General features: G+C 72.6%; 48 protein-coding genes, 10 tRNA genes and 1 other RNA gene (2 of these 59 only partly in view). 27 read left to right on the top strand and 32 right to left on the bottom strand.

The genetic code is table 11. The annotated features are described in order from the left end of the window. The 4 genes from ACFVU3_RS27820 to ACFVU3_RS27805 form a co-directional block, all read right to left on the bottom strand. A protein-coding gene (locus ACFVU3_RS27820; protein WP_390070372.1) for a hypothetical protein crosses the window boundary here: on the bottom strand, positions 1–257 show its 5' portion. The gene continues 166 nt to the left of window position 1, outside the view; the window shows 257 of its 423 coding nt (coding positions 1–257); it begins with the start codon at positions 255–257; its stop codon lies off the left edge, out of view. 139 nt (positions 258–396) lie between these two features. Beyond that, positions 397–1,137 (bottom strand): MerR family transcriptional regulator, encoded by a 741-nt coding sequence (locus ACFVU3_RS27815; protein ID WP_390070371.1) that lies wholly within the window; start codon positions 1,135–1,137, stop codon positions 397–399. Positions 1,138–1,258: 121 nt separating this feature from the next. Continuing rightward, positions 1,259–1,332: transfer RNA gene (locus ACFVU3_RS27810), tRNA-Met, on the bottom strand. A 51-nt stretch (positions 1,333–1,383) separates the two neighbouring features. Beyond that, on the bottom strand, positions 1,384–1,878 hold the full coding sequence (locus ACFVU3_RS27805; RefSeq protein ID WP_390070369.1) for a rhodanese-like domain-containing protein: 495 nt from the start codon (positions 1,876–1,878) through the stop codon (positions 1,384–1,386). A gap of 344 nt (positions 1,879–2,222) precedes the next feature. Between ACFVU3_RS27805 and ACFVU3_RS27800 the strand changes: the two genes are divergently transcribed. Then, positions 2,223–3,158: a sigma-70 family RNA polymerase sigma factor gene (locus ACFVU3_RS27800; protein WP_390070367.1), complete on the top strand. Its 936-nt coding sequence runs from the start codon at positions 2,223–2,225 to the stop codon at positions 3,156–3,158. A 28-nt stretch (positions 3,159–3,186) separates the two neighbouring features. Here ACFVU3_RS27800 and ACFVU3_RS27795 read toward each other — a convergent pair whose 3' ends face one another. From ACFVU3_RS27795 to ACFVU3_RS27760, 8 genes are all read right to left on the bottom strand, one after another. Beyond that, a complete protein-coding gene (locus tag ACFVU3_RS27795) occupies positions 3,187–3,852 on the bottom strand; it encodes a phosphatase PAP2 family protein (protein WP_390070365.1) in 666 nt (221 codons plus the stop codon). Further along, positions 3,849–5,279: a diacylglycerol/lipid kinase family protein gene (locus tag ACFVU3_RS27790; protein ID WP_390070363.1), complete on the bottom strand. Its 1,431-nt coding sequence runs from the start codon at positions 5,277–5,279 to the stop codon at positions 3,849–3,851. The genes ACFVU3_RS27795 and ACFVU3_RS27790 overlap by 4 nt, the downstream gene beginning before the upstream one ends. Positions 5,280–5,470: 191 nt before the next feature. Continuing rightward, positions 5,471–5,845, bottom strand: coding sequence for a hypothetical protein (locus ACFVU3_RS27785; protein WP_390070361.1), 375 nt, complete (start codon positions 5,843–5,845; stop codon positions 5,471–5,473). A 290-nt stretch (positions 5,846–6,135) separates the two neighbouring features. Then, positions 6,136–6,208 (bottom strand) — tRNA-Lys (locus tag ACFVU3_RS27780). A gap of 104 nt (positions 6,209–6,312) precedes the next feature. Further along, on the bottom strand, positions 6,313–9,468 hold the full coding sequence (locus ACFVU3_RS27775) for an FG-GAP-like repeat-containing protein (RefSeq protein WP_390070359.1): 3,156 nt from the start codon (positions 9,466–9,468) through the stop codon (positions 6,313–6,315). Positions 9,469–9,641: 173 nt separating this feature from the next. Continuing rightward, a complete protein-coding gene (locus tag ACFVU3_RS27770) occupies positions 9,642–11,924 on the bottom strand; it encodes a DEAD/DEAH box helicase (RefSeq protein WP_390070358.1) in 2,283 nt (760 codons plus the stop codon). 199 nt (positions 11,925–12,123) lie between these two features. Further along, the gene (locus ACFVU3_RS27765) at positions 12,124–12,852 is read right to left on the bottom strand and encodes a hypothetical protein (protein ID WP_390070356.1); all 729 of its coding nucleotides are present in this window, start codon (positions 12,850–12,852) and stop codon (positions 12,124–12,126) included. A gap of 116 nt (positions 12,853–12,968) precedes the next feature. Further along, positions 12,969–13,319 (bottom strand): metallopeptidase family protein, encoded by a 351-nt coding sequence (locus tag ACFVU3_RS27760; protein WP_189852474.1) that lies wholly within the window; start codon positions 13,317–13,319, stop codon positions 12,969–12,971. Positions 13,320–13,424: 105 nt separating this feature from the next. Here ACFVU3_RS27760 and ACFVU3_RS27755 point away from each other — a divergent pair. The 3 genes from ACFVU3_RS27755 (at position 13,425) to ACFVU3_RS27745 (ending at position 13,707) form a co-directional block, all read left to right on the top strand. Continuing rightward, positions 13,425–13,497 (top strand) — tRNA-Glu (locus ACFVU3_RS27755). A 40-nt stretch (positions 13,498–13,537) separates the two neighbouring features. Next, positions 13,538–13,611 (top strand) — tRNA-Asp (locus tag ACFVU3_RS27750). 22 nt (positions 13,612–13,633) lie between these two features. After that, a tRNA-Phe gene (locus ACFVU3_RS27745) sits at positions 13,634–13,707 on the top strand. Between the two features lie 152 nt (positions 13,708–13,859). Here ACFVU3_RS27745 and ACFVU3_RS27740 read toward each other — a convergent pair. Further along, positions 13,860–14,726, bottom strand: a complete 867-nt coding sequence (locus ACFVU3_RS27740; RefSeq protein ID WP_390070354.1) for a cytochrome c biogenesis CcdA family protein — start codon at positions 14,724–14,726, stop codon at positions 13,860–13,862. Then, positions 14,723–15,478, bottom strand: coding sequence for a DsbA family protein (locus ACFVU3_RS27735; RefSeq protein ID WP_390070352.1), 756 nt, complete (start codon positions 15,476–15,478; stop codon positions 14,723–14,725). The genes ACFVU3_RS27740 and ACFVU3_RS27735 overlap by 4 nt, the downstream gene beginning before the upstream one ends. Positions 15,479–15,607: 129 nt before the next feature. On the opposite strand from ACFVU3_RS27735, the gene hrpA reads away from it, so the two are divergent. Beyond that, the gene (hrpA, locus tag ACFVU3_RS27730; protein ID WP_390070351.1) at positions 15,608–19,606 is read left to right on the top strand and encodes an ATP-dependent RNA helicase HrpA; all 3,999 of its coding nucleotides are present in this window, start codon (positions 15,608–15,610) and stop codon (positions 19,604–19,606) included. Between the two features lie 96 nt (positions 19,607–19,702). After that, positions 19,703–19,776: transfer RNA gene (locus ACFVU3_RS27725), tRNA-Asp, on the top strand. A gap of 654 nt (positions 19,777–20,430) precedes the next feature. On the opposite strand, the gene bldC is transcribed toward ACFVU3_RS27725, so the two are convergent. Next, positions 20,431–20,637, bottom strand: coding sequence for a developmental transcriptional regulator BldC (bldC, locus tag ACFVU3_RS27720; RefSeq protein WP_003949541.1), 207 nt, complete (start codon positions 20,635–20,637; stop codon positions 20,431–20,433). Between the two features lie 546 nt (positions 20,638–21,183). Then, a complete protein-coding gene (locus tag ACFVU3_RS27715; RefSeq protein ID WP_390070349.1) occupies positions 21,184–22,038 on the bottom strand; it encodes a hypothetical protein in 855 nt (284 codons plus the stop codon). A gap of 140 nt (positions 22,039–22,178) precedes the next feature. On the opposite strand from ACFVU3_RS27715, the gene ACFVU3_RS27710 reads away from it, so the two are divergent. Further along, positions 22,179–23,273: a Leu/Phe/Val dehydrogenase gene (locus tag ACFVU3_RS27710; RefSeq protein WP_390070347.1), complete on the top strand. Its 1,095-nt coding sequence runs from the start codon at positions 22,179–22,181 to the stop codon at positions 23,271–23,273. A gap of 289 nt (positions 23,274–23,562) precedes the next feature. Beyond that, on the top strand, positions 23,563–23,817 hold the full coding sequence (locus tag ACFVU3_RS27705; protein WP_362184140.1) for a DUF3073 domain-containing protein: 255 nt from the start codon (positions 23,563–23,565) through the stop codon (positions 23,815–23,817). Positions 23,818–23,982: 165 nt separating this feature from the next. On the opposite strand, the gene purM is transcribed toward ACFVU3_RS27705, so the two are convergent. Both purM and purF read right to left on the bottom strand, forming a co-directional pair. After that, positions 23,983–25,050: a phosphoribosylformylglycinamidine cyclo-ligase gene (gene purM, locus ACFVU3_RS27700; RefSeq protein ID WP_390070344.1), complete on the bottom strand. Its 1,068-nt coding sequence runs from the start codon at positions 25,048–25,050 to the stop codon at positions 23,983–23,985. Positions 25,051–25,096: 46 nt separating this feature from the next. Beyond that, entirely contained in the window at positions 25,097–26,623 is a 1,527-nt protein-coding gene (purF, locus tag ACFVU3_RS27695) for an amidophosphoribosyltransferase (protein ID WP_390070342.1), read from the bottom strand. A 306-nt stretch (positions 26,624–26,929) separates the two neighbouring features. Between purF and ACFVU3_RS27690 the strand changes: the two genes are divergently transcribed. Together ACFVU3_RS27690 and ACFVU3_RS27685 are read left to right on the top strand one after the other, a co-directional pair. Further along, positions 26,930–27,022: a putative leader peptide gene (locus ACFVU3_RS27690; protein WP_359175083.1), complete on the top strand. Its 93-nt coding sequence runs from the start codon at positions 26,930–26,932 to the stop codon at positions 27,020–27,022. A 176-nt stretch (positions 27,023–27,198) separates the two neighbouring features. Continuing rightward, positions 27,199–28,602, top strand: a complete 1,404-nt coding sequence (locus ACFVU3_RS27685; protein ID WP_390070340.1) for a sulfatase — start codon at positions 27,199–27,201, stop codon at positions 28,600–28,602. Here ACFVU3_RS27685 and ACFVU3_RS27680 read toward each other — a convergent pair. Next, a complete protein-coding gene (locus ACFVU3_RS27680; protein ID WP_390070338.1) occupies positions 28,596–29,417 on the bottom strand; it encodes an META domain-containing protein in 822 nt (273 codons plus the stop codon). The two genes, ACFVU3_RS27685 and ACFVU3_RS27680, sit on opposite strands and share 7 nt — an antisense overlap. Before the next feature lie 39 nt (positions 29,418–29,456). Then, the gene (locus tag ACFVU3_RS27675; RefSeq protein ID WP_390070336.1) at positions 29,457–30,245 is read right to left on the bottom strand and encodes a sterol carrier family protein; all 789 of its coding nucleotides are present in this window, start codon (positions 30,243–30,245) and stop codon (positions 29,457–29,459) included. Between the two features lie 63 nt (positions 30,246–30,308). Here ACFVU3_RS27675 and ACFVU3_RS27670 point away from each other — a divergent pair, with 63 nt between their 5' ends. Continuing rightward, complete coding sequence (locus tag ACFVU3_RS27670; RefSeq protein WP_390070334.1) at positions 30,309–30,722, top strand: nuclear transport factor 2 family protein; 414 nt, start codon at positions 30,309–30,311, stop codon at positions 30,720–30,722. On the opposite strand, the gene ACFVU3_RS27665 is transcribed toward ACFVU3_RS27670, so the two are convergent. The 5 genes from ACFVU3_RS27665 to purS form a co-directional block, all read right to left on the bottom strand. Then, positions 30,707–31,558, bottom strand: coding sequence for a M23 family metallopeptidase (locus tag ACFVU3_RS27665; protein ID WP_390070333.1), 852 nt, complete (start codon positions 31,556–31,558; stop codon positions 30,707–30,709). The genes ACFVU3_RS27670 and ACFVU3_RS27665 overlap by 16 nt on opposite strands. A 22-nt stretch (positions 31,559–31,580) precedes the next feature. Next, complete coding sequence (locus ACFVU3_RS27660) at positions 31,581–32,078, bottom strand: ArsR/SmtB family transcription factor (RefSeq protein ID WP_390070331.1); 498 nt, start codon at positions 32,076–32,078, stop codon at positions 31,581–31,583. Positions 32,079–32,173: 95 nt separating this feature from the next. Beyond that, positions 32,174–34,423, bottom strand: coding sequence for a phosphoribosylformylglycinamidine synthase subunit PurL (gene purL / locus ACFVU3_RS27655; RefSeq protein ID WP_390070329.1), 2,250 nt, complete (start codon positions 34,421–34,423; stop codon positions 32,174–32,176). Continuing rightward, complete coding sequence (purQ, locus tag ACFVU3_RS27650) at positions 34,423–35,103, bottom strand: phosphoribosylformylglycinamidine synthase subunit PurQ (RefSeq protein WP_043224763.1); 681 nt, start codon at positions 35,101–35,103, stop codon at positions 34,423–34,425. Before purQ ends, purL begins: the two co-directional genes overlap by 1 nt. After that, positions 35,100–35,345, bottom strand: a complete 246-nt coding sequence (gene purS / locus ACFVU3_RS27645) for a phosphoribosylformylglycinamidine synthase subunit PurS (protein WP_015035032.1) — start codon at positions 35,343–35,345, stop codon at positions 35,100–35,102. Before purS ends, purQ begins: the two co-directional genes overlap by 4 nt. Positions 35,346–35,711: 366 nt before the next feature. On the opposite strand from purS, the gene ACFVU3_RS27640 reads away from it, so the two are divergent. The 8 genes from ACFVU3_RS27640 to ACFVU3_RS27605 all read left to right on the top strand — a co-directional run bounded on the left by ACFVU3_RS27640 (position 35,712) and on the right by ACFVU3_RS27605 (position 40,335). Next, positions 35,712–36,053, top strand: coding sequence for an Lsr2 family protein (locus ACFVU3_RS27640; protein WP_390070327.1), 342 nt, complete (start codon positions 35,712–35,714; stop codon positions 36,051–36,053). A 134-nt stretch (positions 36,054–36,187) separates the two neighbouring features. After that, a tRNA-Gly gene (locus tag ACFVU3_RS27635) sits at positions 36,188–36,259 on the top strand. Between the two features lie 81 nt (positions 36,260–36,340). Further along, positions 36,341–36,413: transfer RNA gene (locus ACFVU3_RS27630), tRNA-Gly, on the top strand. Between the two features lie 177 nt (positions 36,414–36,590). After that, a complete protein-coding gene (locus ACFVU3_RS27625; protein ID WP_390070325.1) occupies positions 36,591–37,541 on the top strand; it encodes an ABC transporter ATP-binding protein in 951 nt (316 codons plus the stop codon). Continuing rightward, the gene (locus ACFVU3_RS27620) at positions 37,538–38,335 is read left to right on the top strand and encodes an ABC transporter permease (RefSeq protein ID WP_390070323.1); all 798 of its coding nucleotides are present in this window, start codon (positions 37,538–37,540) and stop codon (positions 38,333–38,335) included. The genes ACFVU3_RS27625 and ACFVU3_RS27620 overlap by 4 nt, the downstream gene beginning before the upstream one ends. Before the next feature lie 28 nt (positions 38,336–38,363). Next, entirely contained in the window at positions 38,364–39,629 is a 1,266-nt protein-coding gene (locus tag ACFVU3_RS27615; protein ID WP_390070321.1) for a sensor histidine kinase, read from the top strand. Continuing rightward, positions 39,626–40,240: a response regulator transcription factor gene (locus ACFVU3_RS27610; RefSeq protein ID WP_031011447.1), complete on the top strand. Its 615-nt coding sequence runs from the start codon at positions 39,626–39,628 to the stop codon at positions 40,238–40,240. Before ACFVU3_RS27615 ends, ACFVU3_RS27610 begins: the two co-directional genes overlap by 4 nt. A 22-nt stretch (positions 40,241–40,262) precedes the next feature. After that, positions 40,263–40,335 (top strand) — tRNA-Gly (locus ACFVU3_RS27605). Positions 40,336–40,463: 128 nt separating this feature from the next. Here ACFVU3_RS27605 and ACFVU3_RS27600 read toward each other — a convergent pair. The 6 genes from ACFVU3_RS27600 to ffs form a co-directional block, all read right to left on the bottom strand. Continuing rightward, positions 40,464–41,372, bottom strand: coding sequence for a phosphoribosylaminoimidazolesuccinocarboxamide synthase (locus tag ACFVU3_RS27600; RefSeq protein WP_390070318.1), 909 nt, complete (start codon positions 41,370–41,372; stop codon positions 40,464–40,466). Positions 41,373–41,457: 85 nt separating this feature from the next. After that, positions 41,458–42,918 carry a N,N-dimethylformamidase beta subunit family domain-containing protein gene (locus tag ACFVU3_RS27595; RefSeq protein ID WP_390070317.1) on the bottom strand — a complete coding sequence of 487 codons (1,461 nt, stop codon included), beginning with the start codon at positions 42,916–42,918 and terminating at the stop codon, positions 41,458–41,460. Between the two features lie 198 nt (positions 42,919–43,116). Next, the gene (locus ACFVU3_RS27590; RefSeq protein WP_390070315.1) at positions 43,117–44,940 is read right to left on the bottom strand and encodes a hypothetical protein; all 1,824 of its coding nucleotides are present in this window, start codon (positions 44,938–44,940) and stop codon (positions 43,117–43,119) included. Between the two features lie 251 nt (positions 44,941–45,191). Beyond that, positions 45,192–46,442 (bottom strand): phosphoribosylamine--glycine ligase, encoded by a 1,251-nt coding sequence (gene purD, locus ACFVU3_RS27585; protein ID WP_390070314.1) that lies wholly within the window; start codon positions 46,440–46,442, stop codon positions 45,192–45,194. Positions 46,443–46,503: 61 nt separating this feature from the next. Continuing rightward, positions 46,504–48,645, bottom strand: coding sequence for a DNA polymerase III subunit gamma and tau (locus ACFVU3_RS27580; RefSeq protein ID WP_390070312.1), 2,142 nt, complete (start codon positions 48,643–48,645; stop codon positions 46,504–46,506). Positions 48,646–48,945: 300 nt separating this feature from the next. Continuing rightward, positions 48,946–49,044: signal recognition particle sRNA small type (gene ffs / locus ACFVU3_RS27575), an RNA gene on the bottom strand. A 107-nt stretch (positions 49,045–49,151) separates the two neighbouring features. On the opposite strand from ffs, the gene ACFVU3_RS27570 reads away from it, so the two are divergent. The 6 genes from ACFVU3_RS27570 (at position 49,152) to ACFVU3_RS27545 (ending at position 53,679) form a co-directional block, all read left to right on the top strand. Then, a tRNA-Ser gene (locus tag ACFVU3_RS27570) sits at positions 49,152–49,239 on the top strand. 230 nt (positions 49,240–49,469) lie between these two features. Beyond that, positions 49,470–49,622: a hypothetical protein gene (locus tag ACFVU3_RS27565; RefSeq protein ID WP_390070311.1), complete on the top strand. Its 153-nt coding sequence runs from the start codon at positions 49,470–49,472 to the stop codon at positions 49,620–49,622. A 380-nt stretch (positions 49,623–50,002) separates the two neighbouring features. Then, a complete protein-coding gene (locus ACFVU3_RS27560; protein ID WP_390070310.1) occupies positions 50,003–50,419 on the top strand; it encodes a hypothetical protein in 417 nt (138 codons plus the stop codon). Between the two features lie 58 nt (positions 50,420–50,477). Further along, a complete protein-coding gene (locus tag ACFVU3_RS27555; RefSeq protein ID WP_390070308.1) occupies positions 50,478–51,152 on the top strand; it encodes an ABC transporter ATP-binding protein in 675 nt (224 codons plus the stop codon). Continuing rightward, entirely contained in the window at positions 51,149–53,404 is a 2,256-nt protein-coding gene (locus ACFVU3_RS27550; protein ID WP_390070306.1) for an FtsX-like permease family protein, read from the top strand. Before ACFVU3_RS27555 ends, ACFVU3_RS27550 begins: the two co-directional genes overlap by 4 nt. A gap of 65 nt (positions 53,405–53,469) precedes the next feature. Further along, positions 53,470–53,679 carry a DUF4287 domain-containing protein gene (locus tag ACFVU3_RS27545; RefSeq protein WP_390070304.1) on the top strand — a complete coding sequence of 70 codons (210 nt, stop codon included), beginning with the start codon at positions 53,470–53,472 and terminating at the stop codon, positions 53,677–53,679. Between the two features lie 3 nt (positions 53,680–53,682). Here the strand turns inward: ACFVU3_RS27545 and ACFVU3_RS27540 are convergent, their stop codons facing one another. After that, on the bottom strand, positions 53,683–54,156 hold the full coding sequence (locus ACFVU3_RS27540) for a carboxymuconolactone decarboxylase family protein (protein ID WP_390070302.1): 474 nt from the start codon (positions 54,154–54,156) through the stop codon (positions 53,683–53,685). Between the two features lie 101 nt (positions 54,157–54,257). On the opposite strand from ACFVU3_RS27540, the gene ACFVU3_RS27535 reads away from it, so the two are divergent. Together ACFVU3_RS27535 and ACFVU3_RS27530 are read left to right on the top strand one after the other, a co-directional pair. Beyond that, positions 54,258–55,076, top strand: coding sequence for an alpha/beta fold hydrolase (locus tag ACFVU3_RS27535; protein ID WP_390070300.1), 819 nt, complete (start codon positions 54,258–54,260; stop codon positions 55,074–55,076). A gap of 241 nt (positions 55,077–55,317) precedes the next feature. After that, positions 55,318–55,991, top strand: partial view of an aldo/keto reductase gene (locus ACFVU3_RS27530; protein ID WP_390070298.1) — the 5' portion only. 391 nt of this gene lie beyond the right edge of the window; 674 of the gene's 1,065 nt are visible here — the first part of the coding sequence; the start codon lies at positions 55,318–55,320; its stop codon lies off the right edge, out of view.

Below are 55,991 nucleotides of genomic sequence, written 5' to 3'. Positions count from 1 at the left end.
GTCTGCGCGGAGGGCGGCAGCTCGGCCGCGTGGCCCTCGCCGCCCTGGCCGCAGCCGTGCGGGACGGGCCCGTGGACGGGGCCGGCCACGGCGACGGTCGCGCCGGTGGCCGCGTGCCCGGCCCCGGCGGCCTCCGCGGGGCCGGGGACGCCGTGGCAGAGCCCCGCGAAGAGCGCGACGAGCGCGAGGAGCAGCAGGAGGACGGGCGCCCGTCCTCCTGCTGCTCCTCGCCCGTCCGTCACGGCATGGTCACGCATGGCGTGCATGACGTTACGTTCCGCGTTCACGTCCGGGCAAAGGGACAGGCGCGGAGCGGCACGGTTTCGGCCAGGCTTTACTTCGGGCGGTCAGGGACACCGGGCCAAGTGACTCCGGCGGCCCCGGGCCCCGCCCGGATCAGAGGTTGCGCTCGGCCCAGACGGTCAGGGCGTCGCGCACCAGGACCGCGGTGCCCTCGCCGTGCTTGTCGTAGTTCCTGGTGAACCGCGGGTCGTCCACGTACATCTGCCCGAGCCCGATCAGGTAATCCTTCGTCGGGCGCGTGGTCACGGAGAGCCAGTCGTACTGCCGGCGGGCCAGCGCCTGCGCCTCGTCGCTGTCCGGCGCGAGCCCCGCCGCGGCCGCCGCGCCGAAGTCGCGGGCGATGCCGGCCTGCGTCTCCATGAACTCCTTCTTCTCGGCCTCGCCGAGCGAACGCCACCAGCGGTCGCCCTGTTCGTACGCGTCGCGGCCCCACCGTTCGGTGACCTCCGCCTCGTACGCCGTGTGGTCGAAGCCGTCGAAGACTTCCTCGGCCATGAGCTGTTCTCCTCTCTCGGTCTTGTGGAGAGTGGTCCGTACGGCCTCGATCTGCCGCCCGATGCGCTCGCGCTCCTGCTGGAGGAGGGCCAGATGCGTGCGCAGGGCGGCCGAGGTGTCCCGCTGGCCTTCGAGGACCTCGGCGATCGCGGGCAGCGAGAGCCCGAGCTCGCGCAACAGCAGGATCCGCTGCAGCCGCACGAGTGCCGCCTGGTCGTAGTACCGGTAACCGTTCGCGCCGATCCGGCTCGGCTCCAGCAGCCCCAGCTCGCCGTAGTGGCGGAGCGTGCGGCTGGTGGTGCCGGCCTTCCTGGCGATCTCCTGGATCGACCACTCCATGACCGGAACGGTAGAACTTGACGTTGCGTAAAGGTCAACCCGGAACGCGACGGCGCGGCGGGACCCGAGAACGCCGAAGGCCCGGATCGTCTGGGACGATCCGGGCCTTCGGGCTACTGAGTAGCGGGGACAGGATTTGAACCTGCGACCTCTGGGTTATGAGCCCAGCGAGCTACCGAGCTGCTCCACCCCGCGTCGGTGAATATGACCTTACGGCATGGGCGGCGGAAACCGAAATCGGATTCCTCAGCAGCCGCAGTCCTCGGCGTCGACGGGCGCCGTCAGCGGGTCGGCGGCCCGCTCCGCGGGGCCCTCCCACGTCTCGTACGGGAAGCCCTCGCGGGCCCAGTACTCGAAGCCGCCGAGCATCTCCTTCACCTGGAAGCCCAGCTCGGCGAGGGCGAGCGCCGCGCGGGTGGCGCCGTTGCAGCCGGGGCCCCAGCAGTAGGTGACGACCGGGACGGCCTTGTCGAGGAGCCGCTCCGCCTGCTCGGGGACGAGCGCGGTGGGGAGGTGGACGGCGCCGGGGATGTGGCCCTGGTCCCAGGAGGCGGTCGAGCGGGAGTCGATCACCACGAAGCCGGGGTCGGTGCCGTCGGCGCGGGCGGTGGCCAGGGCGGCGGCCACGTCGGAGACGTCCGCGTGGAAGGCGAGGCTGGCGGAGAAGTAGGCGGCCGCGGCGGCGGGGGAGGCCGGCGGGGTGCGCAGTACGGGGTTGACCTGGGTGCCTGTCGTCGTCATGGTGATCAATCTACGGACGAAGATCATCGCGCTGAAGTGATGTTCCACGGCGGTCGAGGGCCTCGGCCGGGGAAACCCGGGCGCTGACCTCAGGGCGGCGTGGATCTCACGGGGCGAGACCGGCGGCGTGGGGCACGGGCACGGGCGGGCCGCCCGTGCGGACAGGAGCACCGCACCCGTACGGACGCGGGCACCGCGCTCGCGGAGGCACGGGGCACGCGGAGGCACGGGGCACGCCCGTACGGACGCGGGCACGCGCGCGTGCGGATGCCGTTCCGCTGTCACATCCAGGGAATCCGATCCGTCATGGAGGCATGACGGGACGCGAAGGGGGAGATCGACGGATGGACGAGAGCACGGCGGAGACGGCCGGCGGTGGGGACGCGGACGCGCTGGCGCGCCGCTTCGACGCCGACCGCGGGCACCTGAGGGCCGTCGCCTACCGCATGCTCGGCTCGCTCAGCGAGGCCGAGGACGCGGTCCAGGAGACCTGGTTCAAGCTCAGCCGCACCGACGTGAGCGGGGTCGCCAACCTCACCGGCTGGCTCACCACGGTCATCGGCCGGGTCTGCCTGGACATGCTGCGCTCGCGCGGATCCCGCCGCGAGGACCCGCTCGAACACTTCGTCCCCGACCCGGTCGTGCACGTCCCCGGCGCCGGAGACCCGGAGCACGCGGCCGAACTGTCGGAGTCCGTCGGGCTCGCGCTCCTCATCGTCCTGGAGACCCTGGCCCCGGCCGAGCGGCTCGCGTTCGTGCTGCACGACATGTTCGCCGTCTCCTTCGACGAGATCGCGCGGATCGTGGACCGCACGCCCGCGGCGACCCGCCAGATGGCCAGCCGGGCCCGCCGCCGCGTCCAGGACACCGCCCCGGCGCCCGGCCCCGACGCGCGCCGCCAGCGGGAGATCGCCGACGCCTTCCTCGCCGCCTCGCAGGGCGGCGACTTCGAGGGGCTGCTCGCCGTCCTCGACCCGGACGCGGTGCTGCGCGCCGACGGCGGCACGCTCCTCGCCGGCGTCTCCCAGGTGGTGCGCGGCGCCGAGGAGATCACCCGTCAGGCCCTCCTCTACGCAAGCTTCCGCAACGGTTCGCTGCCGCTCGTCGTCAACGGGCAGCCGGCCGTCCTGTCGGTCGTCGACGGCAGGCCGGGCTCGCTCATGGCCTTCACCGTCGTCGGCGACCGCATCGTCCAGCTCCACGTCCTCGCCGACCCGGAGCGCATCGCCGCCCTGCGCATCCCCGAGGAGGCCCTGGCCCGCGCCGTGTACCCGGAGTGACCGGCCAGGGGGTCCCGGTGGCGCACCGTCAGGAGGATCGGCGGCGCGCCCGCACGAGGGAGGCCCCGGCGAGGGCGGCGGCGCCGCTGGCCAGGCCCAGGACGGCGCCCGCGGCCACGTCGCCGGGGTAGTGGACCCCGGTGTGGACGCGGGAGTAGCCGACCGCGGAGGCGAGCAGCCCCAGCGGCACGGCCGCGGGGGGCAGGGCGACGCCGGCGGCGGTGGCGAAGGCGACCGCCGAGGCGGTGTGCCCGGACGGGAACGACGCCGACTCCGGCATCGGGACGTGCCGGCCGACCACCACGCGGGCCGCCTCCCGGTCCGGCCGCGCCCGGCGGACCAGCCGCTTGCCGAAGAGGTTGGCCGTGGCCGAGGCGATCGCGATCGCGCCGAGGCCCGCGGCCGCCGCCCGGCGCGGACGGCCCGGGACGAGGGCGAGCCCGGCGGCGACGGCGAAGGAGATCTTGGAGTGGTCGGCGGCGTTCGACAGCCGGCGCAGGCCCACGTCGAGCGCGGGCGTCGGCGTGGCCGCCACCGCCGCGTACAGCGCCCCGTCCACGGCCCGCAGGTCGTGCAGGACGGCGCGGGCGGTGAAGACCGCGGCCCGCGGCCGGTCCCGCAGCCGCACCCGCGTCCCGGCCCCGTCGCCGGGCCCGGGCCCCGGGCCGGCCTCGTAGGTGTTCTCGTCGCTCATGCGCCGCTCCTGTAGGGGTCCTCGGACGGTTCCGGACGGTGCGAAGGGCCGGACCCGTGATGGTCGGGGAAGGCGAGCCGGATGATCCGCCGCCACTCCAACGGCGGGGGCGGCGGAACCACTCCCGGCCGGGCCCGCGGCACCAGCACCCGCAGGGCGCGCGGCCGCAGTTCGCAGACGACCGGCGTCGGCAGGACGAGCGCCTCCCCGTCCACCGCCACCGGCACCGTCCCCTCCCCCTTCGGCACGCCGGCGGTGGTGACCTCTCCGTGGACTTCGACGCGGAGCGCGGTCAGGACGTTGAGCGCGGCGGACTGGGTTCCCCGTACGACCAGGTCGGCGGCGTGCGCCGCGCCGTCCACCCGGACGCCGATCACGCCGAGCCGGCCGCTGTCCAGGCGGGTGCGGTGCCCGGTGGCCGCGCTGAACGGATCGGGCGTGGCGTACGGGTTGTTGCTGACCAGGATCGCCTGCTGGCCGGGGAGCCGGGTGGCGTCGGCGGTCGCGTCGAGCCGGTCGCCCTGACCGCCCTGGAGCAGGTCGGGCAGGGCGTCGAGCGCGGTCTCCGCCTTGGCGTCGCGGTACTCCGGCCGCTGCACCACGTCCGCGTACACCCCGAACGAGACCGTGTTGACGAAGGGCCGTCCGGCGACGGTGCCGAGGTCGACGCGGAGTTCCTCGCCGTCGGTGAGCGCGTCGAGGCAGGCCGCCGGATCGTTCCGGTCCAGGCCGAGGTCCATGGCGAAGTGGTTGCGGGTCCCGGCCGACACCACCAGGAACGGCAGGTCGTGCTCGGCGGCCACCGCGGCCACCAGGGCCTGGGTGCCGTCGCCGCCCGCGACGCCGAGGAGGTCGGCGCCCTCCGCGACGGCCTTCCGGGCGAGCGCGTCGACGTCGGCGGGCGCGGACGGATCCAGCAGCACGACCCGCGCGCCCAGCCGCTCCGCCTTCCCCACCAGACCGAACCGGTCCACCTTCCCGCCGCCGGACTTCGGGTTCATGATCAGCACCGCCTGCCGGGGCCGCGCGGCCGGACCGGCCGGCGCCGGCGCGTCCACCGCCTCCCCCGGCCGGCGCAGCGCCTCCCGCGCACAGCCCAGCGCGACCGCCCACAGCGCGAGCGCCGTGAGCGCGAACAGCCACAGCCCGCCGACGACGTACAGCACGAGGACGCCGACCGGCGCCCCCACCACGAGCACCGCGCCGAGCACCCGTACGGCCCCCCGGTGCGCGACGACCCACCACAGCCCCACGGCTCCGCCCGCGAGCCCCACGAGCCCGCTGACCAGCACCGGCAGCCCGCCGCTGTTCACCGCCAGCAGCAGGACGAACACCGCCCCCGCCGCGGCGGCCAGGGCCCACCGCGCGAGGTCCCGCGTGGTGCTCGCCACGTCGCCCTCGTCCCACCACCGCACAGCCCCGTTCAACCGACCCCACCTCCGCCTTCCAGACTCCCCCAGGCTCTCGCGGAACACCCCGCGGACGCCGCCGTTCGACGGAACGACGAAACGCGCCTGCCCCGGGGTTCCGCACGGGACACTCCGGGATGCGCGCGGGCACCGGGAACGAGAAGATGCCCGCCCTCTCGTGAAGGGCGGGCATCGACACGCGCACGGGATCAGGCGACGCCGCCGCCCTTGGTGGAACAGAAGACGTCCGCGCCGTTCTTCCGCAGACACACGGTGAGCGTGAGGCGCTGGCCCTCCGGAATGTCGATGGATTCCGACTTGCAGTTCCCGTAACCGCCGACGGTGACCGTCTTCCAGAGCGGGCCGTCCCAGCGACGCAGATAGGCCACCGCGGAAAGTCCGTCCTCCTGCGCGTCGCAGACCTGCGTCAGGTCGCCGTTGGCCACGAACGAGCCCAGGCCACCCGGGGTGCTGTCCGTGGTGTAGACGTTGATGATGTTGGTCCCGGCCATGGCGGTTCCGCTCGACAGCGTGACAAGAGCCGCCGCCATCGCACCGACCACGGCGAAATTGCGCTTCTTCATGATGCCCCCGCAAGAAAAAGACGCGGAATGTCCGCGCCGCGCCCGACCCTAGGCAGCGGCACGTGCCCCTGGCAAGCAATTTACTGACAGGGCAGTCGAGTTGAAGCCATTCTGGCCGAATGCGATAGCCCGGGTATCCGCGGAAATGCACAAGGGATTCCTCCGGACGTCCGGCCTTCTCGACCGCGCGCACGTCGTCGCCCCGCGGCCGCGCGGTGGCGACCGGCACCCGCTCCCCGGACGACGAAGCGCCCCGGCCCGGGGGTCCGGGCGGGGCGCTTCGGTGTCGGTAGGCCGTGTGGGACTCGAACCCACAACCAATGGATTAAAAGTCCACTGCTCTGCCAATTGAGCTAACGGCCCGTGTGCGAGCACTCCGTGCAGCATAGCCCGCCGGGCCCGGGGAACCGATCGGGTATCGGATCCCGCCGCGCCGCGCCCCCGGGCGGGGGCGCGGCGACGGGAGGTCAGAAGAGGGACCGGAAGGTGTTCCAGCCCGGGCCGACGAGCTCACGGAAGCCGTAGCGGTCGCCGGTGCGGCCGCGTCCGTGGCTGTAGTAGGCGTACAGGCGGCCCGAGGCGTCGCGGGCGACGAGGTCGCTGGCGCCGTCGCCGTTGAGGTCTCCGGTGCCCTGGAGGGCGGTGTAGATCTGCCAGCCGCCGCCGACCCTCGTGCGCGGGGTGACGCCGCCGGACGGGGTGCCGAAGTAGGACCAGAGCACGCCGGAGCCGTCGACGGCGACCAGGTCGCCGCGGCCGTCGCCGTCGAGGTCTCCGGCGCCGGTGATCCGCTTGTACAGCTTCCAGTTGGTGCCGATGCGGACCCGGCTCTTGAGGCGGTGGTCGGCGGTGCCGGCGTAGAAGTACACGTCGCCGGTGGAGGTCTGGCGCGCGACGAGGTCGGCGTACCCGTCGCCGTTCACGTCACCGGGTGAGGTCAGCACGTCGTACTGGCCCCAGCCGGACCCGATCGCGGTGTACGGCGACGAGCCGGTGACGACCTTGCCGCAGCCCGGCCGGTAGGCGCGCAGCTCACCGCCGACGCGCCCGAGGACGTCGGCGCAGGCGTCGGCGTTCACGTCCCCGAAGGGCACGAGGAGGGTGCCGGCCGGGAAGGCCCCGCCGGATCCCGGGGTGCGGGCGCCGAACTTCCCCCAGCCGTCGCCCCGGTAGAGGGAGACCGCGCCCGCCGTGTCCACGGCGAGCAATTCGCCCTGGGCGTCGTTCCCGACGAGATCGCGGAAGGCGGGCCGGCTGCCGGAGAGCCGCAGGTCGCCGAAGGTCCAGAGGTCGCGGCCCTTGCCGTCGGCGGTGGTGGCGCGCAGCTCCCACACGTACGGCCCGGTCGGCGCGGGCACGCCCGCCGCGTCGCGGCCGTCCCAGCTGAAGTCGATCCGGCCGCGTGTCTCCTTCCCGCGGAGGGTCCGCACGGGCTTCCTGTCGTACGCGCCCTGGATGCTCACCTCGTACGACGAGGCGGGCTTGGAGAGCGTCCAGGAGCCCTTCCAGGTGCCGGGGAACCGCAAGGCCGTCGGAGCGGACGCGTGCGTGACGGTCAGGTCGGAGGTGGGCAGGTCGGTCCACACCACGTGCACCCGCTGGGCGTTGTCCCGGTAGGCGACGGCGCCGCCGAAGCGGTCGACGGTCCAGGTGGTGCGGCGGGAGCCGGAGAAGACGTCGGCGCGGGTCAGGGCGTAGGGCGTGCCGGCCTTCCCGGTGGGGAAGGGAGTGACCCGCAGGTGCGAGCCGTTCTCGTCGACGAAGTAGCCGTCGCCGAGGAGTCCGCCCCGGTAGGAGCCCGCGGGCAGGGCGGTGCGGACGGGCGCGGCCGGGTTCTTGAGGTCGATGACGCCCTGCTTCCCGTACCGGGCGCACGCCCAGTAGAGCCAGCGGCCGGCCGTCTGGAGCTCGGTCAGGGCGCAGCCGGACTCGGTCGCGAGCGTGCCGAGGGTCTTGCCGGTGGTGAGGTCCTTGCGGACGACCTGGCCCACGGTGCCGGTGCCGGTGTAGAGGGTGTCGCCCCAGAGTGCGGCGGCGACCTGGTTCTGGGTGGAGACGACCTTCTGGGTGTCCAGGTCGAGCACGAGGGTCTTGCCGCCGGCGGCGAGTTCGCCGTACCAGCCCGGCGTGCCGGTCTGGTAGACGGCCCACCGGCCGAAGGCGTCGGCGACCTCGCCGATCTGGTCCACGGTCACCCGGGTGGTCCGGCCGTCGCCCGTGCGGGAGACGACCGCGCGGGGCGTGTACGCGATCCTCGGGGAGGAGACCGTCCGCCCGTCACCGGCGTCGAAGAGCGGGGTGTCGTGCCACTGCGCGTCGGCCTCGGTGCCGGCCGGCACGGGACCGGACTGGCCCGTGTGGAGCGGCCCGACCGGGAGCGAACGGGTCTGGAAACCGGCCGCCTTGCCGGTGTCCTGCTCCAGCGTCGTGAGCCGGCCCATGCCCAGCGCGAGGGCCACCACCTCGGTCGGCATGGGCGCCACCTTGCGCAGCTTCTCCAGGACCGGGGCGCCGCCGCCCTTGCCGGGCACGGCCTTGAGGAGGGCCCAGTCGGTGGCGGAGGTGCCGCCGGTGACGGCCGCCGTGCCGGAACCGTCGCCGAGCTGGGTGATCCGCTCCTCGGCGCCCGCGAGGAGCGTCTGCTGCTCCCCGGCGGGGCTGACCGCGACCAGCCTGCGGGTGAGGTCCTCGCCCGCCGCCGCGGGCTCGGCCGTCGTCAGGAGCCAGTCGCCGACGAGGCCGATGCGGGTGGCGCTCAGTCCGTCCGGCAGCGGGTAGCCGGTCTCCGGGCCGGTGAGGTCGGCGAGCGGCCGGATGTGGACGTTCCGGTCGGGGTCGACCCACGCGATGCGCTCGGCGGTGACGGCGACGCCCGCGACGAGGACGCCGTTCGCGGCGGTCGGCTCCTCCAGGACCCGCATCCGTCCGGTCGTCAGGTCGACGACGCCGAGGCGGGAGTCGCTGTTCATGCCCGACGTGCCGCGGGTGAAGCGGAGCACGGCGACGCCCGGTGCCCCCGCCACCAGCCGCGCCATGTGGAGGTCCGCGCCGGCCGGCCAGCCGGTCACGGGGACCGAAGGCCCGTTCGGGGCGCCCGCGCCGCGGAGGAAGTAGCCGCTGGTGGAGCCCATCGAGGTGCCGGGCTCGTACTGCTGGAAGAGCAGCCGGTCGCCGATCAGGCCCCGGTACGAGGTGTCCTCGGGGAGGGTCAGGGCGGTCGTCGTACCGCTCTCCAGGTCGATCAGGGTGCGCGTGCCGACGCCGTCGTCCGCGTAGGCGTACCGCTCGCCGGTGCCGAACTCGGCGAAGGACTCGTTGCCGCCGCCGAACCCCAGGGAGCGGCTCTCGCCGGTCGCGAAGTCCGTCCACACGAGCGGTTCGCTCGCGCTCCGGTCGTCGGCCTCGGTCCGGTGGGCGTATCCGCCCGCGCCGACGGCGACGACCGTCTCCGCGCGGGGCGCGGTCCGCGGGGTGGGCGTGACGTCGAGCTGGTCGATGCCGACGACCGGCGCCCCGGGCGAAGCGACCGCGCCGGGCGCGAGGCCCGCCCCGGTGGCGGCCATGACGGCGGCGAGCAGAGCGGCACGCGCGCGGGTCCGCCGCGCGACTGCGGTACGAGACAAGAAGGCCCCTCCCCGGGGGTGGTCCATCACTGGTACGGGCGACCGGACGCCCGAGCGTCCCACGCATACCTGTACGAGACCGACCCGCCCCCGGGATGGTTGTACGCCGGACACGACGAACCCCCGTGACAGCGGGTGTCACGGGGGTTCGTCGTGTGTCAGGTCACGCGGGCTCAGCCGTTGCGCTTCCAGCGGGGCTTGTCGTCGCGGCGGCCGCCTCCGAAGGACGAGGAGGAGGAGCCGGACGGGCGGTGGTCGTCGCGGCGGAAGCCACCGGACGGACGGTCGTCGCGGCGGAAGCCGCCCGAGGGGCGGTCGTCGCGGCGGTCGCGGTTGAACGGACGGTCGTTGTCCCGGCGGAAGCCGCCGGACGGACGGTCGTCGCGGCGGAAGCCGCCGGACGGACGGTCGTCGCGGCGGAAGCCGCCCGAGGGACGGTCGTCGCGGCGGAAGCCGCCACGGTCGCCACCGCGGTCGTCACGGTTGAAGCCACCCGACGGACGGTCGTTGTCCCGGCGGAAGCCGCCCGAGGGACGGTCGTCGCGGCGGAAGCCGCCACGGTCGCCACCACGGTCGTCACGGTTGAAGCCACCCGACGGACGGTCGTTGTCCCGGCGGAAGCCGCCCGAGGGACGGTCGTTGTCCCGGCGGAAGCCACCGCGGTCGCCACCACGGTCGTCACGGTCGCGGAACGACGGACGGTCGTTGTCCCGGCGGAAGCCGCCGGACGGACGGTCGTCGCGACGGAAGCCACCGCGGTCGCCGCCACGGTCGTCACGGCGGAAGCCGCCGCGGTCACCGCGGTCGTCACGGTCGCGGTTGAAGCCGCCGCGGTCGCGGCGCTCGTAGTTGCCCCGCTCGTCGCGGGCCGGCCGCTCCTCGCGGCGCTGCTCCTCGCGGGCGGCGCGCTCGGCCTCGGCGGCAGCGGCCGCGACCTCGGCCTCGGCGGCCTCGGTGACCTCGGCGATCGCGCTCTCCGGGTCCTCGCCGCGCTCGCGGGCGGCCTGGGCGACGAGGCGGTCGGCCTCCTCGCGGAGCTCGACGGCGCGGCGCTGGAGGCGCTCCAGCTGACGGGTCAGGTCGACGACCTCGCGCTCGGCCTGCTTGGCCGAGTTGTTCGCCGAGTCGGCCTGGACCTCGGTCAGCGAACGGGCGCCGGTGATCTCGGCGACCTCGGGGTCGAAGGCGCCGGCACCGCCGACGATGTGGCGCGAGGCGTCGACGCCCGCGTCCTCCATGAGGCGGAAGATCTGGCGGCGCTGGTGCGGCAGGGCCAGGGAGACCACGACGCCGGAGCGGCCGGCGCGGGCGGTGCGGCCCGAGCGGTGCAGGTAGTCCTTGTGGTCGCCGGCCGGGTCCACGTTGAGGACCAGGTCGATGCCGTCGACGTGGATGCCGCGGGCGGCGACGTCGGTGGCGACGAGGACGTTGACGTAACCGTCCTTGAAGTCGGCGAGCGTCCGGGTACGGGCGCCCTGGGTCATGCCGCCGTGGAGCGCGTCGGCCTTCACGCCGGACTCGCGCAGCTGCTCGGCGACGCGGTCGGCACCGAGCTGGGTGCGGACGAAGATGATCGTGCGGCCCTTGCGGGCGGCGATCGCGGCGGTGACCGGGGCCTTGTCCTTCGGCTTCACGACGAGGACGTGGTGGGTCATCGTGGTGACGGCGCCGGCGGACGGGTCGACCTCGTGGGTGATCGGGTTCACCAGGTAGCGCTTGACCAGGCTGTCGATCTCGTTCTCCAGCGTGGCGGAGAAGAGGAGGCGCTGGCCGCCGGCCGGGACCTGGTCGAGCAGCTCGGTGACCTCGGGCAGGAAGCCCAGGTCGGCCATCTGGTCGGCCTCGTCGAGGACGGCGATCTGGACCTGCTCCAGGGAGCAGGCGCCGCGGTTGATGATGTCGCGCAGACGGCCCGGGGTGGCGACGAGGATGTCGACGCCGCGCTCCAGGGCGTAGATCTGGTTGCCCATCGACGTACCGCCGCAGACGACCTTCATACGGAGGCCGAGCACGTCGCCGTAGGGCTGGAGGGCGTCCGCGACCTGCATCGCGAGCTCACGGGTCGGGGTGAGGATGACGCCGCGGGGCTTCTTCTTCTCGGTGTCGCCGCCGGCCAGGGTGGCGAGCAGCGGGAGGCCGAAGGAGAGGGTCTTGCCGGAGCCGGTGCGGCCGCGGCCCAGGATGTCCTTGCCGGCCAGGGCGTCCGGGATGGTCGCGGCCTGGATCGGGAAGGGGGTGGTGACGCCGTTCTGCGCGAGCTTGCGGACGACGCCCTCGGGCAGACCCAGGTCACCGAAGGTGATCTCGGGGGTCTGGTCGGCGTCGTCGGCCTCGTCGGTCAGGTCGGCGGCCTCGACGGCCTCGTCGGTGATCTCTGCGTCGTCAGCCAGCTCGACGATCTCGGTGATCTCGTCGTTCTCGGGCATGACGGCGTGGTCAGAACTGGAAATGGACATGCGAAATGCGAAACCTTCCGGAGTCTCGGCACGCGCCCGTCAACTCCGTGTTTCGCACAAGACCGCCTCTATGCGGTCAGCCACGGCAAGGGAGAGTACGCGCCAGTCACGGCGCTCTTCGGTCGTGGCGCCGGGCAAATGGGATCAAACGATCTACCACCATACGCACTCTCCCCCACTCAAGGCAAACCGATCCAGGTCACACCGGGCTCACCTGCGGCGATGCCGCCGGCTCGGTGACCGCGCCGGCCGCGCGCAGACCACCCAGCTGGGTGGAGGGTCCCTCACTCGGCGGATCGGTCGGGTGGGAGGTCGGCTCGGGCGTGGGCTCCGGCGTCGGCTCCTGGGTCGGCTCCGGCGTCGGGGTCGGCTCCGGCGTGGGCTCCGGCGAGGGAGTGCCCCCGCCGCCGCCCGGCGCGCCTCCGGCCTCCCCGCCGGTTCCGCCCGTCCCGCCGCCGTCCCCGCTCCCGCCGCCGCTCCCGCCGTCGCCGCCCGCTTCCCCGCCGCCCCCCGCGGCCCCGGACGCGCCCCCCGCCCCGGTGTGACCGCCGGCCGTGCCGCCGCCCGGGGGCTGCGTCCCGGGCGGCACCGAGCCGCCGGGCTCGGCCGGGGCGGACGTCCCGGCGCCCGCGGAGGGCGTGGCGGAGGCGGAGGGGGAACCGCTCGGCACCGGCGACTTCGCGCCACCGCCCGCCACGTCGGGGCCGCCGGGCCGGTCGCCCTGCCCGCCGGCGTACGCGCCCCCGCCGCCGTCCGGCGCTCCGGAGCCGCCCTCCGGCCGGGCCGACGCGCCCGGCTTCCCCCCGGTCGCGCCCGGCGCCGGCTCGGCACCCTCGTCGCTCACACTCATACAGCCGCTCAGGCCGGCGCACGCGGCGACCGCGAGGGCGGCGGCGGCCCATCGAACGCGGGTGGGGAAAGGGCGCACGGAGGCACCTCCAGGACACAGAAGGGCGGGGAAGAAACGCGTCCCCCTGCCCAACTCCCCAGGCGTCACAAGGGACACGGCGCGACGGCCTCCTGTTCGAGCGCGATCTCCCCGGCTCAGCCGTAACCGAGCGCGTGCAGCCGCTCGTCGTCGATGCCGAAGTGGTGGGCGATCTCGTGGACCACGGTGATCTCGGTCTCGGCCACGACGTCCTCGCGGGACTCGCACATCCGCAGCGTCGGCCCCCGGTAGATCGTGATCCGGTCGGGCAGCACACCCGCGTACCACTCGCCGCGCTCGGTCAGCGGCGTCCCCTCGTAGAGCCCGAGCAGGTCGGGGTCGTCCGGAGAGGGCTCGTCCTCCACGAACACCGCCACGTTGTCCATCAGCCGCGTCAGCTCCGGCGGGATCCGGTCCAGGGCCTCGGCGACAAGCTCCTCGAACTCCTCGCGCGTCATCTCCAGCACGGGCCCATTCTCCCCTCCTCGGAAACCGTTTTGGCGATACCGCCCGCCATCCCATATGCTTCTCACGTCCCCGAGGCGCTGAGAAGCGCCCAGGTGGGGCCGTTAGCCCTCATCGTCTAGTGGCCCAGGACGCCGCCCTTTCAAGGCGGTAGCACGGGTTCGAATCCCGTTGGGGGCACGCACAACCGTGTGCGAGACTAGTGCTCGTACACAAGCAAGGCTCTGTGGAGCAGTTGGTTAGCTCGCCACCCTGTCAAGGTGGAGGTCGCGGGTTCAAGTCCCGTCAGAGTCGCTGAAGCTGGAAACAGCTTCGTGGCTGGGTAGCTCAGTTGGTACGAGCGATCGCCTGAAAAGCGATAGGTCGCCGGTTCGACCCCGGCCCCAGCCACAAGAGAGAAGGGCCCCGTTCGAAAGAACGGGGCCCTTCTTCATGCGTGGAAACCCGGAAACCCGGAGACCCGGAGACCCAGAAACCCGAAGGCCGAAACCCGAAGGCCGGACGGCCGGACCAGGGGCCCTCCCGGCGAGGGCCCCCTCCGCTCATTCCGGCCGGCTCCCCCCGGCCTCCGCTTCCGCCCCCGCGCCGGCCCGCGCCCGGCCACGCCCGCGCGCCGCCGCCACCATGCCGGCCACCGCGACCACCCCGGCCAGCAGCGCCCAGTCCGGCACCGCGCGGCCCCACTCCGCCACCCGCCGCTCCACCGCGAACGAGTCGTCCACCGAGAGCAGCCCCGGCAGCGCGGTCGTCCCGTCGAAGACCAGGAAGAGTGTGCCCAGGGCCACGAAGAAGAGGCCCGACACGAGCGAGGTCGAATGGATCGCGAACCGTCCGGCCCGCAGCTCCCGGCCGCGCAGCCAGCGCCGCCGCCCCAGGTCGTACCGCTCCCACAGCAGCGCGAGCACGAACAGCGGCACCGCCATCCCGAGCGCGTACACCGCGAGGAGCAGCCCGCCGTAGGCCGCGCTGCCGCTCAGCGCGGCCACCGTCAGGACGCTGCCGAGGATCGGGCCCGCGCAGAAACCGGCCAGGCCGTAGACCAGGCCGAGGGCGTAGACCGAGACCGCCGAGGTCGGACGGATCCGGCCGCTCGCCTCCGCCATCCGGCGGGAGGCGAAGCCCAGGCCCAGGATCTGGAGGACGCCGAGCCCGATGATCAGCCAGCCGCCCGCGGCCACCAGCAGGTCCCGGTGCCCGTAGAAGAAGCGGCCCGCCAGCGATCCGGCGGCGCCCAGCGGCACGAGGGTGGTGGCGAGGCCCGCGTAGAGGATCGCGGTCCGCGCCACCAGCTTCGCCCGGTTCTCGATCGAGTACGCGAAGAAGGCCGGCAGCAGCAGGGCGCTGCACGGGCTGAGCAGGGCGAGGAGACCGCCGAGGAAGGCGGCGAAGTAGCCGATCCCGGCCGTCACCGCGGGGCCCCCGCCTGTCCGGCCCTCGCCTTCTCCGCCGCCGCCTCGATCGCCTCGGTGAAGGTCTCCAGGGGCTGGGCGCCGGCGATCGGCCGCCCGTTGACCAGGAAGGACGGGGTGGAGGTGGCGCCGAGCGCGTATCCCTGCTCCTGGTCCTTCCGGACGGACTCGCGGGCCGCCGCGCCCTCGCTGTCCTTCGCGAACCGGGCGAGGTCGGGCACCCCGGCCTCCTCCGCGAGGGCCCGCAGCCGCTCCGTGCCGAAGCCCTTCTCCTTGGCCCCGTCCGCGTACGCCGCCTTGTGGAACTGCCAGAAACGGCCCTGCTCGCCGGCGGCCCAGGAGGCGCGCGCCACGGCCTCCGACTCCTCGCCGAAGATCGGGAAGTTCCGCCACTCGATGCGCAGGGTGCCGTTCTCGACGTACTTCTCCACCAGGACGGGCTCGGTGTCCCGGGCGAACTTCCCGCAGTAGCCGCACTTGAAGTCGGCGTACTCGATGAGGACGACCGGCGCGTCGGCGCGCCCCAGGGCGAGCCGGTCGGACGCGTCCCTGCGGGCGTACTTCTCCAGCTCCGGGTAGACCCCGGAGGCCGGGTCGGCGGTGACCTCGGCGACGGACGAGGAGCCGGAGGCGGACGGGTCGGCCGGCTTGGTGGCGGTGTACGAGGCGAGGGCGGCCAGCGCGGCGGCGACGGCCACACCGGCGACGATCAGCGCGGGACGGGTCTTGGAGGAGGACTGGGGGCTGGACATGAGGTGCACTCTAGACACGGGCCCGGAACACTCCGTGAGCAAGGTGTTCAAGCCACCACAATCCGGCCGCCGGAAGGCTCGTAAATCGGTTCGCCGCTTCTCGGCCGCAGGTGCGATCCTGGATTCCGTATGTCTACTTCCTTCGCCGCCCTCCAGTCCGTCCTGGCCGAGGTCTCGCTGCGGGACTCCCACCGGCTCGGCCGCCGTCTCGAAGGCGCCCGCCGCATCCGCAAGCCCGAGGCCCGTGAGGCCGTCCTGGACGAGATCGCCGCAGAGGCGGCCAAGGCCAAGGAGCGCGTCGACGGGCGCGCCGCCCGCGTGCCCGCCGTCACCTATCCCGAACAGCTGCCGGTCTCGCAGAAGAAGGACGAGATCCTGGAGGCGATACGCGACCACCAGGTCGTCATCGTCGCCGGTGAGACCGGCTCCGGAAAGACCACCCAGATCCCGAAGATCTGTATGGAGCTGGGCCGGGGCGTCCGGGGCATGATCGGGCACACCCAGCCCCGCCGGATCGCCGCCCGCACCGTCGCCGAGCGCGTCGCCGAGGAGCTGAGGACCCCGCTCGGCGAGGCCGTCGGCTGGAAGGTCCGCTTCACCGACCAGGTGAACCCCGACGCGACCTTCGTGAAGCTGATGACCGACGGCATCCTGCTCGCCGAGATCCAGACCGACCGCGAGCTGCGCGCGTACGACACGATCATCATCGACGAGGCCCACGAGCGGTCCCTCAACATCGACTTCCTGCTCGGCTATCTGGCCCAGCTGCTCCCCCGGCGCCCCGACCTCAAGGTCGTGATCACCTCGGCGACCATCGACCCGGAGCGCTTCTCCCGCCACTTCGGCGACGCCCCGATCGTCGAGGTCTCCGGCCGTACGTACCCGGTCGAGGTCCGCTACCGGCCGCTCCTGGAGGAGGACTCGGAGGAGTCCGACCGGGACCAGATCACCGCGATCTGCGACGCCGTGGACGAGCTCCAGAAGGAGGGCCCCGGCGACGTCCTGGTCTTCCTCTCCGGCGAGCGGGAGATCCGCGACACCGCGGACGCCCTCACCAGGAAGAAGCTCTTCAACACGGAGATCCTGCCGCTGTACGCCCGGCTCTCCCACGCCGAGCAGCACCGCGTCTTCCAGGCGCACTCCGGCCGCCGGATCGTCCTCGCGACCAACGTCGCCGAGACCTCGCTGACCGTCCCCGGCATCAAGTACGTGATCGACCCGGGCACCGCCCGGATCTCGCGCTACTCCCACCGCACCAAGGTCCAGCGCCTCCCCATCGAGGCGATCTCGCAGGCCAGCGCCAACCAGCGCAAGGGCCGCTGCGGCCGTACCTCGGACGGCATCTGCATCCGGCTGTACTCCGAGGACGACTTCCTCACCCGGCCGGAGTTCACCGACGCGGAGATCCTCCGCACCAACCTCGCCTCCGTCATCCTCCAGATGACCGCGGCCGGCCTCGGCGACATCGAGAAGTTCCCCTTCATCGACCCGCCGGACCACCGCAACATCCGGGACGGCGTCCAGCTCCTCCAGGAGCTCGGCGCGATCGACCCCACCGAGAAGGACCCGAAGAAGCGGCTCACCCAGCAGGGCCGGAAGCTCGCGCAGCTGCCCGTCGACCCCCGGCTCGCCCGGATGGTCCTGGAGGCCGACAAGAACGGCTGCGTCCGCGAGGTCATGGTGATCGCGGCCGCGCTCTCCATCCAGGACCCGCGCGAGCGGCCCTCCGAGAAGCAGGCCCAGGCCGACCAGCAGCACGCCCGCTTCAAGGACGAGACCAGCGACTTCCTCGCCCTCCTCAACCTGTGGCGGTACGTCCGCGAGCAGCAGAAGGAGCGCGGCTCCTCGTCCTTCCGCCGGATGTGCAAGCAGGAGTACCTGAACTTCCTGCGCATCCGCGAGTGGCAGGACATCTACAGCCAGCTGCGGACCGTCGCCAAGCAGATGGGGATACACCTCACCGAGCCCACGGACGACGAGAGCTTCCCCGAGCAGGCCATCCACGTCTCCCTCCTCTCCGGCCTCCTCAGCCACATCGGCCTGAAGGACGTGAAGGAGTCCAAGGAGGGCGCCGCCAAGGAGGGCCGGCGCGAGGGCACCCGGAACGAGTACCTCGGCGCCCGGAACGCCAAGTTCGCGATCTTCCCGGGCTCCGCGCTCTTCAAGAAGCCCCCGCGGATGGTGATGTCCGCCGAGCTGGTGGAGACCTCCCGCCTCTGGGCCCGGGTGAACGCCCGGATCGAGCCCGAGTGGATCGAGCCGCTCGCCCAGCACCTGGTGAAGAAGACCTACAGCGAGCCGCACTGGGAGAAGGACCAGGCGGCGGTCATGGCCTTCGAGAAGGTGACGCTGTACGGCGTCCCGATCGTCGCCGACCGCAAGGTGAACTACGGGCGGATCGACCCCGAGGTCTCCCGCGAGCTGTTCATCCGGAACGCGCTCGTGGAGGGCGACTGGCGCACCCACCACAAGTTCTTCGCCGACAACCGCAAGCTGCTCACCGAGGTCGAGGAGCTGGAGCACCGGGCCCGGCGCCGGGACATCCTCGTCGACGACGAGACGCTCTTCGACTTCTACGACAAGCGGGTCCCCGAACACGTCGTGTCCGGGGCCCACTTCGACTCGTGGTGGAAGCACAAGCGCCATGAGGAGCCGGAGTTCCTCGACTTCGAGCGCGAGATGCTCATCAACGAGAAGGCCGGGGCCGTCACCAAGGACGACTACCCGGACTCGTGGCGGCAGGGCGCGCTCAAGTTCCGGGTGACGTACCAGTTCGAGCCCGGCGCGGACGCGGACGGCGTGACCGTCCACGTGCCGCTCCAGGTCCTCAACCAGGTGACCGGCGACGGCTTCGACTGGCAGATCCCCGGCCTGCGGGAAGAGGTCGTCACCGAGCTGATCCGCTCGCTGCCGAAGCCGATCCGCCGCCACTACGTGCCCGCGCCGAACTACGCCGGCCGCTTCCTGGACGCGGTCGTGCCGGTCCAGGAGCCGCTGACGACGGCGCTCGCGCGGGAGCTCCAGCGGATGGTCGGCGTGCCGCTCACCCCCGAGGACTTCGACTGGGCGAAGGTCCCCGAGCACCTCAAGATCACCTTCCGGATCGTCGACGAGCGGCGCCGGAAGCTGGCCGAGGACAAGGACCTGGAGACGCTGCGCCTCAAGCTGCGCCCCAAGGCCCGCCAGGCGCTCTCCAAGGCCGCCCAGGCGGCGACGGCGGGCCCGGACGGCTCCGGCCCCTCCCTGGAGCGCTCGGGGCTGAAGGACTGGACGATCGGCACGCTCACGAAGGTCTTCGAGACCAAGCGGGGCGGGCAGCCGGTGAAGGCGTATCCGGCGCTGGTCGACGAGGGCGACTCCGTGGCCGTGCGGCTCTTCGACTCGCAGGCCGAGCAGGCGCAGGCGATGTGGCGGGGCACCCGGAAGCTGATCATGCTGAACATCCCGGTGAACCCGGCGAAGTTCGCCTCGGACAGGCTCACCAACCAGCAGAAGCTGGCCCTGTCGGCCAACCCGCACGGCTCGATCCAGGCCCTCTTCGACGACTGCGCCACCGCCGCCGCCGACCGGCTGATCGCGGACCACGGCGGCCCGGCGTGGGACGAGGAGTCCTTCCGGAAGCTGTACGACAAGGTCCGCGCCGACCTGGTGGAGCTGACCGTCCGCACGGTGGGCCAGGTCCAGCAGGTGCTGGCCGCCTGGCAGGCGTGCGAGCGGCGGCTGAAGTCGACCGCCAGCCCGGCGCTGCTGCCGAACCTCCAGGACGTGCGGACGCAGCTGGCGTGGCTGATGCCGGCCGGTTTCGTGACCCGTACGGGGCTCAAGCGGCTGCCGGACCTGATGCGCTATCTGGTGGCGGTGGACCGGCGGCTCCAGCAGATGCCGACCGGGGTCCAGCGGGACACCACCCGCATGGAGAAGGTCCACGAGATGCTCGACGAGTACGCGTGGCTCCTGGAGCAGCTGCCGAAGGGGCGGCCGGTGCCGGCGGAGGTCACCGACATCCGCTGGATGATCGAGGAGCTGCGGGTGAGCTACTTCGCGCACGCGCTGGGCACCGCCCATCCGGTCTCGGACAAGCGGATCGTGAAGGCGATCGACGCGGCCGTGCCGGGCCCGGCGCGGTAGGCGTTCCACCGGCGGGCCGCCCGCCGGTGGTGAGTTCGACCAGACCGCTGACCTGCTGTACAGTTCTTCTCGCAGCCACGGAAGACCGGCTGCGATGGCTCTGTGGAGCAGTTGGTTAGCTCGCCACCCTGTCAAGGTGGAGGTCGCGGGTTCAAGTCCCGTCAGAGTCGCTTCGGTAGAAGGCCCGCATCATCTCGATGCGGGCCTTCTTCGTCATGTCCGGAAGCCCGCGCCCGCGCCGATGGCCGCGTCGGCGCCCGTGCGGGCGCCCGTGCGGGTGCCTGTGCCGGCATCGGCGCCCGCACCGCGTGACGCCCGCCCCTCTGCGCACTCTCCAGCGCCTGCGCCTGTGCCCGCGCCGGATCCTGAGCCGGTGTCGGGCGCCCCGGGCGCGCCGCTCGCGCCGGGGCCCGCTTCCGCGCTCCGGGACGGCCTCCGGGGGGTGCGCATGAAGCCCACTCGAACGGGGGACGAAAGTCCCACCAGCCGGTGACCAACGGCGGGTGGGAGGGTGCCGCCCGGGTGGCAGGCTGTTCTATGGCAAGGCTTCGGTGGTGTGACGGGAGTCACGGAAAGTCCTTCAGAAACCCCCTCGTTTACACCACCCCTACAACAGCTCAATTTAATACGTGCAATTGCACCCATGTTCGACGGGTGGAAGAGGGCACAAAAAGACGATCGCGCTGGACCCGGCGGAGTCCAGCGCGATCGATGACGGTGGCCTGTTGGGGCAGGAACCGCCGGCAGAGCTGTGGGACGGGCGACCGGATTGGGGGACCCGGACGTGCCCGGTGTTACGGGGTGTTGCGCGTGAAGCTGAAGCCTCAGGCCTCGCTGCGCTGCTGCGGAATGCCCGCCAGCAGGGCGCGAACCTCGGCCTCGCGGTACCGGCGGTGTCCACCCAGGGTGCGGATGGACGTGAGCTTGCCGGCCTTGGCCCAGCGGGTCACCGTCTTCGGGTCCACGCGGAACATCGTGGCGACCTCGGCAGGGGTCAGCAGCGGCTCGGCATCAGGGGTGCGAGCGGTCATGAGCGGCCTCCTCGGGAGAACCGAACCTTCTCGGTTCTTTCCTCTAAATTCTGCACCTTGACCCGCCTTGCCCGAAATGGCAGAAGCGGGTCGAGTCGGTTATAGGACGAACGGCTTGTCCTCGGCACTACAACTACACCATCCGTCCAGCCGCGTCGGCCAAACCGATGGAATTGCCCTCGCAGGTGTTCATCAGCGGCGGAAGTCGACTGACCATGCCATAACGGACAGTCACGCCACTGTGACGATCAGTCACAGAGCGATCAGGAGTCCTCGGACCCCCCATAGAGTGCAATGCTGAGCGTTCCGCCCAAAGTTGGGCGGAAGGAACCCTCCCCGGACTCCTTGTCCTATTTTGGCACGAGGGTAGGTGATCGACGCAAGGGTGCGTTTAGTGCTGTCCGTCACCCTTGAGCCAAAGGCCCGGTTCAGGACCAACGTCCCGCCGGTTCCGGCCAGATCGTTCCGGCCAGACACCATGAAGATCATTTACCCCGGAGGCACACGTCTTGTCCATGCACACCTGACGAAGATGCCCGACCTATGTCAATTCGCGTGACGCAGGTCCCTGACGGCCCGCCAGCGCTCCGCGAGCCGGGCGTACACCTCGGCCGCCACGACGTCGTCCCCCGACCGCAGCGCCGCCAGCCCCTCCGCCACGTCCGCCGCCGACCGGTCCTCCGCCAGCCGCCCCTCCGCCACCGCGTGCACCAGACCGCCGTAGTCCAGCTCCACCAGCGCCCGCGGATGGAACTCCTCCAGCCAGCGGCCCACGTCGACCAGACCCTGGACCAGCGCGCCCTCGTCCATCGAGTCCCGCAGCGCGCGCAGCGCCCGGGCCAGCCGGCGCCGCGCCTGCGCCATCGTCGTCCGGTAGCGCAGTACCGGCGCCCGCCCCGCCGCCCGGTCCCCCGGCTCGTACACCCGCTCCTCGTCCCCGAAGAGCGCGAACCAGCGCAGCGGCACCTGCCACACCGCGGTCCTGATCCACGGCCGCGCGTCCGGGTTCCGCTCCAGCCACCGCTCGTGATCCGCCTCCACCTGGACCCGCACCACCGGCGGCAGCATCGCGTCGAGCACCGGCGCCGGCAGCCCGTTCTCCGCCACCAGGTCCCGCAGCGCCAGCCAGCCCCGCAGCCGGGTCCGCCACGGGCAGACCACCACGACCCCGTCCAGATGGGCCACGAACGCCTCGCCGCTCTCGTGCACCGGGACCGGCACCGGCGGCACCGGCACCAGATCCGCCAGGGAGCGCCTCAGCTCGTCCTGGGCCCCCGGGGTGCGCGGCCTGCGGGCGTAGCGCGCCCAGTGGGTCCGCTCCGGCTCGGGGAAGGCGGCCAGCGGCTCGTACACCCGGAGATATGAGGCGTACGGGACGAGCAACGTGGAGTCGACCGACATGCCGCGAATCCTTCCACGCGGGTACTCCCCGAGGGGGTGATCCGGCCCACTCCGCCCTTCCTACGCCCAGGTAGGACTTAATCTCATGGCGCAATGGGTCCTCCCCCACCCACAAGGAGGACCTTCCCGCCGCTTCCTCCTTGGGAGTCACCACCGTGACCGCAACTGACGGCGTCCTGCACACCCTGTTCCACTCGGAGCAGGGAGGCCACGAGCAAGTCGTGCTCTGCCAGGACCGCGCCACCGGCCTCAAGGCCGTCATCGCCCTGCACAACACCGCCCTCGGCCCCGCCCTCGGCGGCACCCGCTTCTACCCGTACGCCACCGAGGGCGAGGCCGTCGCCGACGCCCTCAACCTGGCGCGCGGCATGTCGTACAAGAACGCCATGGCCGGGCTCGACCACGGCGGCGGCAAGGCCGTGATCATCGGAGACCCCGAGCAGATCAAGACCGAGGAGCTCCTCCTCGCCTACGGGCGCTTCGTCGCCTCCCTCGGCGGGCGCTACGTCACGGCCTGCGACGTCGGCACCTACGTCGCCGACATGGACGTCGTGGCCCGGACGAACCAGTGGACCACCGGCCGCTCCCCCGAGAACGGCGGCGCCGGCGACTCCTCCGTCCTGACCGCCTTCGGCGTCTTCCAGGGCATGCGCGCCTCCGCCCAGCACCTCTGGGGCGACCCGACCCTGCGCGGCCGGAAGGTCGGCGTCGCCGGCGTCGGCAAGGTCGGCCACTACCTCGTCGAGCACCTCCTGGCCGACGGTGCCGAGGTCGTGATCACCGACGTCCGCGAGGAGTCGGTCCGCCGGATCACCGACAAGCACCCGCAGGTCCAGGTGGTCGCCGACACCGACGCCCTGATCCGCGTCGAGGGCCTGGACGTCTACGCGCCGTGCGCGCTGGGCGGCGCGCTCAGCGAGGACACGGTGCCGTTCCTGACGGCGGCCGTCGTGTGCGGCGCGGCCAACAACCAGCTCGCCCACCCGGGCATCGAGAAGGACCTCGTCGAGCGCGGCATCCTCTACGCGCCGGACTACGTGGTGAACGCCGGTGGCGTGATCCAGGTCGCCGACGAGCTCCACGGCTTCGACTTCGACCGGTGCAAGGCGAAGGCCACGAAGATCTTCGACACCACTCTGGAGATCTTCGCACGTGCGAAGGTGGACGGCATTCCGCCGGCCGCGGCCGCCGACCGGATCGCCGAGCAGCGGATGGCCGAGGCGCGACGGGCCTGAGCTCGGCGCCTCACCGGGAGTGACCGGCCCGCCGTCCGCGAGACTTCGCTCACGCCGGTCGGCGGGTCGGCCCCCCAGAAGAGGTTAAAATCGCGATTGACCAGCGAGGAAAGGGCGCCTCGATGGTTCTGTACCGGGGTATGTGATGCGCGCGGCGTACCGTAGACCCGAGGAAACAGGTACCGTTGAAGCCCTACGGACCGGTCTCTCTGTCGAGAGTCCGTTTCGCATCATGAACGCGTGTCAAGACTCTGGGGCCAGCGAGCCCCGTCACCGAGGGGGTCGAGCCATGGGGCGCGGCCGGGCAAAGGCCAAGCAGACCAAGGTCGCCCGCCAGCTGAAGTACAGCAGCGGCGGGACTGACCTGTCGCGTCTGGCCAATGAGCTGGGCGCTTCGACTTCGAGCCAGCCGCCGAATGGCGAGCCGTTCGAGGACGACGACGAGGAAGACGACCCGTACGCGCAGTACGCGGATCTCTACAACACCGACGACGAGGACGAGGACGACGAGTCCGGTCCGCAGTCGCCGCAGCGTCGCGCTTGACCTTCTGAACGCCGAAACTCGGTCCGGGCCTCCCGGACCGGGTTTTCGTGCTGCTCAGGGCGGGTGAGCGGGGCGCGCGGACGCCGTGGGCCACAGACGGCGCCGGAGACACGAGGAAGGGGCACCCCGGGCGGGGTGCCCCTTCCTCGTGCGCTCGGGCCGTGACTACTTCGCGTAGTCGCCGACCAGCTCCGCGCCGGAGTCCTTGTCGCCGCGCTCGGTGATCTCGCCGGCGACCCAGGCGTCGAGCCCGCGGTCGGCCAGCGTGGCGAGGGCGGCGTCGACCGACTCGGCGGGGACGACGGCCATCATGCCGACACCCATGTTGAGGGTCTTCTCCAGCTCCAGGCGCTCGACCTGGCCGGCGGTGCCGACGAGGTCGAAGATCGCGCCCGGGGCCCAGGTGGAGCGGTCCACGGTGGCGTGCAGCCCGTCCGGGACGACCCGGGCCAGGTTGGCCGCGAGACCGCCGCCGGTGATGTGGCTGAAGGCGTGCACGTCGGTGGTCCGGGTGAGCGCCAGGCAGTCCAGCGAGTAGATCCGGGTGGGCTCCAGGAGCTCCTCGCCGAGGGTGCGGCCCAGCTCCTCGACCTGCTGGTCGAGACGCATGCCGGCGCGGTCGAAGACCACGTGGCGGACGAGCGAGTACCCGTTGGAGTGAAGCCCGGAGGAGGCCATGGCGATGACCGCGTCCCCCGTACGGATGCGATCGGCACCCAGGAGACGGTCGTGCTCCACGACACCGGTGCCGGCGCCGGCCACGTCGAAGTCGTCCGGGCCGAGGAGGCCCGGGTGCTCCGCCGTCTCGCCGCCGATCAGGGCGCAGCCGGCGAGGACGCAGCCCTCGGCGATGCCCTTGACGATGGCGGCGACCCGCTCCGGGTGGACCTTGCCCACGCAGATGTAGTCGGTCATGAAGAGCGGCTCGGCGCCGCAGACGACGATGTCGTCCATGACCATGGCGACCAGGTCGTGGCCGATGGTGTCGTACACGCCCATCTGGCGGGCGATGTCGACCTTCGTGCCGACGCCGTCGGTCGCCGAGGCGAGCAGCGGACGCTCGTAGCGCTTGAGGGCGGAGGCGTCGAAGAGGCCGGCGAAACCGCCGAGGCCGCCGAGGACCTCGGGGCGCTGCGTCTTCTTCACCCACTCCTTCATGAGCTCGACGGCGCGGTCGCCCGCCTCGATGTCGACGCCCGCAGAGGCGTAGCTGGCACCGGTGGTCTGAGACATGGGGTTCAGAGCTTTCGTGTCGTTACTGCGGGTCTGCAGCGGGGTCTTACGGACGGCGCAGGGCGTCGGCGGCCGCGGTGGCGGCCGGCCCGGCGGCCAGCTCGGTCTCCAGGAGCTGCTTGCCGAGCAGCTCGGGGTCCGGGAGTTCCATCGGGTACTCGCCGTCGAAGCAGGCGCGGCAGAGGTTCGGCTTGTCGATGGTGGTCGCCTCGATCATCCCGTCGATGGAGATGTACGAGAGCGAGTCCGCGCCCAGCGACTTGCCGATCTCCTCGATCGACATGCCGTTGGCGATCAGCTCCGCGCGGGTCGCGAAGTCGATGCCGAAGAAGCACGGCCACTTCACCGGCGGGGAGGAGATCCGGATGTGGATCTCGGCCGCGCCGGCCTCGCGGAGCATCCGGACCAGGGCGCGCTGGGTGTTGCCGCGGACGATCGAGTCGTCGACGACGACCAGGCGCTTCCCCTTGATGACTTCCTTGAGGGGGTTCAGCTTCAGCCGGATGCCGAGCTGGCGGATGGTCTGCGAGGGCTGGATGAAGGTGCGCCCGACGTAGGCGTTCTTCACCAGGCCGGCGCCGAAGGGGATGCCGGACGCCTCCGCGTAGCCGATGGCGGCGGGGGTGCCGGACTCCGGCGTCGCTATGACCAGGTCGGCCTCGACCGGCGCCTCCTTGGCGAGGCGGCGGCCCATCTCCACGCGGGAGAGGTAGACGTTCCGGCCGGCGATGTCGGTGTCGGGACGCGCCAGGTACACGTACTCGAAGACACAGCCCTTGGGCTTCGCTTCCGCGAATCGCGAGGTGCGGATGCCGTTCTCGTCGATCGCGATCATCTCGCCCGGCTCGACCTCGCGGACGAAGCTGGCGCCGCAGATGTCGAGGGCGGCGGACTCGGACGCGACCACCCAGCCGCGCTCCAGCCGGCCGAGGACCAGCGGGCGGATGCCCTGCGGGTCGCGGGCGGCGTAGAGCGTGTGCTCGTCCATGAAGACGAGGGAGAAGGCGCCCCGGACCTCGGGGAGGACCTTCGCGGCGGCCTGCTCGATGGTGAGCGGCTTGCCGTCCTCGTCCACCTGGCCGGCGAGGAGCGCCGTGACCAGGTCGGTGTCGTTGGTGGCGGCGACCTGGGTGGCGCGGCCGTCCTTCTTGGGAAGGTCGGCGACCATCTCGGCCAGCTGCGCCGTGTTCACCAGGTTGCCGTTGTGGCCGAGCGCCAGCGAACCGTGGGCGGTGGCCCGGAAGGTCGGCTGGGCGTTCTCCCACACGGAGGCCCCGGTGGTCGAGTAGCGGGCGTGACCGACCGCGATATGACCCTGGAGGGAACCGAGAGAGGTCTCGTCGAAGACCTGGGACACGAGGCCCATGTCCTTGAAGACGAGGATCTGGGAGCCGTTGCTGACCGCGATTCCCGCGGATTCCTGACCCCGATGCTGGAGGGCGTAGAGCCCGAAGTACGTGAGCTTTGCGACCTCTTCACCCGGAGCCCAGACACCGAAGACGCCACAAGCGTCCTGGGGGCCTTTCTCGCCGGGAAGCAGGTCGTGATTGAGTCGACCGTCACCACGTGGCACGTCTTCGAGTCTAGGGGACCTCGACCGCAGGTCCGAATGGGAGAACGGTCCGCGGACGGCGCCCGTACGATCGCACCAAAAGATCGCCGCGTACTTGGAGGGGCCTACAAGGCAGGCGCCGGAAGGGTTCTTCCCCCGCACGCCCCCTCGGATCACACGCTCGTACCAGCCCGCCGAGCCCTCCGCGATGTGACGCAGAACGCACGCACCAGGGGTTTCACGGGCGTTTCGATCACGCGAACTACGCGCGTCGACCCGGGGGTCCACCGTTGACCCGGCCCCGCCCTTCGGCGAGGCTCCTGGCCCATGCAGCCCCGCAGTGACCGAGCGGTCACCCTCGTCCGGCGCCGGCACGTGGACCTCGTCCGCGTCGCGAGCGCCGGCTGTCGCCGCGCCTGACCGGCCGGCCCCCTTCCCCGCCGTGCCCGACCGGCCGGCCCCCGCCGCTCGCCCCGCCCGCTGCAGCCCTCCCCCTCCGCTCCCCCTCCGCACCTCCTCCGCACCCCCGCCCTCGGCGCCGTCCCCCGCCCGCCGGGTCCCGGAGGCATGCCCGTACGTCCTTCTGGAGACCCACCATGTCCACGCCCCTGTCCCGCCGGGCCTTCGGCGGAGCCGCCGCCGGTGCCGCCGCGGTGGCCGCCGTCGGCGCCGTCCCCGCCCACGCCGCCCCCGCCCCGGCCGCCGCCCCCGCGGAGCGCCCCTTCCGGGCCGCCCGCCCGCGCCGCCACTCCCGGCGGCCCAACATCCTCTTCATCCTGGGCGACGACCTCGGCTGGGCCGACCTCTCCGCGTACGGCTCCCCGCACATCCGCACCCCGCACCTCGACCGGCTCGCCCGCGGCGGCGTCCGCTTCACCGACGCCTACTCCGGCTCCGCGACCTGCTCACCCACCCGCTTCAGCCTCTACACCGGCCGCTACCCGGGCCGCACCGAGGGCGGCCTGGCCGAGCCGATCGCCGACAAGTCCGTCGGCCTGGAGCCCACCCACCCCACGCTCGCCTCGCGGCTCCGCGACGCCGGATACGCCACCGCCCTCATCGGCAAGTGGCACTGCGGCTACCTGCCCGACCACTCCCCCACCAAGTCCGGCTGGGACGAGTTCTTCGGCAACTTCGGCGGGGCCCTGGAGTACTACTCCAAGCTCGGCCTCGGCGGCGAGTACGACCTCTACGAGGGCGACGCCGAGTACAAGGACCTCCGCTACTACACCCGGATCCTCACCGAGCGCGCGAGCGAGTACGTCAGCCGCGACCACGAGAAGCCCTGGCTGCTCAACCTCAACTTCACCACCCCGCACTGGCCGTGGATCGCCGACGGCGACGAGGAGGCGAGCGCCGAGATCGTCCGCCGCGTCAAGGCCGGCGACCGCTCCGCCCTCTGGCACCAGGACGGCGGCTCGGTCGAGAAGTACAAGGAGATGGTCGAGGACCTCGACCGCTCGATCGGCGAGGTCCTCGCGGCGCTCAGGCGCTCCGGCCAGGAGCAGGACACCCTCGTCTTCTTCGCCAGCGACAACGGCGGCGAGCGCTTCTCCTACAACTGGCCGCTCGCCGGCAACAAGGGCTCCCTCCAGGAGGGCGGCATCCGCGTCCCCTCGATCCTGCGCTGGCCCGCCCGGATCGACGGCGGCCAGGTCAGCGACCTGCCCGTCTTCACCCCCGACTGGACGGCGACCCTGCTCGACCTGGCCGGCGCCCGCCCCGACCCCGCCTACCCGCTCGACGGCACCAGCCTCGCCGGGCACCTGCTGCGCGGCGAGGCGGTCCCCGAGCGGGACCTCTTCTGGCGGGTCAGGGGCGAGCGGGCGCTGCGCCGCGGCGACTGGAAGTACTACCGGGGCAAGTCCGGCCGCGACCAGCTCTTCGACCTCTCCGCGGACGCCCGCGAGCAGGCGGACCGGGCCCCCTTCGAGCAGGCCAGGCTGGCCGGGCTCCGGGCCGCGTGGGAGCGGATCGACGCGGGGCTGCTGCGCTACTGAGCCTGCTCCGCCCGCGCGGTCAGACCCTCGCCGGCACCGTCGGTGAGGGTCAGGGTCCGGTGCTCCAGCCGGTAGGAGAGCGGCCCGTCGAGGAGCTCGTACAGCTTGGTCTCCAGGGTCATCTGCGGGCTCCCGCACATCATCCGGGTGGTGGCGGCCGGTCCCTCGACGGTGAGCGTGCGGGCCTTCTCGTCGATCTTCGCGGTCGCGGAGAAGTTGTTGCAGCCGAGGTTGCCGGTGACCTTGCCGTCGGCGCCGATCACCAGGCGCGCCTTGTCCTCGGCGCCCGCCGGGAGGGAGGCGGCGGTGTCGAGGGAGACCAGGCCGTCGACCTTCCAGGTGGTGCCGCGGAGCGGGGCGGACGGTTCGGCGGTCAGCTCCACCTTCTTCCCGCCGTCCGGGGAGGCCAGGGTGAGCACGCCGTCCTCCAGGGTGCCCTTCAGGGGCCCGGTGAAGGCGGCGAGGAAGGCGGTCTCGAAGCGCTGCCGGTCGTCGGGGCAGCCCCTCTCGGTGACCTCCTCCTGGGTGACGGTCACGGTGGCGCCGTCCACGGCGACGCCCGCGCCGAAGCGGTTGCAGCCCGTACTGCCCTGGGCACGGCCGTCCTCGGCGAAGTCGACGGCGGCACCGTCGGGGGCCTGCGCCCGGCTGCCGTCCACGGTGACGGCGGCCACCGTCCAGTGCGTGCCGGTGAGGGGGAGGTCGGGATCTCCCGCGCCGCCGCTCCCCGCCCCCTCCTCCTGGCCACAGGCGGTGAGGGGCGTGAGGACGGCGAGCAGGACGGCGGCGGCGAGGGTGCTGCGCGGCTTCGGCATGCCGGTGGGACGCGGCGGGCCCGCGACGGGTTCCCGCCCTCAGCCCATCAGGGGGAGCAGCTCCGTCAGGTCGGCGCGTTCGCCGCTGGCGGCGATCCGGGCCGCGTCGAGCTCGTCCGCCCAGCCGGTACGCCCGGTGGCCAGGCGGATCCAGGTCAGCGGGTCCGTCTCGACGACGTTCGGCGGGGTGCCCCGGGTGTGCCGGGGGCCCTCCACGCACTGCACCACCGCGTACGGCGGGATCCGGACCTCGACCGCGCCGCCGGGGGCCTTGGCCGCGAGGGCGTCGGCGAGCAGCCGGGTGCAGGCCGCGAGCGCCTGCCGGTCGTAGGGGATCTCCGTGCCGGTCGCGGCGGCCAGGTCGTCGGTGTGGACGACCAGTTCGACGGTCCGGGTGACGAGGTGGTCGGCGAGCGTCATGGCGCCGAAGCGGGTCGGGAGGAGCCGCTCGCCGTCGGCGCCGGCCAGCGCCTTCCCGAAATCGTCCGCCACGCGCGCGTACAGCCCGGGCAGGTCGGCGGCGTCGAGCGCCCGCACGTCCTCGTCGATCCCGGCGGCACCGGTCGCGGTGGCCAGGGGCCAGTCCAGCAGGACGAGTTCGCGGCGGGCCGGCTCGGGGCCCCCGAGGCCCCGGACGACCGTGCCGAGGGCCATCGTCACGTGCGCGGCCAGCTCCCGGACCGTCCACGTGCCGAGCCGGGTGGGCCGGTCGAGCTCCTCCGGCGGCAGGGCGAGGACCGCGTCCCGCACGTGCCCGAACTGGGCGAGGACGGCGGTGCGGATCTTGGCGGGGTCATAGCTGCGGGCGCGCTTCTTGGCCGGTGGCATGGGCAGAGGCTAACGCCGAGACTTGAGGGAGGGGGCCGACTCACGTAAGGCGGTGGCGGGACCATGACCCATCACGAGCACCCCGACGCGGCTCTGGTGCGCAAGGGGTACGAGGCGTTCACCGCCGGCGACATGGAGACGCTCGCCTCGCTCCTGACCAGCGACTGCACGCACCACGCGCCCGGCGACAACCAGATCTCCGGGCACTTCAAGGGCCGGGACAACGTCCTGGGCCTCTATGCCAAGGTCTCCGAACTGACCGGCGGCACCTTCCACGTGGAGCTGAAGGGCGTCTACCCGGACGGCAGGGGCCACGTCATGTCCGTCCACACCTGGCACGCCGACAAGGACGACCGGGGCATCGAGATGGACGGCGGCCTGTTCTTCACGGCCATCGGCGGCAAGATCTCCGACATCGACGAGTGCGTCGCGGACATCACCGAGGCCGACGCCTTCTGGGGTCAGGCCGCCGCGTAGGCGACGTCCCCGGGCACCGAGAAGGTCTCGCCGTTCCGCGGCACGCCGACACCGCGCCAGGTGAACGGAACACCACGCGCGGTGTCCAGGTCCGGGCCGTCCATCAGCTGGAAGTGGACGTGCGGCTCGGTGGAGTTGCCGGAGTTCCCGCAGGCGGCGAGCGGCTGCCCGGCCGTGATCCGGTCCCCGGGGCGCACCCGCAGCGAGCCGCGCCGCAGGTGGGCGTAGACGGCGTAGGTGCCGTCCCCCAGGTCGAGGACGAGGTGGTTGCCAGTCACCCGGCGCGGTCCGGCGACCGCCCGCACGGCCGACTCGACGAGCAGGAGGTAGGCGAGGGCCGGCAGCGAGGCCCGGCCCAGGTGGTCGCGCTGCCGGTCCTCGGCGTGCACGACGGTGCCGTCCGCGACCGCGAGGAGCGGGGCACCGAAGGCGGGGTACGCCTCGGGGCCGCGGGCGAGCGGGACGAGCGCCGCGAAGGCCGGCCGGGGCCGGTCCGGGTCCTCGGCGACGATGTCGATCGCGTACGCCTGCCCGTAGGCGCGGGTGCCGTGGCTGGGCACGCGGTCGGCGGGGCTGTTGAGCGCCGACCAGGTGCCGGTGACCGGCGGGCCGACCTCGACGGGCTCGCGCGGACCGCGGGCCGCGGCCCGGCGGGCGGCGACGGAGAGGCCCGTGCCGAGCGCGGCGGCGGCGAGTAAGGGCAGCCAGCCCACGGCGTACGGGTAGGGCGGCTCGACCACGACCGAGCCGAGGGCCTGCGCGACGAAGAGCGCCCAGAGCAGCCGGTGGAGCACGGCGCAGACCTTCCGGGCCCGATGTGGGTGCGGTGCGGACATGCGGGTTTCCTCCCGGGACGGGTCAGCGGCGGGCGGCGGCGAGGACGACGAGGAGGGGGACGACGCGTTCGGCGGGGACCTCGTGGCGGGCCCGGCCGCCGGGGCGGAGCCAGCCGGCGGCGGTGAGCTGGCGGAGGTGGTGGTAGATCTGGCCCGTCGTGCCGAGGTCCGCGAGCTCGGACAGCTCGGCCACCGTGCGCCGGCCGCCGAGGATCTCCCGCAGCAGCCGGAGCCGTACGGGATGCCCGAGCGCGGCGAGCGCCTCGACCGGGCCGTCGTCCTCCAGGACGTCCTCGGTGAGGGCGCCGGTCTGCCACTCGTACCGCTCCCCGGTGGGCAGGCGGACGGCTCCGGTGAAGAGGACCCCGCCGTCGGCGGCCTCGGCTCCCGCCAGGCGTTCCTTCCAGCCGTCGAGCGCCCAGAAGTCGCCCTCGTACGCCCCGCCCGTCCCGGCGGCGGCGCCGGACTCCAGTGCGGCGACCCGGGCCTCCAGTGCGGCGACCCGCTCCTCGATCTCCATGACATCAGAGATTACGACATCACGTAATTCCGTACAACAGGGCACGGAAAAACCCCCGCCCGAGCGGGGCGGGGGTTCTTCCGTACGGCGTGGTCTCAGGCCAGCAGGCCCGGGATCGTCGCCTCGTGGGCAGCGCGCAGCTCCTCCAGGGAGAGCTCGAACTCGCCCTGGACATCGACCACGTCACCGTCGACGACACCGATGCGGGTCGCCGGCAGGCCGCGGGCACCGCACATGTCGGTGAAGCGGAGCTCCTCGCTGCGGGGAACGGCGACGACCGCACGGCCGGCCGACTCCGAGAAGAGGAACGTGAAGGCGTCCAGGCCCTCGGGGACGACCAGGCGCGCGCCGTTCCCGCCGCGCAGGCAGGACTCGACGACCGCCTGCACGAGACCGCCGTCGGACAGGTCGTGCGCCGCGTCGATCATGCCGTCGCGGGAGCCCGAGATCAGGATCTCGCCGAGCAGCTTCTCCCGGTCGAGGTCCACGGCCGGCGGCATGCCGCCGAGGTGCTGGTGGATCACCTCGGACCAGGCCGAACCGCCGAACTCCTCCTTGGTGTCGCCCAGCAGGTAGAGGAGCTGGCCCTCTTCCGCGAAGGCGATCGGGGTGCGGCGGTTGACGTCGTCGATCACACCGAGGACGGCCACGACGGGCGTCGGGTGGATGGCGACCTCACCGGTCTGGTTGTACAGCGAGACGTTGCCGCCGGTGACCGGGGTGCCCAGCTGGAAGCAGCCGTCGGCGAGACCGCGGGTGGCCTCGGCGAACTGCCACATCACGGCCGGGTCCTCGGGCGAACCGAAGTTCAGGCAGTCCGAGATGGCGAGCGGCTTGGCGCCGGAGGCGGCGACGTTGCGGTACGCCTCCGCCAGCGCGAGCTGCGCGCCGGTGTACGGGTCGAGCTTGGCGTACCGGCCGTTGCCGTCGGTCGCCATGGCCACGCCGAGGTTGGTCTCCTCGTCGATGCGGACCATGCCCGCGTCCTCGGGCTGCGCCAGGACCGTGTTGCCCTGCACGAACCGGTCGTACTGGTCCGTGATCCAGGACTTCGACGCCTGGTTGGGGGAGGAGACGAGCTTGAGGACCTGGTCCTTCAGCTCGGCACCGTCCTGCGGCCGGGGCAGCTTGCCGGCGTCGTCGGCCTGGAGCGCGTCCTGCCACTCCGGACGGGCGTACGGGCGGTGGTAGGTCGGGCCCTCGTGGGCGACGGAGCGCGGCGGCACGTCGACGATCTGCTCGCCGTGCCAGAAGATCTCCAGGCGCTCGCCCTCGGTGACCTCACCGATGACGACCGCGATGACGTCCCACTTCTCGCAGATCTCCAGGAAGCGGTCGACGTGCTGCGGCTCGACGATCGCGCACATGCGCTCCTGCGACTCGCTCATGAGGATCTCCTCGGGCGAGAGCGTCGCGTCGCGCAGGTGCACCTTGTCGAGGTCCACGCGCATGCCGCCGGAACCGGCGGAGGCCAGCTCGGAGGTGGCGCAGGAGAGCCCGGCGCCGCCGAGGTCCTGGATGCCCGCGACGAGCTTCTCCTGGAAGATCTCCAGGGTGCACTCGATGAGGAGCTTCTCCTGGAACGGGTCGCCGACCTGGACGGCGGGGCGCTTGGTGGGCTTGGTGTCGTCGAAGGTCTCGGACGCGAGGACCGAGACGCCGCCGATGCCGTCGCCACCCGTGCGGGCGCCGTACAGGATGACCTTGTTGCCGGGGCCGGACGCCTTGGCGAGGTGGATGTCCTCGTGCTTCATCACGCCGATGCAGCCGGCGTTGACCAGGGGGTTGCCCTGGTAGCAGGAGTCGAAGACGACCTCGCCGCCGATGTTCGGCAGGCCCAGGCAGTTGCCGTAGCCGCCGATGCCGGCGACGACACCGGGCAGCACGCGCTTGGTGTCGGGGTGGTCGGCCGCGCCGAAGCGGAGCGGGTCGACGACCGCGACCGGGCGGGCGCCCATGGCGAGGATGTCGCGGACGATGCCGCCGACGCCGGTGGCCGCGCCCTGGTAGGGCTCGATGTACGAGGGGTGGTTGTGCGACTCGACCTTGAAGGTGACCGCGTACCCCTGGCCCACGTCGACGACGCCGGCGTTCTCGCCGATGCCGACGAGCATGGCGTCGTTCTCGGGGGTCTTCTCGCCGAACTGCTTCAGGTGGACCTTGCTGCTCTTGTAGGAGCAGTGCTCGGACCACATGACCGAGTACATGGCGAGCTCGGCGCCGGTGGGACGGCGGCCGAGGATCTCGCGGATGCGCGCGTACTCGTCCTCCTTGAGGCCGAGCTCCTTCCAGGGCTGCTCGCTGTCCGGCGTCTCGCTCGCGTGCTTGACGGTGTCGAGGCTCATCAGGCGTTGACCAGCTTCTTGAGGATCGAGGTGAAGAAACCGAGACCGTCCGTCTTGCCGGTGCCGATCAGCGGTTCGACGGCGTGCTCGGGGTGCGGCATGAGGCCGACCACGTTGCCCGCGGCGTTGGTGATGCCCGCGATGTCGCGGAGCGAGCCGTTGGGGTTCACGTCCAGGTAGCGGAAGGCCACCCGCCCCTCGGCCTCCAGCTCGTCGAGCGTGCGCTCGTCGGCGACGTACCGGCCGTCCATGTTCTTGAGCGGGACCTCGATCTCCTGGCCCGCGGAGTAGTCCGAGGTCCAGGCGGTCTCCGCGTTCTCCACCCGCAGCTTCTGGTCGCGGCAGATGAAGTGGAGGTGGTTGTTGCGCAGCATCGCGCCCGGCAGCAGGTGGGCCTCGGTGAGGATCTGGAAGCCGTTGCAGATGCCGAGGACCGGCATGCCGGCCTTCGCCTGCTCGATGATCGTCTCCATCACCGGCGAGAAGCGGGAGATGGCGCCCGCCCGCAGGTAGTCGCCGTAGGAGAAGCCGCCGGCGAGGACCACGGCGTCGACCTGCTTGAGGTCCTTGTCGCGGTGCCACAGCGAGACCGGCTCGGCGCCCGCGAGGCGGGCGGCGCGCAGCGCGTCCTGGTCGTCGAGCGTGCCGGGGAAGGTGACGACGCCGATGCGAGCGGTCACGACTCGACCTTCACGACGAAGTCTTCGATCACGGTGTTGGCGAGGAAGGTTTCGGCCATCTCATGGATGCGGGCGAGGGCGGCGTCGTCGACCGGTCCCTCCACCTCCAGCTCGAAGCGCTTCCCCTGACGGACGTCGGCGATTCCGGCGAACCCGAGGCGGGGCAGTGCACGCTGCACCGCCTGTCCCTGCGGGTCGAGGATCTCCGGCTTGAGCATGACGTCGACTACGACGCGTGCCACTGGCACTCCCGGTGGTGTGTTGCGTGGGCGGTTCCCTCAGCGTACCTGCCTCCAAATTCTACGCGGGTAGAGATCTGAAGGATCCTACAAATGCCCAGGCCGGAAGCCACCCCCCGGCGAAGATCCACTCCAAACCCCCTACACCCCGCCGCACATGAAATGCGAGTGAAATATTGCGCGCCCCATTGCCCCGGGACACGCTGAGACAATTGACAGGGCTTCACAATGCGACACCCGTCGCTGTACAAAGGAATCCAGAGGAAAACAGCATTGTCCCCGGGCAGTCAGCGGCCTGGTGTCACCGCACGTCAGAGGCGCACCCACAGCCCTTGACAGGTGGCGGGCCACAGGAAAGGACCGATATCCGTGGCGCAGCGAGTGGTGGTCACCCTCTCCGACGACATCGACGGCGGAGAAGCGGCGGAAACGGTCGCGTTCGGTCTCGACGGGAAGATGTACGAGATCGACCTGAATGCTGCCAATGCAAAGAAACTCCGCAAGGCCCTCGCGCCCTACCTCGCGGCCGGGCGGAAGCAGACGGGCAAGGCGGCGGCCGGTGTGACCGGAGCCACCACCACGTTCACGCACACCGCCCTCGCCCCCGACCCGGCGGCGGTCCGCGCCTGGGCCCAGTCCAACAAGATGGACGTGCCGGCCCGGGGCCGCATCCCCAAGCGGGTCTACGAGGCGTTCCGCGCCGCGAGCTGACACCGCGCGGACACCGGGCGGAGCGGGGTCCGCGGCACGGGGGGCGGAGCCGATTTGCATTCCACCCCCCATGATCCGCTAGAGTCTGGAACACGCCGAGGGGCAAGGCCGAAAAGCCGAACCCCACGCAGCGTGCGGGTGTAGTTCAGTAGTAGAACGTCCCCCTTCCAGGGGGAAGGCGCAGTGTGCGATCCCTGTCACCCGCTCTGCATCACGGTTACCGACCACTCCGGTGGATCAGGTAGAGTGGTGCTCGCACCGCCCGGTGAAAGCCGGTCGGGAGCAATGCGGACGTGGCTCAGTTGGTAGAGCATCACCTTGCCAAGGTGAGGGTCGCGAGTTCGAATCTCGTCGTCCGCTCAGGGTTGAAGGCCCCGGTTCAATGAACCGGGGCCTTCGTCGTTTCTCCCTCTCTCCCCTCCACTTCGCCCCTCCTCCCGTCTTCCCGTCTTCCTCATGGCCCCTCATGACATTTGTCAGTGCGGGAGATGACAGCGCGCACTGCCCTCCGCCCGATCCGGACGGGAGGCTGGAGCCATGACAGCTGAAGCCCCCACACCGGCCATCGAGGCGACCGACCTGAGCCGCAGCTACGACGGCGGTTTCGAGGCCGTGCGCGGCATCTCGCTCACCGTGCCCCGGGGCGAGATCTTCGCCCTCCTCGGCACCAACGGCGCCGGCAAGACCTCCACGGTCGAACTCCTGGAGGGCCTCGCCGCCCCGACCGGCGGCACCGCCCGCGTCCTCGGCCACGACCCGTACCGCGAACGCTCCGCCGTCCGCCCGCGCATCGGCGTCATGCTCCAGGAGGGCGGCTTCCCCTCCGACCTCACCGTCGCCGAGACCGTGCGCATGTGGGCCGGTGTCACCAGCGGCGCCCGGCCCGCCGGCGAGGCCCTCGCCTCCGTCGGGCTCACCGGCCGCGAGAAGGTGCGGATCAAGCAGCTGTCCGGCGGCGAACGCCGCCGCCTCGACCTCGCCTGCGCCCTCCTCGGGCGCCCCGAGGTCCTCTTCCTCGACGAGCCCACCACCGGCCTCGACGCCGAGGGCCGCCGCGACACCTGGGCCCTCGTCCGCTCCCTGCGCGAGCAGGGCACCACCGTCCTCCTCACCACGCACTACCTGGAGGAGGCCGAGTCCCTCGCCGACCGGCTCGCGATCATGCACGCCGGCCGGATCGTCCTCTCCGGCACCCCCGCCGAGGTCACCGCCGCCCAGCCCGCCCGGATCCGCTTCGCGCTCCCCGCCGACGTGCCCGCTGCCCGGCTTCCGCTCGGACTGAAGGCCGCCGCCGACGGCGACCGGATCGAGATCCGCACCCACGCCCTCCAGGACGACCTCACCGAACTCCTCGGCTGGGCCCGCGACCACGGCGTCCGGCTCGACGGGCTCGACGCCCGCTCCGCCTCCCTCGAAGAGGCGTTCCTCGACATCGCCTCCCGCACGGAGGACACCCCCGCCGGCCCGAAGGAGTCCGTGACCCGATGAGCGCGACCGCACCCACCACCACCGGCAGGCCGTCCACCACCCTCACCCGGCTCGCCGCCCTCGGCCGGGCCGAGCTGACCCTCCTCGGCCGCAACCGCAACAACCTCTTCATCGCCGCCGCCATGCCGCTGCTGATGATCTTCCTGCTGCGGTCCTCCCTCAAGGGCATCGACGAGGCCACCCTCGGGATCTCCCTCTCCGCCGCCACCCTCATCGGCGGCACCGGCATGGTCCTGCTGCTCGTCGTCTACATGAGCTTCGTCTCCAGCCTCACCGCCCGCCGCGAGGAGCTCGTCCTCAAGCGGCTGCGCACCGGCGAGGCCACCGACACCGAGATCCTCGCCGGCGCCGCCCTGCCCGCCACCGCCATCGCCCTCGTCCAGTGCGCGATCCTCACCATCGGCGGCTTCACCCTGCTCGATGCCGACGCCCCCGCCCGCCCCGACCTGCTGGTCCTCGGCCTCGTCACCGCGATCGTGCTGCTCGCCGGGCTCGCCGCGCTCACCACCACCATCACCCGCACCGTCGAGAGCGCCGGCCTCACCACCCTGCCGCTCTTCCTCGTCTCCTCCTTCGGCTCCGGCCTCTTCGTCCCCCGCGACGCCCTGCCCGGTCTCGCCGCCGACCTCGCCCAGCTGCTTCCGCTGAGCGGCGCCATGGAGTTCGTCCGGGCCGGCTGGCTCGGCACCGCGCACGCGGGCAGCCTCCTCACCGCCGCCCTCAATACAGTGGCCTGGGGCGTCCTGACGGGGTGGGCGGTCCGCCGCTGGTTCCGCTGGGAGCCCCGGCGCTAGGGCGGGACCGGAGGGGAGACAGGACGGGATGTCCTCGATGACGGGATGGTGGTCACGGCGCAGCGTCGCCGGGAAGGTCGAGCTGTACACCCGGTGGACCTTCCACCTCATGGCCCCGGTCGAACTGGTCGCGCTCGGCGGCCTCCCGCTCAGCCGCGGCGAGGACAGCGCGCTCGGCACGGCCGGAGCGACCGGCCTCCTCCTGTGGATCGTGGTCCACTGCGGGCTCTGCGTGACGCTCGCCTCCCGGGCCTTCGACCACACCACCGGCACCCGGCCGCGGCCGGTCCGCCTCGCGGTCGTCCTCGCCGCCGCCACCGCCGTCGCCGACATCGCGATCGCCGGGCTGTGGACGGCCGGCGCGCTGCCCGACGCCTCGGTGAACGCGGGTGTGATCGTCGTCACCTCGCTCTTCACCGGCGGCGCACTCGTCCTCTGCCTGGACCGGGTCCGGGAGATGGCGGGCGCGGTCCTCGGCACCGCCGTCGCCGCCGCGCTGCCGGTCGCCGCCTTCGGCCACGGCCTGCCGGCGTCCGTGGCCACCTTGGCCGGCATCCTCGTCGGCGGTGGTGGGTACGCCGCCGCCTGCGGCTTCTCCTCCTGGCTGCTGCGCGTCGTCCAGGAGCTGGAGCGCTCCCGCGACCTCAAGGCCCGGCTCGCCGTCGCCGAGGAGCGGCTCCGCTTCGGCCGCGACCTGCACGACGTCATGGGCCGCAACCTGTCGGTGATCGCGCTCAAGAGCGAGCTGGCCGTCCAGCTCGCCCTGCGCGGCCGGCCCGAGAGCGTGGACCAGATGACCGAGGTCCAGCGGATCGCCCAGGAGTCCCAGCGGGAGGTCCGGGAGGTCGTCCGCGGCTACCGGGAGGCCGACCTGAGGGTCGAACTGGAGGGCGCCCGCGGAGTCCTCGACGCCGCCGGCATCGACTGCGCCGTCACCGCCCCCGCCCTCGACCTGCCCTCCGGGGTGCAGTCCGCGCTCGGCTGGGTCGTCCGCGAGACCACCACCAACGTGCTGCGCCACGGCGACGCCCGCCGCTGCGCGATCACCCTGCGGCGGTCGGCGGAGACGGTCCTGCTGACTGTCGAGAACGACGGGGCGGTGGTGCGGGACGGGGCCGCCGCCCCCGGGCGTACCGGCTCCGGCCTCGCCGGACTGCGCGAACGGCTCGGCGCGGTGGGCGGCACCCTGGAGGCCGGGTTCACGGACCCGCAGTCCTTCCGCGTCACCGCCCGGGTGCCGCTGGCCGTGCCGGGGACCTCCGGCACCCGACAGGAGAGGGAGACGGTCGCGTGACCGAGCCCGTACGCGTCCTGCTCGCCGACGACGAGCACCTGATCCGGGGCGCGCTCGCCGCCCTGCTCGCCCTGGAGGACGACCTGGTCGTCGTCGCCGAGGCCGCGACCGGACCCGAGGCGCTCGCCATGGCCCGCGCCCACCGGCCCGACGTCGCCGTCCTCGACCTCCAGATGCCGGGGGCGGACGGTGTGACGGTGGCCACATCGATCCGGGACGAACTCCCCGACTGCCGCACGATGATCGTGACCAGTCACGGCCGCCCCGGCCACCTCAAGCGGGCCCTCGCGGCGGGCGTCCGCGGCTTCGCGCCGAAGACCGTCAGCGCCCAGCGGCTGGCCGAGCTGATCCGTACCGTGCACGCCGGAAACCGCTATGTGGACCCGGAGTTGGCGGCCGACGCGATCGCCGCCGGAGACTCGCCGCTGACCGCCCGCGAGGCCGAGGTGCTCGAACTCGCCGCCGACGGCGCCCCCGTCACGGAGATCGCCCGGCGGGCCGCGCTCTCCCCCGGCACGGTCCGCAACTACCTCTCCTCCGCCGCCGCGAAACTCGGTGCGGAGAACCGGCACGCGGCAGTGCGTCTCGCCCGGTCGAAAGGTTGGGTATAGTTAGCAGCGCGCTACGGCGCATGCGGACGTGGCTCAGTTGGTAGAGCATCACCTTGCCAAGGTGAGGGTCGCGAGTTCGAATCTCGTCGTCCGCTCAGTGTGAAGGCCCCGGTTCATCGAACCGGGGCCTTCGTCGTGTGCGCGGACAGCGGTCGGTGCCGCACGAGCCCGGGCGGCCGTACGGGCCCCGGGCGGGGACCCGTACGGCACCGGTCCGGGTCGGCTAGAAGCGGTCGGACCAGGACTTGCCGGTCAGCAGCTCGTACGCCTCCAGGTACTTGGCGCGGGTGGCGTCCACGATCTCCTGCGGGAGCGCCGGCGGCGGCTGCTCGCTCTTGCGGTCCCAGCCGGAGGCCGGGGAGGTCAGCCAGTTCCGCACGAACTGCTTGTCGTACGAGGGCTGGGCGCGGCCCGGCTGCCACTGGTCGGCCGGCCAGAAGCGGGAGGAGTCCGGGGTCAGCACCTCGTCGGCGAGGATCAGCGTCTCGCCCTCGAAGCCGAACTCGAACTTGGTGTCGGCCAGGATGATGCCCCGCTCGCGGGCGATGTCCCGGGCCCGGCTGTAGACGGCGAGGGTGGTCTGGCGCAGCAGGGCGGCGGTCTCCGCGCCGACCTGGCGGGCCACTTCCTCGTAGGAGACGTTCTCGTCGTGGTCGCCGACGGCGGCCTTGGTCGCCGGGGTGAAGATCGGCGCGGGCAGCTCGGAGCCGTCGGTCAGCCCCTCGGGGAGCGCGAGGCCGCAGACCGTGCGGGACTCGTCGTACTCGACGAGGCCGGAGCCGGTGAGGTAGCCACGGGCGACGCACTCGACCGGGACCATGTCGAGCGACTTGCAGATCAGGGTGCGGCCCGCCCAGTCGGCGGGGGCGCCGGCCGGCAGCTCGGTGGAGAGGACGTGGTTCGGCGCCAGGTCGGAGAGCTGGTCGAACCACCACAGGGAGAGCTGGGTGAGGACGCGGCCCTTGTCCGGGATCTCGGTGGGCAGGACCCAGTCGTACGCGGACATGCGGTCGCTCGCCACCATCACGAGCTCGCCGGCCCCGTTCCGGTACAGGTCGCGCACCTTGCCCGTGTGCAGGTGGGTCAGGCCCGGGACCTCGACGGGCTCGGGCTTTTCTACGAATCCGGACACGGTTCCTCCGCGTAGGTTGATCCAGGAACGGTCCGATTCTCTCGCACGCGCGACCGGGCCCGCCGACCGGGGCGGCCCGCCCCGGTCAGTCCCTCTTACAGATGCGGTCGAGGAGGTTGGCGGTGGCGCGCTGGACGCGGGCGTCGACATGGCCCGGCCGGTCCAGCGCCGGCGACCAGGCGAAGGTTCCGGAGGCGAAGACCCAGGCCCCGGACGGCGCCCGGTAGAGGCTGGTCTCCTGGTGGCGCAGGACGCCGTCGCCGTCCCGGTAGGGCGAGTGGGCGAGCAGGATGCGGCTCTCGTGCTCGGGGAGGGCGGTGCGCGGGAAGTAGCGGTCCGCCTCTCCCGCGACCAGGCCGGGCAGCTCGTCGCCGTCGCCGGCGCCGGTCGCCTCCCAGAGCCAGTGCTCCGCGTTCCGCACGACGAGCGGGTGCGGCTCGGGCACCCGGCCCGCGTACTGGATGCCGAGGAGCTGCTGCTCGGGACGGTCCACCTCGCGCCACAGGGCGGGGCGGCCGGGGCCCCGGCGCTTGCGGCAGGTGAGCAGCCGGTCCGGGACGCCGGACGGGGAGGGGCCCAGCTCCACGTGCCAGTACATGGTGTTGGCGGAGAGGAAGACGAGCGAGGTGCCCTGGTCGCGGGCGCGTTCGGCGGCCTTGCGCATCGGGGCGGACCAGTACTCGTCGTGGCCGGGGAAGACCAGGCCCCGGTAGCGGGTCGGGTCGATCCGGCCGGCGTGCAGGTCGCGGGTCTCGGCGTAGGCGAGGTCGTAGCCGTACCGCTCCGCCCAGCGGATGAAGTCGTAGGCGTGGCCGACGTGCAGGGGCAGGCCCGCGCCCGCGTACGGCCGGTCGAAGGAGACGGTGATGGCCGCGTCCTCCTCGCCGAGCAGCCGGCCCTCCTCGTCCCAGGCGTGGTAGAGGCTGGCGCCGGTGTGCCCGTCCTCCGGGTAGAGGTTGTACGCCTGCCAGGTCACGTCCGGGAGGACGAGGAGGAGGTCCGCCGGGTGGGAGTCGCGGACCGTGAAGGGGACGTGGGAGCGGTAGCCGTCGGCGGTGGTGAGGACGGCGACGTACGCGCCGATCGACCAGTAGCTCGGGACCTGGAGCCGCCACGACTGCCACCAGTGGTGGCAGGAGACCGTGCGGTCGGCGGTGAGCGGGGGCGGCTGGACGATGCCGGAGAGCCGCGGGCTCGTGGTGATCTTCGCGGCGCCGTCGCCGCCGTAGTGGCCGATCCGGTAGACGTCGACCGAGAACGGCTGCGGCGGGTCCACGGTGACGTGGAAGTCGATCGACTCGCCGGGGGCCACGGCGCCGCCGGAGGCGAAGCCCTTGATCTGGCGGCGTACGTCGTCGGCGGTGCGGGGTCCTCCGGCGCCGCCCCCGGCGAGGGTCTCGTCCGCGTACCAGGGGACCATCTGCCCCGTGTCGTCGAAGTAGTTCTCCGAACCGCGCAGCCAGGGCAGCGGGCCCTGGCCGAAGGGATCGGAGACGGCGTGCGCGAGCGCGCCCGACTCCCAGCGTCTGATCTGCTCCGCCCCCATGACGCGCCCCTCCTCGACTCCCCCGGTCAGTGCCGCCGGCCCCTGCCCGCGGATGGTGCCCCTGTCAGTGCCGGTCTCCAGCACATCACATAACGCACGCGGTCCGTCACCGTTCGTCGTGAAATCGATGAAGGTGGAACACGACCCTCCGGTAGGGCCGTCGCCGGGACCGCCCGCGGCGGGCGGCCCCGGTGGGCCTCAGACGAGGCGGACGGGCTTCTCCGGGCGGACGCCCGTGCTGCTGAGCCAGGCCCGCAGCGGTGCCGGGTCGCCCTCCTCGACCAGGGCCAGCACGCGCGGTCCGAGGTCCGCCGCCCGCTCGCCGCCGACGAGCAGCGCGGGCCCGTCGAGCCAGTCGAGGCCGGGCGCCGCGCCGGTGGTGTCGACGGCGGCGCAGCAGACCAGGGCGGTCACGTGGTCGGCGAGCAGGTCCCGGCCGGTGCGGGGCGGGAGCAGCGGGCAGAGCGGCCAGGGCCCGTCGGGGCCGGTGAACCCGGCGGGGTCGCCGCCCGCCGGCGCGGCGGCCGCGACCCGGGCCTCCCGCTCGGCCTCCTCGCGGGCGACCTGGGCGCTGAGCGCGGCGGCGAGCGCGTCGGCGGCCGGGTTGCCGGGCTCGTCGTCGGCCTCGTCCCCGTCCTCCGCGCCGGCCGGTACGACGGGGAGGTCGTCGTCCTCCGGCGGGTCCAGGTCCCGGTACGGGGCGGCCGCGGGCTCGTCGTCCGCCGAGGGGCCGGTCTCCGGCGGGGCCGTCAGGTGGCTGAGGACCCGGGTGAGGGTCGGGCCCTCGGGAGTGCCGGGGACGGGGGCCGCGGTCAGGCGGTCGAGGACGTCGTGGAGGCGGGCCGCGTCCGCGCGCCACTTCCGGTCGACGACCTCCTCCGGGTACCGGCTCCACTCGACCGGAGCCCAGTCCGGGCCGGGCTCGGCGGGGCCGCCGTGGAAGAGCCGGGCGGCGAGCAGGGAGGCGGCCTCGTCGACGGCGCCGGGCTCCTCCAGGAGGTCGCAGGCCGGGCGCTCGCCGAGCCGGGAGGAGAAGCCCTCGGCGAGGCGGTCGCGGTGCGACAGTTCGGTCAGCGCGGAGACCACGCCCGCGTCGAGGCGGGAGGGCCAGCGGCCCACCCGCCAGGCGGGCAGCGCGACCCGGGTGAGGAGCCGGTCCCAGCCCGCGTAGGCGAGGCCGACCTGCTCCTGGGCGACGATCCGGGTCCCGTGGTCCACGGCCTGGGCCCGCTCGGATCCGGCGGCGGCGACACCGCGCTCCATCTCGGCGGCGTGCGTGCCGCAGGCCCGCAACAGCAGCCGGGCCACCCGGCCGACGCCCCGGCGCAGCGGGCCGAGGCCGGGCTCGCCGGGGACGGCGACGGCCGCGTCGAGCCCGCGGACGAAGCGGCGGGCGGCGGCTATGTCGGGGTCGGCGGCGGGGCCGGTGCCGGCGACGACGGGGGCGAGGACCGCGCGCAGCTCGCCGACCCGCATCCACCACAGGAACGGGGAGCCTATGACGAGGACGGGGGCGGAGGCCGCGCCCCGGGCGGAGGCCGCGCCGGGCCCTCCGGCTCGGGCGTGCGCCCGGTGGGAGCGGTCCTCCAGCCAGCTGTCGCAGTCCGGGGTCAGGGCTATCGCGGAGGGCGCGGGGACGCCGAGCCGGTCGGCCAGGTCCCGCACGAGGCGGTGCAGGTCGGGGGCGGCGGTCTCGGTGAGCTCCACCGTCGGCGTGACGGCCGGGCGCGCGCGGGCGACGACGAGGGCGACGGCCGCGGCGGCGAGGAGGACGAGGACCGCGAGGACGGTCGTGATCCAGAGGGCGGTGGTCCAGCCCGTACCGGTGAAGTGGCCGGTGACCTCGCCCGCGTACAGCACGACGGCGACGGCGGCCGGGAGGATGGAGGCGCCGAGCGCCCGCCCCCGGACGCGGAGGACGGCGAGGGCGCGGGAGCGCGCGGCCCGCACGCCCCACTCCTCGCCGAGGCCGCTGTCGCTGCCGCCGTTTCCGAAGCCGCTGCCGGACACGCCGTACCTCACCCCCTCTGCCTGTCCTCGACGGGACTACCCGTGGTGGTGTTGCTCACTCCCCCACTGTGGCACCCGTCACCGACATCGCAATGCCGGTGGGCCAAGTGCCGGAACGCCTGCGCCGCACCCTAGTTGGGGGTTCGGCGGGCGTCATCCAGATAGGCGAGTCGTCACCCGAACGAATGGCTTTGGGTAAAGGTGGTGCCGGTGGCGCGGCCGTGCGCTTGACTGCGCGACCGCGCCCGTACTCCCGTGACGGGTCAGGCTCCGGCGGCCTTGAGGGCGATGTCCGTACGGTGCTGGGAACCGTCAAGGCGGATGCGGCCGACTGCCGCGTAGGCGCGCTCGCGGGCCTGCGCCAGGTCCGAACCGGTGGCGGTGACGGACAGGACGCGGCCGCCGGCGCTCACGACCGCCTCGCCGTCCCGCTTGGTGCCCGCGTGCAGCACGTACGCGTGCGGGGCGTCCTGCTCCGCGATCTCGGCGAGGCCCTCGATGGGGTCGCCGGTGCGCGGGGTGTCCGGGTAGTTGTGCGAGGCGACGACCACGGTGACGGCGGCGTCGTCGCGCCAGGCCAGCGGGGCCTGGTCGGCGAGGGTGCCGTTGGCCGAGTGCAGCAGCACGCCCGCGAGCGGGGTCTTCAGACGGGCCAGGACGACCTGCGTCTCGGGGTCGCCGAAGCGGGCGTTGAACTCGATGACCCGCACGCCGCGGCTGGTGATCGCCAGACCCGCGTAGAGCAGGCCGGAGAAGGGGGTGCCGCGGCGGCGCAGCTCGTCGACGGTCGGCTGGAGGACGGTCTCCAGGACCTCGTCGACCAGCTTCGGGTCGGCCCAGGGCAGCGGCGAGTAGGCGCCCATGCCGCCGGTGTTGGGGCCCTCGTCGCCGTCGAGCGCGCGCTTGAAGTCCTGCGCGGGCTGGAGCGGGAGGACGGTGGTGCCGTCGGTGATCGCGAAGAGGGAGACCTCGGGGCCGTCCAGGTACTCCTCGATGACCACGCGGTCGCAGGCGAGCGCGTGGGCGCGGGCCGTCTCGACGTCCTCGGTGACGACGACGCCCTTGCCGGCCGCGAGACCGTCGTCCTTGACGACGTACGGGGCGCCGAAGGCGTCGAGGGCCTCGTCGATCTCGGCGGGGGTGGTGCAGACGTAGCTGCGGGCGGTCGGCACGCCGGCGCCGGCCATGACGTCCTTGGCGAACGCCTTGGAGCCCTCGAGCAGCGCCGCCTCCTGGGAGGGGCCGAAGACCGGGATGCCGACGGCGCGGACGGCGTCGGCGACACCGGCGACGAGCGGCGCCTCCGGGCCGACGACGACCAGGTCGGCGCCGAGGCCGGTGGCGAGCGCGGCGACCGCGCCGCCGTCCAGCTGGTCGACGGCGTGCAGCTCGGCGACCTCGGCGATTCCGGCGTTGCCGGGCGCGCAGTGCAGAGCGGTGACGTCGGGATCGAGGGAGAGAGAGCGGCACAGGGCGTGTTCGCGGGCGCCGCCGCCGATGACGAGGACCTTCACGCCAGCCAGGGTAGCCCGCCGGCCGGCAAGGACCTTGTGCGGGCCACCGAGCGAGACGGCCCTAGTCGTTCGTGTATTCCTCCACAACGGTGGCGCCGAGCTCGCGGACGATCAGCTCGTGCCCGGAGAGCGCCGACTCGACGAGGTCCGGATCGTCCTCCTCCGGCACGTCGTCCTCGGGCGCGACGGGCTGCGGCTGCCGCTGTACGGGAGCGGGCGCCGGGGCCTGCGCGGCGGCCTGGGGGACGGGCGGGGCGGCCTGCGCGGGAGCGGGCGCGGCCGCCTGCGGGACGGACGGCGCGGCCGGGGCCGGGGCCGGGGGCCGCCCGCCGCCGAAGCCACCGCCACCGCCTCCGCCACCTCCGCCACCGCCGAAGCCGCCACCGCCTCCACCGCCGAAGCCGCCACCGCCGCCGCCGGAGAAGGAGCCCGCGCCGGGCGGGGGCGCGGAGCCGCCGGACGGGTCGACGATCGCCTCGACCTTCCAGTGCACGTTGAACTGCTCGGCGAGCGCGGCCTTGAGGACGTCCTCGCTGCCGCTGCTCGCGAAGTTGTCCCGCGCGCCCGCGTTGAGGAAGCCGATCTGGAGCGTGGTGCCGTCGAACCCGGCCACCTGCGCGTTCTGGCTGAGCAGGATCCAGGTGAAGCGGCGCCGGTTCTTGACGGCTTCGAGGACGGACGGCCACATGTTCCGCACCTGGGCGGCGCCGGCCGCCATGTCGCCGGACGGAGCCTGCCCGGCCGGCTGCGGCTGCGCCTGCGGCGGGGAGGCCGGGGCGGGCGCGGGCGCGGCGGCCTGGGGCGCGGCGGTCGGCCAGCCACCGGGGCGCGCGGCCCCGGGCCAGGCACCGGGCCGGGCCGCCTCCGGCTGGGCCGGCGGCTGCTGCGCGGCCTGGACGGGGGCGGGCGCGGGGGCCGGGGCGGCCTGCTGCGGGGGCGGCGGCGGGGCCATCGGCGTATGGGCGTCGGGGCCGGGGACGTACCCCATCGGCGGTCCGGCGGGCGGCGCCGGCGTGAAGACGGCGGCGGCCGGCGGCGCGGCGGCCGCCCCGCGCTCCAGCCGGTCGAGGCGCGCGAGCAGCGACCGCTCGTCGTCGAAGGCGGCGGGCAGCAGCACGCGCGCGCAGATCAGCTCCAGCTGGAGGCGCGGCGAGGTGGCGCCGCGCATCTCGGTCAGCCCCTCGTTGACGAGGTCGGCGGCGCGGCTCAGCTCGGCGGCGCCGAACACCGACGCCTGGGCCTGCATCCGCTCCACGACGTCGACGGGCGCGTCGATGAGCCCCTTCTCGGCGGCGTCGGGGACGGCGGCCAGGATCACCAGGTCCCGCAGCCGCTCCAGCAGGTCGGCGACGAACCTCCGGGGGTCGTTCCCGCCCTCGATGACCCGGTCGACGACCTCGAAGGCCGCCGCGCCGTCGCCCGAGGCGAAGGCGTCCACGACGGAGTCGAGCAGCGACCCGTCCGTATAACCGAGCAGCGAGGTCGCCATGGCGTACGTCACACCGTCCTCGCCGGCACCGGCGAGGAGCTGGTCCATCACCGACATCGAGTCACGCACGGATCCGGCGCCGGCCCGCACGACGAGCGGCAGCACCCCGTCCTCGACGGGGATCCCCTCCCGCCCGCACACCTCGCCGAGGTACTCCCGGAGCGTCCCCGGCGGCACCAGCCGGAACGGGTAGTGGTGGGTGCGCGACCGGATGGTCCCGATGACCTTCTCGGGCTCGGTCGTCGCGAAGATGAACTTGAGGTGCTCCGGCGGCTCCTCGACCACCTTCAGCAGGGCGTTGAAGCCCGCCGAGGTGACCATGTGGGCCTCGTCGATGATGTAGATCTTGTACCGGCTGGAGGCGGGCCCGAAGAACGCCTTCTCCCGCAGGTCACGGGCGTCGTCCACACCACCGTGCGAGGCGGCGTCGATCTCGATGACGTCGATCGACCCCGGCCCGTTGCGCGCGAGGTCCCGGCAGGACTGGCACTCCCCGCAGGGCGTGGGCGTCGGCCCCTGCTCACAGTTCAGGCACCGCGCCAGGATCCGCGCGCTGGTCGTCTTGCCACAGCCGCGCGGCCCGCTGAACAGGTACGCGTGATTGACCCGGTTGTTCCGCAGGGCCTGCTGCAACGGGTCGGTGACATGCTCCTGCCCGATGACCTCGGCGAAGGACTCGGGGCGGTAGCGGCGGTACAGCGCGAGAGACGACACGTATACGAGGTTATAGGCGCCCGCCGACAACCCGGGAAAGGAGAGGGAGGGGCGGGGCGGAGTCGGGTCGTGGGGGGCGTGGCGGGGGAAGGGGCCGGCGGGACGGGGTCCGCCGCCGGGCAGGGGCGCGAGGCTTGATCCCGTAGCGCCGGGGAAACCTCCGAGGCCCCCAGGCCCTCGCGGGCCCTCCGAGTCTCCGGCTCTCAGAACTCCCCGAGTCTCCGGCTCTCAGACTCCCCGAGTCTCAGAACTCCCCGGCTCTCAGAACTCCCCGAGTCTCCGGCTCTCCGAGACTCCGGGAACGCAAGCGCCCCCCACGCACCCGCCAGAGCCGACCTACCCTTGCTGCCTTCCGGCCCTGGGGGAGTTCAGTCAGATAGCGCCGCGTGAGGGGCTCCGCCCAGACTACCCGATCGGAGCCGCTTCCCCGACCCTCTCCCCCGCACCTTCCCCACCCCACGGATCACGTTCGCGAGCACCCTCCACGGTCATGTAATGTTCTTCCCGGAGGATTCGCCTAGTGGCCTAGGGCGCACGCTTGGAAAGCGTGTTGGGGGCAACCCCTCACGAGTTCGAATCTCGTATCCTCCGCCAGCCCGAAGGGCCGGACCGTGAAAACGGTCCGGCCCTTCGGCGTTTCCCGGCCCGGGCCGGTCACACGGGGCAGGGGCGGTACTCCAGGCTCAGCTCGCGGTCGACCGCGTAGCCGGTGCGCGTGGAGGCGTCGACGCCCTGCGGCCAGGAGTGGGGCCGAGGGGATTGCCGCACCCGCCTGGTTCCGGGCCTTCAGGGCGCGGACGTCCTCCTGGGGCATCCCGGCGCGGGTGATCGCCTTGGCCTGGCTGCGCATGTCGACCAGCTCCCGGGCGATCTCCTCGCCGGTCGCGCCGGCCTCCCGCATGGCGGCCTCCGTGCGGCGCATGGCCTCCCGGAGCCCGCGATACCGCATCCGGGTCCGCTGGGCCTCCACCTTCTGATCCATCGGCATCACCCGGATCCGGCACAGGGGTCGTCGGCGGAGGCGGGCCGTTCCAGCGGAACTCGTGACGGGGAGTGAGGTCGCTACGCATGCGCGCGTCCTCTGGGAGCGGTGCGGATCCCTTCACGCAGGCGCACCGATGATCACTCCTACGGGCTTGCGGTCCGCCTGCCCAAACCTGCGCGAAACCACCTCTGACCTGCATTTTCATGCCGTCACACCCGTGAATCCGCTCCATGGAAGAGATGCTTTTTCGACGTTCCGTTCACCGGATCGGGCGGTGATCAGACGGAGGGACGTTCCTGCGCCATCCACCCCGTAGCGGAGCCGATACGTTCTGTGACGACCAGTCGGCTCATCAAGCATCAGGGGCAACTCATGGGGAAGTTGAGGAAGTCGGTAACGGCGGCGGTCGTCGCGGGGCTGTTCTTCGCCGGGGCGGGGGGTGCAGCCGCGAGCTCATGGCACGAGATGAAGCTCGCTACCCCCGGGGCCAGCTTCAAGGGCCGGTGGGCGTGGCAGTCCAAGAACATCGTCCCGAGCGGTCTGCATGTGAAGGGCACTCTGAAGGACGAGAAGCCCAACGATGGCCACAACGTGTACCTGCGGCTGAGGGTCTACTCGTACCCGTGGGGAGAGATTCGCGGAGTCCAGCGGAAGGCCGTCACGGTCGACAAGGTGCTCTCCGACGGCGCGGTCCTCGTCACGAAGGAGGTCCGTATGCACCTCTGCCGGGACCGGGGTTCGCTCAGGCCGGACAACTGCACGCCGCTCCGTCTGTTCAAGCGGAAGTAGCCAGTAGCCGCGCGGGAGCCGCCTTCGGGCGGCTCCCCTTCTCATTGGAGCTCAAGCGATGGACACCGTCCTCCGCGCCGAGGGCGTGGACCTCTTCTACGGCGAGCAGCACGCAGTACGCGGAGCCGACTTCAGCCTGGCACGGGGCGAAGTAGCTGCGATCACGGGGAGCAGCGGGTCGGGCAAGTCATCCCTGCTGTACTGCCTCGCCGGCGTTCTTCCGCCCACCAACGGCACCGTCTCCTTCGAAGGAGTTCCGTTCTCCACACTGCCCGATGACGAGCTGAGTGCCTTACGTCGGGAGCGGATCGGCTTCGTGTTCCAGTACGGGGAACTCCTCTCCGAATTGACTGTCGAAGAGAATGCGGCGCTACCACTCCGTCTCGCCGGTATCGACAAGAACCGTGCTCACGCGATCGCTGCTCAGGTGCTGGGACGGCTGGGCTTGGGGGACCTTCTGCGCCGCAGGACTTCGAAACTCTCCGGAGGCCAGGCCCAACGCGTTGCGGTGGCGCGCGCTCTCGTACATCGCCCTGACGTCGTGTTCGCCGACGAGCCGACGGGTGCTCTGGACAGCACGAACGCGGCTCATGTGCTGGACGAGTTTCTGCAGTTGGCCAGGAGCCAGCGCACGGCTGTCGTCATCGTCACTCACGATGCCGCCGTCGCGGCTAAGGCCGACTCCCAGTACACGATGTCGGACGGTGTCCTAGCCCAGCGGGTGGCAGTGTGAACCCGCTGCTGCTCGGGTTCCGTCTCCTCTGGGGCAGCGGTCGCCGAGGACGTATTCGATTCCTGCTCATGGCGCTCGGATCCGCACTCGGTGTGGCCTGCCTAGCGGCCGTCATGACCATTCCCACGATCGTCGCATCCCACGACGCGAGAACGCAGGCCCGGGAGATCCAGCCGGGCAAGCACAGCAACGTCGTGTTCTACGAGCTGCTGGATCCCTACGGCTCGCAGCCATTGCAGCGCACGTTTCTGGCCCGGAAAGCACCGGGACCCGTTCCGCTCCCTCCAGGCATCGAACGGCTGCCGACCGCCGGCGAGGCGATCGTCTCGCCGAAGCTCAGCCAGGTCATGGAGACCAGCGCCGGGGCACGAGGACTCGTCCCGGGGCGCGTCATCGGTTTGATCGCCCCTGAGGGCCTGGGGGGCCCTGACGATCTCTATGCCTATATCGGCACCACACCGGACCGGATTCCAGATGCCCTGCCTTTGGGGAGCTTCGGCATCGATCACCCTTGGCATCCCGTCATCGAACCCTCGACGCTCGACATCCTGCGGTTCACACTCGCCTGCGTCGTTCTCCTTCCGTTGGTCATCTTCCTGTCCGTCTGCGCTCGTCTGTCCGGCGAATCACGTGCACGGCGGCTGGCAGCGCTGCGGTTGGTAGGTCTCAGCATCAAAGGCACAGTGCGGGTCAACGCAGCGGAGACCGTCGCAGCGGCGGGTCTCGGGTCCGTGCTCGGGCTCGCCGGGTACCTCGGGGTCAACGAGATCATGGCGCGGGTCGGCCTCCCGGGGTTGCGGTGGTACCCGGCAGACGGGCGGCCCGAGTGGGCGACCGTGGCGGTGTGCCTGGTCGGGTGTCCCGCGCTCGCCTGGATCGTCGGTCTGTTCAGCGCCCGCCGGGCAGCTCTCTCGCCCATCGCGGTGCGCCGGACGGCGGAACGCAGGCCGCCGCGGAAGTTCGGGACGCTGCTGCTGGTTCCGGGGCTGGGCGTGATCAGCGGCTACTGCGTGATGAGCGTGATGGGGCGGGACCCGTCCGGTGGGTCCGCCAGCTCCACGCTCGTCCCTTGTGCCGTGCTGCTGACCGGCGCCGGGCTCGTCTTCGGACTGCCTCCCGTCACCGCCTGGCTCGCGCGGCGCCTCGCGGGAATCAGCAAGTCGCTTCCGCTGACGTTGGCGATGCGGCGTACCGAGGTGGATCCGGGCTCCTCGCTCCGGGTGGTCACCGGACTCGTGCTCCTGGTGTTCGGTGCCTCGCTCACCCAGGGCGTGCTCATCGAACTGGACCAGGTGAGCCGGCGTACGGCTCCGCTTCAGGAGTACCGGATCAATCTGAAGGACCTGAGCCCTGCGCAGCGCGGGGCGGTGGTGCGTGTGCCAGGAGTCCGAGACCACGTGGTCTCGTACGAGTCCTGGGACGACTTCTCCGACGAGATCAGGCCGACTGTGACAGCGATCGTCGCCACCTGTGCGCAGCTGAAAGCGCTGACCGAACGGAGCGCCGGGTGCCAGGACGGCAGGATCCAACAGCTGCACGACGACCGGGCGGCGTACTGGGACGACCCTGAACCCGGGGTGCGTTTCCCCTTCGCACTGGAAGACGGTCGGAAGACGTCGCTCACCGTGCCGCTCCACCGGGTCGACACCCACCCCTACGACATCTCGGTCTTCGCCTCCGGCAGCCTGCTCGTACCACCCTCACTGGTGCCCCGGAGCCTTGCTGCTGGGGCGGGAAGTCTGACGTTGGTGTCCGATGCGGATGCGGAGACCGTGCGGCGGGTGCTGGATGGGGTGGGGGCGGTGGTGCCTACGGCCGAGGTGGAGGCGGTGGGGATCGCTGTCGAGGCGTTGGCGCAGCTGACAGTGGTGCGGAGCCTGCTGGGGACCGGCATGGTGCTCGGGCTCGTCGTCGGGGTGGCGGCGTTTGTGGTTTCTGTGGCTGATCGGGCGCTGGAGCGGCGGGGGCAGGTGGCCGCTCTGGCGTTGCTGGGGGCTCGGGGGCGGACCTTGCGGGTGGTGCAGGTGGTGCAGGTGGTCGTGCCGTTGGGGGTGGGGCTGGGTGGGGCCGTGGTGGCGGGGTGGCTGGCCGAGTCGAGTTACCTGATCACCGGGGGCGGGGCCGTGCACTGGGACTGGGAGGGGTTGCCGCTGTTGCTGGGGAGTGCGGTGGGGGTGCTCGTCATCGCGGGGGTGGCCTCCGTGCCGATGGTGCGGCGGCATGTGGATCCCGAGCACATCCGGCGCGATTAGTTTCGGGGGGCGGCGGAGTCTCTTCTTCGTCGTTGTCCGTCGCCGTCGTCGTTCCGGAGGTCGTCGTGTCCGATTCCCCCAAGGGTCCCGCCAGTTACTTCCCTTCCATCGAGGCCACGTACGGGCGGCCCGTGTCCGAGTGGTTCGAGGTCATCCGTTCCTCGCCGCTCAGCAAACACATGGAGCTCGTCGGCTGGCTGAAGAGCGAGCACGGGCTCGGGCACGGGCACGCGAACGCGCTCGTGGCCGCCGTCCGGGCCGAGGACGGGCGGTAGCGGTCAGGCGAACTGGCCCGGCACGTAGTCGCCGGCCGGCTGCTGGGTCATGACGTTGATGCGGTTGAACGCGTTGATCAGGGCGATGAGGGAGACCAGGGCGGCGAGCTGCTCCTCGTCGTAGTGCTTCGCCGCGTTCTCCCAGGCCGCGTCGGTGACGCCGGTGTGGTGGTCGGCGAGGCGGGTGCCCTGCTCGGTCAGTTCGAGGGCGGCGCGCTCGGCCTCCGTGAAGACCTTGGCCTCGCGCCAGGCGGCGACCAGGTGGAGGCGGAGGGCGGTCTCGCCGGCCGCGGCGGCGTCCTTGGTATGCATGTCGAGGCAGAAGCCGCAGCCGTTGAGCTGGCTCGCGCGGATCTTCACCAGCTCCTGGGTGCTGTGCGGGAGCACGGCGTCCGGGATGCCGAAGCCGGCCGAGGCGAGGTGCTTGACGACCTTGGCGGCGATGGGGCTGGCGAAGAGGTTGAGGCGGGCGTCCATGGGGTTCCTCCGTGAGGTGGGGCGGGTGTGTTCTCCGTGGGCTTTCATGGGATTGACGGAGTGCGCCGCGCGGATGTGACAGGGGTGGGACCGAAGTGGATGTGAGCTACGTCACGCGGGAGTTCGAGCGTGGGGGTGTGCGGCTGTCGCTGCGCGACTGGGGCGGGGACGGGGCCGGCGTACTGCTGCTGCACGGGCTCGCCGGGCACTGCGGGGAGTGGGACGGGCTCGCCGGTCGGCTGAGCGCCGACGGGTACCGGGTGGTCGCGCTGGATCAGCGCGGGCACGGGGCGAGCGAGCGGCGGCCCGGGGACGTCTCCCGCGCGGCCTACGCGGAGGACGTACTCGGGGTCGTCGAGGAGTGCGGCGGCGGGCGGCCGTTCGTGCTCGTCGGGCAGTCCTACGGGGGGCTGGCCGCGCTGCTCGCCGCGGCCCGGCGGCATCCCCTCGTCGCCGGGGCGGTCCTGGTCGAGGCCGGGCCCGACCGGTCGACGCCCGAGGACGTGGCGCAGGTCGTGGGCTGGCTAAAGGGGTGGCCGGTGCCGTTCGCGAGCCGGGAGGCGGCCGTCGCGTACTTCGGGGGCAGCGGCCTCGGCGAGGGGTGGGCCTCCGGTCTTGAGGAGCGGGACGGCGGGTGGTGGCCGCGGTTCGACGTCGCCGTGCTGGCCGCCTCGCTCGCCGAGAACGCGCTCCGCGGCTGGTGGGACGAGTGGGACGCGATCGAGGTGCCGCTGCTCGGTGTCCTCGGCGAGAAGGGGATCATCGGCGCCGAGGTGTGGGACGGGATGGCGCGGCGCCGGCCGGGGCTGCGCGGCGTCTCCCTGCCGGGCGCCGGTCACGACGTCCATCTGGAGCGGCCGGAGGAGGTGTTCGGGGCGGTGGCGGCGTTCCTGCGGGACGTCGCGGCGGCGGTACGGTGACCGGCCGGGGCGGTGCGGGGCCGGGGCGGAGCGAGGATGGATGAGGCGGTGACCGGCCGGGGCGGGGCGGGGATGGATGAGGCGGTGACCGGCCGGGGCGGGGCGGGGATGGATGAGGCGGTGACCGGCCGGGGCGGGGCGGGGGTGGGGCGGTGAGGGGCCGGGGCTGCGAGCGGGCAGGCCCGGGGCGTGACGTCGCGGGCTTGTCCTGGAGTCGGCTCCAGGCTCTAGGGTGCGGCGCATGCGCTATCGGATACTCGGTGGGACCGGGATCGAAGTCAGCACCTACTGCCTCGGCACGATGATGTTCGGGTCGGTCGGGAATCCCGACCATCAGGACGCCGTGCGGATCATCCATTCCGCGCTCGACCGGGGGATCAACTTCGTCGACACCGCCGACATGTACTCGGCGGGCGAGTCCGAGGAGATCGTCGGGAAGGCGTTGCGCGATCCGCGCCGCCGGGACGAGACCGTGCTCGCGAGCAAGGTGTACTTCCCCGTCGGCGGGGAGGGGCCCGCGCGGGGCGGGCTCTCGCGGCGGTGGATCGTGCGGGCCGTGGAGGCCAGTCTGGCGCGGCTCGGGACGGACCGGATCGACCTGTACCAGGTGCACCGGCCCGACCACCGGACCGACATCGAGGAGACCCTGGACGTCCTCGGCGACCTGGTCTCCCAGGGGAAGATCCGGGCCTTCGGCTGTTCGGCCTTCCCCGCCGAGCGGATCGTCGAGGCGCACGCGGTCGCCGAGCGGCGCGGGCTGCGGCGGTTCCGGACCGAGCAGCCGCCCTACTCGCTGCTGGCGCGCGGGGTGGAGACGGCGGTGCTGCCGCTGGCGCAGCGGTACGGGATGGGCGTGCTGACCTGGGCGCCGCTCGCCTCCGGGTATCTGTCGGGGGCGTACCGGAAGGGGCGGGC

This window comes from Streptomyces sp. NPDC058052, assembly GCF_042885515.1.
Classification (GTDB): Bacteria; Actinomycetota; Actinomycetes; order Streptomycetales; family Streptomycetaceae; genus Streptomyces.
The sequence above is the reverse complement of the archived record's forward strand: the minus strand, read 5'-3'. Positions and strand labels throughout refer to the sequence as shown.

Bases quoted from the DNA above. Each gene is read 5' to 3' on its own strand.
- ACFVU3_RS27735 (WP_390070352.1), bottom strand. From the start codon at position 15,478: ATGTCCAGCCCCCAGTCCTCCTCCAAGACCCGTCCCGCGCTGATCGTC.
- bldC (WP_003949541.1), bottom strand. From the start codon at position 20,637: ATGACCGCTCGCACCCCTGATGCCGAGCCGCTGCTGACCCCTGCCGAG.
- ACFVU3_RS27620 (WP_390070323.1), top strand. From the start codon at position 37,538: ATGAGCGCGACCGCACCCACCACCACCGGCAGGCCGTCCACCACCCTC.
- ACFVU3_RS27680 (WP_390070338.1), bottom strand. From the start codon at position 29,417: ATGCCGAAGCCGCGCAGCACCCTCGCCGCCGCCGTCCTGCTCGCCGTC.
- ACFVU3_RS27625 (WP_390070325.1), top strand. From the start codon at position 36,591: ATGACAGCTGAAGCCCCCACACCGGCCATCGAGGCGACCGACCTGAGC.
- ACFVU3_RS27795 (WP_390070365.1), bottom strand. From the start codon at position 3,852: ATGAGCGACGAGAACACCTACGAGGCCGGCCCGGGGCCCGGGCCCGGC.
- ACFVU3_RS27595 (WP_390070317.1), bottom strand. From the start codon at position 42,918: ATGGGGGCGGAGCAGATCAGACGCTGGGAGTCGGGCGCGCTCGCGCAC.
- ACFVU3_RS27705 (WP_362184140.1), top strand. From the start codon at position 23,563: ATGGGGCGCGGCCGGGCAAAGGCCAAGCAGACCAAGGTCGCCCGCCAG.
- ACFVU3_RS27815 (WP_390070371.1), bottom strand. From the start codon at position 1,137: ATGGAGTGGTCGATCCAGGAGATCGCCAGGAAGGCCGGCACCACCAGC.
- ACFVU3_RS27685 (WP_390070340.1), top strand. From the start codon at position 27,199: ATGTCCACGCCCCTGTCCCGCCGGGCCTTCGGCGGAGCCGCCGCCGGT.
- purM (WP_390070344.1), bottom strand. From the start codon at position 25,050: ATGTCTCAGACCACCGGTGCCAGCTACGCCTCTGCGGGCGTCGACATC.
- ACFVU3_RS27615 (WP_390070321.1), top strand. From the start codon at position 38,364: ATGTCCTCGATGACGGGATGGTGGTCACGGCGCAGCGTCGCCGGGAAG.
- ACFVU3_RS27715 (WP_390070349.1), bottom strand. From the start codon at position 22,038: ATGTCGGTCGACTCCACGTTGCTCGTCCCGTACGCCTCATATCTCCGG.
- ACFVU3_RS27690 (WP_359175083.1), top strand. From the start codon at position 26,930: ATGCAGCCCCGCAGTGACCGAGCGGTCACCCTCGTCCGGCGCCGGCAC.
- ACFVU3_RS27785 (WP_390070361.1), bottom strand. From the start codon at position 5,845: ATGAAGAAGCGCAATTTCGCCGTGGTCGGTGCGATGGCGGCGGCTCTT.
- ACFVU3_RS27805 (WP_390070369.1), bottom strand. From the start codon at position 1,878: ATGACGACGACAGGCACCCAGGTCAACCCCGTACTGCGCACCCCGCCG.
- ACFVU3_RS27670 (WP_390070334.1), top strand. From the start codon at position 30,309: ATGACCCATCACGAGCACCCCGACGCGGCTCTGGTGCGCAAGGGGTAC.
- ACFVU3_RS27665 (WP_390070333.1), bottom strand. From the start codon at position 31,558: ATGTCCGCACCGCACCCACATCGGGCCCGGAAGGTCTGCGCCGTGCTC.
- ACFVU3_RS27555 (WP_390070308.1), top strand. From the start codon at position 50,478: ATGGACACCGTCCTCCGCGCCGAGGGCGTGGACCTCTTCTACGGCGAG.
- hrpA (WP_390070351.1), top strand. From the start codon at position 15,608: ATGTCTACTTCCTTCGCCGCCCTCCAGTCCGTCCTGGCCGAGGTCTCG.
- ACFVU3_RS27675 (WP_390070336.1), bottom strand. From the start codon at position 30,245: ATGCCACCGGCCAAGAAGCGCGCCCGCAGCTATGACCCCGCCAAGATC.
- ACFVU3_RS27770 (WP_390070358.1), bottom strand. From the start codon at position 11,924: ATGTCCATTTCCAGTTCTGACCACGCCGTCATGCCCGAGAACGACGAG.
- ACFVU3_RS27660 (WP_390070331.1), bottom strand. From the start codon at position 32,078: ATGGAGATCGAGGAGCGGGTCGCCGCACTGGAGGCCCGGGTCGCCGCA.
- purL (WP_390070329.1), bottom strand. From the start codon at position 34,423: ATGAGCCTCGACACCGTCAAGCACGCGAGCGAGACGCCGGACAGCGAG.
- ACFVU3_RS27560 (WP_390070310.1), top strand. From the start codon at position 50,003: ATGGGGAAGTTGAGGAAGTCGGTAACGGCGGCGGTCGTCGCGGGGCTG.
- ACFVU3_RS27540 (WP_390070302.1), bottom strand. From the start codon at position 54,156: ATGGACGCCCGCCTCAACCTCTTCGCCAGCCCCATCGCCGCCAAGGTC.
- ACFVU3_RS27800 (WP_390070367.1), top strand. From the start codon at position 2,223: ATGGACGAGAGCACGGCGGAGACGGCCGGCGGTGGGGACGCGGACGCG.